Genomic DNA, 55,708 nt, shown 5'->3' with positions numbered 1-55,708 from the left:
ACCTCCAGCTGGCGGATGGCCAGCATCAGGCGCGAGCACTGCGCGAACAGCTTCTGGTAGTAGGCCAGCTCGGGCGTGGCGCGCATCTGCTTGAGGTCGTGCCCGGCGCAGAAGGCGCGCCCGTTCGCGGCGATCACGACCAGCCGCGCCTGCGGGTCGGCGGCCACCGCGTCCACAGCCGATTGCAGGGCCGCCAGCATGGCCTCGGACAGCACGTTGAAACTGCGCGGGGTGTTCAGCGTGAGGGTGTGCACGCCGCGCGCATCGCGCGAACTCAGCAGCACCGCGTCAGCGGGGGAGGAAGAAGTCATGGGCTCGGTCATCGGAACATTATGGGACGCCCGGGCGCCGCGGAAGTTCAGACGCCCGCCAGCACCCTCAGGTGCGCTTCCACGCTGCGGCCCAGAGCGCTCAGGGCATAGCCCCCTTCCAGGCAGCTCACGATGCGGCCCTTGGCGTGGCGCTGCGCCACTTCCTTGATGCGCTCGGTCAGCCAGGCGTAGTCCTGCTCCACCAGGCCGAGCTGCGCCATGTCGTCCTCGCGATGCGCGTCGAAGCCGGCGCTCACGAAAAGCATCTGCGGCCTGTGGGCCTCCAGCCGGGGCAGCCACATCATGTCCACCAGCTCGCGGATGTCCATGCCCTTGGTGTAGGCCGGCACCGGCAGGTTGACGAGGTTGCTCGCCGTCGAGTGCTCGCACACCGGGTAGAACGGGTGCTGGTAGAAGCTGCACATGAGAATGCGCTCGTCACCGGCCACGATGTCCTCGGTGCCGTTGCCGTGGTGCACATCGAAATCGACGATGGCCACGCGCTGCAGCCCATGGCGCTCCAGTGCGTACTTGGCGGCCACGGCCACGTTGTTCACGAAGCAGAAGCCCATGGCCTGGTTGCGCGTGGCGTGGTGGCCCGGCGGGCGCACCGCGCAGAAGGCGTTGGCCAGTTCACCGGCCATCACGGCATCGGTCGCGTCGATGGCGGCACCCGCGGCCATCAGGATCGCGTCCCAGCTGTGGGCGTTGATGGAGGTGTCCGGATCGACCTGCGCATGGTCCGGGCCGCCAGCGGCCATGTCGTCGCGCAGCTGGTCGCTCAGACCGCGCAGCGAGGCCAGGTGCATGCGGCCGTGGGCGAGTTCGAGGTCGGCGATCGCGGCCGGGGTGGCCTCGCGGCGCTCCAGCGCCACATCCAGACCGCTGATCAGCAGGCGGTCTTCGATGGCATCGAGCCGCTCGGGGCACTCCGGGTGGCCGGCGCCCATCTCGTGTCTCCAACAATCCTTGTGGGTGAAATACCCAGTGGCCTGGCTCATGGGGGTTTTACGGTATGGTTCGCGGCATGCAAGCCGACACAAGAATCCAACTGCTGCTGAGTCAGCTTAACACGGTGATCGTGGGCAAACCGCAGCAGGTTTCGGACTGCGTGGCCTGCCTGCTGGCCGGGGGACACCTGCTGATCGAGGACGTGCCGGGCGTCGGCAAGACGACCCTGGCGCACGCGCTGGCGCGCTCCTTCGGTCTGCAGTTCTCGCGCGTGCAGTTCACCGCCGACCTCATGCCCAGCGACCTCGTCGGCGTGTCCATCTACGAGCGCGGCCGCGAGGACTTCGTCTTCCACCCCGGCCCGGTCTTTGCCCAGGTGCTGCTGGCCGACGAAATCAACCGCGCCAGCCCCAAGACCCAGAGCGCGCTGCTCGAGGCCATGGAAGAAAAGCAGGTCACGGTGGAAGGCGAGACGCGCGCCCTGCCCGAGCCCTTCTTCGTGATCGCCACGCAGAACCCGCACGACCAGCTCGGCACCTACGCCCTGCCCGAATCGCAGCTGGACCGTTTCCACATGCGGCTGTCGATCGGCTATCCCGACCGCGCGGCCGAGCGCGAGCTGCTGCGCGGCCAGGACCGGCGCGACATGCTCGACCGCCTCGCGCCCGCGCTCACGCCGGCCGACCTGGCCAGCCTGCAGCACACCGTGAGCCAGGTGCACACCGCCGAGCCGGTGCTGGAGTACCTGCAGGACATCGTGGGCGCCACGCGCAGCGGGCGCTGGTTCGCCCAGGGCCTGTCGCCGCGCGCCGCGCTGGCCGTGGTGCGCTCGGCCAAGGCCCAGGCCTACCTGAGCGGGCGCGACTACGTGGCCCCGGACGACATCGCCGCCATCCTGCCGCAGACGGTGGCCCACCGCCTCACGCCGGTGCGCGACGCAGGGCGCGGCCCGGTGGAGCAGGTGCGCGCCATGCTGGAAGCGATTCCGCTTCCGTGAGCACCCCCCGCCACGCTGCGCGTGTCCCCCCTGAGAGGGGGGCGATGCCTGAGGCCCGGCAAAGCCGGTTCCTCGGCATCTCTGGATGGAACCCGCGCACCCGTCTGCAAACCTGGTGGCACAACCGCCTGCCGCGGCGCGACACCCTCACGCTGACCCAGCGCAACGTCTACATCCTGCCCACGCGGGCGGGCTGGATGCTCGCGCTCACGCTGCTGCTGCTGCTCGTGGCCAGCATCAACTACCAGCTCAACCTGGGCTACCTGCTCACCTTCCTTCTCGCGGGCAGCGCGGTAGTGGGCATGCACGTGTGCCACGGCAACCTGCGCGGCACCACCCTGCACCTGACCCCACCCGACCCGGTGCACGCCGGCCAGGCCGCCGCGCTGGACATCCGCCTCACCAGCGAGCGCCCTCGCATCCGCTACGGCCTGGGTCTGGGCGTGATCGGCGCCGATCTGGCGCACGCCCCTCTGGCCTGGACGGACGTGCCCGCGCAGGGCAGCACCACGCTGCAGGTGGCCTGGCCGGTGCCCGGGCGCGGCCTGCATGCGCTGCCGGCCCTCACCGCGCTCACGCTGTTCCCGCTGGGCACCTTCCGCGTGTGGACGGTGTGGCGCCCGGCCGCCCCCGTGCTGGTCTACCCCGAGCCCGAAAGCCACCCGCCGCCGCTGCCGCCGGGCGAACCCCAGGCCGGCAGTTCGGGCAGCGCGCGCGTGCAGAGCACGGGCGAGTTCGACGGCGTGCGCGCCTACCGCCGGGGCGACCCCATCAAGGCTGTGGTATGGAAGAAGGCTGCCCAGGCCTTCGCGGCCGGGCGCGACGAACTCGTGAGCCGCGATGCGCTGTCCACCCAGCGCCAGCAGCTCTGGCTGGACCACGCCCAGTGCGGCCACAGCGACCTGGAGGCACGCCTCTCGCGCCTGACGGCCTGGGTGCTGATGGCGGACCGCCTGGGGCTGGACTACGGCCTGCGCGTGCCCGGCCGCGAGATCGCACCCGACCAGGGTCCGGTGCACCGCGCGCGCTGCCTGGAGGCGCTGGCACTGGCATGAATATGGCGGCCGTCTCACTGTCTTCTCTGCCCCGCGAGACGCGCGACACGCTGTTCCTGCTCGCCGTGGTCGGCTGGGTGGTCGCGATGCAGGTCGCCCACATCCCCTGGTGGTGCAGCGCGCTCACGGCGGGCGTGCTGGTGTGGCGCGCCACCCTCGCGCTGCGGGGCCTGCCGCTGCCCGGCTGGCCGTGGCGGCTGGGGCTGCTGGCTCTCACACTCGCGGCCACCTGGGCCACCCACCGCACCCTCCTGGGCCAGGACGCGGGCGTCACGCTCGTGGTGGTGTTGCTCTCGCTCAAGACGCTGGAGATGCGCGCGCGCCGCGACGCCTTCGTGGTGTTCTTCCTGGCCTTCTTCACGCTGCTCACGCACTTCTTCTACTCGCAGTCGCTGCTCACGGCGGCGGGCATCCTGATCGCGCTGCTGGGCCTGCTCACCGCGCTGGTGAACGCCCACATGCCGGTGGGGCGGCCGCCGCTGGCGCAGGCCGCGCGCATCGCCATGGGCATGGCGGCCCTGGGTGCGCCCATCATGCTGGTGCTGTTCCTGCTGTTCCCGCGCCTCTCGCCGCTGTGGGGCGTGCCCGCCGACGACCGGGGACGCAGCGGCCTGTCCAGCACGATGCGCGTGGGCCAGATCGCCGAACTGGTGCTGGACGACAGCATCGCCCTGCGCCTGCGCTTCGAGGGCGCCCCGCCGCCGCAAAGCCAGCTGTACTTCCGCGGCCCCGTGCTCAGCGCCTTCGATGGCGTGGAATGGCGCCCCGCGCGCGCCGAATTCCCGGCGCGCCAGGCCTTGGCAAGCGAACTCGCGGTCTCGGGCCAACCCGTGCGCTACGAAGTGACCATGGAGCCGCACCGCCGGCCCTGGCTGTTCCTGCTGGAAGCCGCCACGCAGGCGCCCGAACTGCCCGACGTGCGCGTGCGCATGACCAGCGAACTGCAATGGCTCACCGACCGCCCCATGGGCAGCCTGGTGCGTTTCAGCGCCGTGAGCCACACCACGTTCCGCCACGGTCCGCTGGCCGCCACACCCGCCCTGCGGGAACACGTGGCGCTGCCGCCCGGCAACAACCCGCGCACGCTCGAACTCGCCCAGCTGCTGCGCCGCGAACACGGCACAGGACCCGACGCCACGCCGCGGCTCGTGGCGGCGGTGCTGGAGCGCCTGCGCACCGGCGGCTACCTCTACACGCTCGAGCCCGGCGTGTACGGCCAGCACACCGCCGACGAATTCTGGTTCGACCGCCGCCAGGGCTTCTGCGAACACATCGCCAGCAGCTTCGTCATCCTCATGCGCGCACTCGACATTCCCGCTCGCATCGTGACCGGCTACCAGGGCGGCGAGATGAACAGCGTCGACGGCTACTGGACCGTGCGCCAGCGCGACGCCCACGCCTGGGCCGAGGTCTGGCAGGCCGGCCAGGGCTGGGTGCGCGTGGACCCCACCGCGGCGGTTGCGCCCGGGCGCGTCGGCTCGCTGCAGCGGCTGAGCGCGCCCGAAGGCGCTCTCGCCGGCGCCATCCGCAACCTCAACCCCAACATCGCCGCCCAGCTGCGCGCGGCCTGGGAGGCGATGAACAACAGCTGGAACCAGTGGGTGCTGAACTACACCCAGGGCCGCCAGCTCGACCTGCTCAAGAACCTGGGCTTTCGCTCGCCCAGCTGGGCTGACCTGGCCTACGTGCTGATCGGCGTGGTGGTGCTGGTGAGCCTGATCGGCGCGGCCTGGACGCTGTGGGAGCGCCAGCAGCACGACCCCTGGCTGCGCCTGCTGCAGCGTGCCCGCGCGCGCCTCAAGGCGCAAGGCCTGGACAGCAGCGACCGCACGCCCCCGCGCGAGCTCGCCCAGCGCGTGCAACAGCACTGGGGCGCCTCGGACGCGGCGCTGCGCGTTGCACAATGGCTGCTGCAACTCGAAGCCCAGCGGTACGGCCGCCCGGGCGCCGCCGACATCCCCACCCTGGCCACGCTGCAAACCGAATTCCGGCAGCTGGCCTGGCCCCGAAAAGACCCCCGTTGAACGCCCTCGCCTGCCTCCTCTCCTCGTCCGCCCTGGCCCTGTGCCTGAACGCCAGCGCCCTGGCCCAGTCGCCTGCGAAGGCGCGACCGGCCAGCCCGGCCAAGGCCCCCGCCTACAGCTACGCGCAAAGCTCGGCCGCCATGGCCTTCGCCACCGACCTTGCCGAGCGCCGCAACCTCGACCCGGCCTGGGTGCGCCAGCAAATCGGTGCGGCCCAGCGCATCCCCACCGTCATCCGACTCATGCAGCCCGCGCCCAGCGGCGTGCCCAAGAACTGGGCCGCCTACCGCGCCCGCTTCATCGAGCCCGTGCGCCTGCGCGCCGGCCAGCGCTTCTGGGAGGCCAACCGCGAGACCCTGGCCCGGGCCGAGAGCGAGTTCGGCGTGCCCGCCAGCCTCATCGTGGGCGTGATCGGTGTGGAAACGCTGTACGGCCAGCACACCGGCAATTTCCGCGTCATCGACGCGCTCACCACCCTGGCCTTCGACTTCCCGGCCAGCCACCCGCGCGCCGCCGCGCGCACCGAGTTCTTCCGCAGCGAACTCGAACAGTTCCTCAGCCTCACCGAACGCACCGCCACCGACCCGCTGACGTACCTTGGCAGCTACGCCGGCGCCATGGGCTGGCCGCAGTTCATGCCCAGCAGCTGGGTGAAGTACGCGATCGACTTCGACGCCGACGGCAAGGTCGATCTCTTCAACAACCAGGCCGACGTCATCGGCTCCGTGGCCAACTACTTCAAGGCCTTCGGCTGGCAGCCCGGCATGCCCACGCACTACCCAGTGCGCTTCGACCCGAACCAGAGCAGGGAAGATTTCGAGACCCTGCTCGCGCCCGACATCCTGCCCAGCTTCGGCGTGCAGAGCTTCACCGCCAAGGGCGCGCTGCTCGAAGGCCCGGCGCTGCAGCACCCCGGCCAGCTCGCGCTGGTGGAACTGCAGAACGCCGGCGCGCCGTCCAGCTACATCGCCGGCACCGAAAACTTCTACGTGGTGACGCGCTACAACTGGAGCAGCTACTACGCGCTGGCGGTGATCGAGCTGGGCGAAGCGGTGAAAGCGCTGGTCGGCGAGCGCTGAGGCTTCATCAAACCCGAGGTGGGTCTGTCTCGCGCTCGGGATGGCGGTGCCTGGCCACGGCGGCGATGAACGTCTCCACATCGCCACCCTGTACCACGCCCGGATCGGCTTCGCCCGAAGGCAATGTGGCGGACGCACCCGCCGCCTCCAGCAGCGTGGCCGACGCAGGCAGCACCAGGATGGCTTTGCAGTGTCGGTACTGGTCCTTGATGAATTCCATCGTGTGGCCATCGAGCGAGAGCGTGCGAACACCCTCGTCGCCGTCGGGCAGCACCAGCGCATCGAACAGGAAACCGGGTTCGTTCTCCAGTGAGGCATCGGCGTCGATCGCGACACCGTCCGCGGTTTTCACCGGGCCGATGCGCGGCGCCACGAAACGCGGTACCGCGCCCTGTGCGAACAGCATCGCGTGCACATCCACCGCGCTCTGGCCGTTCACGCCATCGGCTACCAGCATCGCCACCTTGCGGCCCTTGATCGAACCATCGCCAGGCCGCGCGAGCAGCGAGAGCGCGGGCGAGTGGCTCACCTCGGGTTGGGCCGGGTTGTCGAGCGCGCGCGGCATGGGCGGCGGCAGCGGCGACATGCCCAGACCTTCGGCGACCTGCGCCGCCAGGGCCTCGGAGGCATTGCGCAGGGAGGACACCATGCGCTCGCGGATCGCGGGCACCGTCACCTTGGAGAGTTCGAAACGGAAGGCCGCCGCGATGTGGGCCTGCTCGATCGGGCTCTGGCTTTCGAAGAACAGCGTGGCCTGCGTGTAGTGGTCGGCGAACTTCTCGGGCTTGGCGCGGACCTTGCCTTGCTCTTCCTTGGCCTGGATGCGCGCCGGCACCGACACGAAGCCTTGCGCGGCACCCGCCTGGAACGGGCAGCCACCGCCCAGTGAATTGGGTTCGTAGCTCACGCGCCCGCGGTGAATGGCCTGCCGGTGCATGCCGTCGCGCTGGTTGTTGTGCACGGGCGCCAGGGGCGAGTTGATCGGGATCTCATGGAAGTTGGGCCCGCCCAGGCGGCTGATCTGCGTATCCACATAGGAATGGATGCGGCCGGCGAGCAGCGGGTCGTTCGAGAAGTCCAGCCCCGGCACGATGTGCGCGGCACAGAAAGCAACTTGCTCGGTCTCGGCGAAGAAGTTGTCCGGGTTGCGGTTGAGCACCATGCGGCCCACCGGGCGCACCGGCACCAGCTCCTCGGGCACGATCTTGGTCGGGTCCAGCACGTCGAAGCTGAAGCCTTCGGCCTGCTCCTCGGTGAATATCTGCAGGCCCAGCTCCCACTCGGGGAAGGCGCCCGCCTCGATGCGTTCCCACAGGTCGCGCCGGTGGTAATCGGGGTCGGCACCGGATATCTTGACGGCCTCATCCCAGACCAGCGAGTGCGTGCCGTACACCGGGTTCCAGTGGAACTTCACGAACACCGAGTCGCCTTCGGCGTTGACCATGCGGAAGGTGTGCACGCCAAAGCCCTGCATGGTGGCGTAGCTGCGCGGGATGCCGCGGTCGGACATCGCCCACATCAGCATGTGGGTCGACTCGGGCATGAGGGACACGAAGTCCCAGAAGGTGTCGTGCGCGCTGGCCGCCTGCGGCATCTGGTGGTGCGGTTCGGGTTTCACGGCGTGTACCAGGTCTGGGAACTTCATCGCGTCCTGGATGAAGAAGACGGGCATGTTGTTGCCCACCAGGTCCCAGTTGCCTTCGTCGGTGTAGAACTTCACCGCAAAGCCTCGCACGTCGCGCGCGGTGTCTTTCGATCCGCGTTCACCCTGCACGGTGGAGAAGCGCACGAACACCGGTGTGACCTTGCCGGCTTCCTGGAAGGGCGCGGCCTTGGTGATGTCGGTCAGGGCGTCGTAACACTCGAAGTAGCCATGGGCGCCCGAGCCCCGCGCGTGCACGATGCGCTCGGGAATGCGCTCGTGGTCGAAATGCGTGATCTTCTCGCGCAGGATGAAATCTTCCAGCAGCGCCGGGCCTCGCACCCCGTACTTCAGCGAGTTCTGGTTGTCCGCGATGGGCACGCCCTGGTTGGTCGTGAGCACCTGGCCCGACGAGTCCACGCGCACGCGGTCCAACGGCTCGATGGCCCAGTTGATCCCTTCGGCCGCGACGCTGCCGGTCTTCTCCGAGTGATTCTCCTCCGACAGGGTGCTGCCCGTGGGCAGCCGGGACGCCGGCTCCACCGTGGCCCCAGCCGCCACGGCCAAGCCGTTGTCAAAGCCGTGCTCGCCGGCCTTGTTGGGGTTGAACGGCATGCCTTCGGCAAGCTGACCGGCCTGGACCGCCTTGGTGGTGGCCGGGTCGTCGGCCGGCACGACCTTGGAAGGTCCACTGTCCGTGTTGCGCGCGGCCGCTCTGGTCGCGCTGTCCGACTGGGTTGGCTTGGTGAGAAAGGGTTTTTTTGTTGTCGCCATGGTGGATCTTCCAAGGGTTCGTGATGCGACGGGCCGTCAGGCCATTTCCACGCCCATCAGGGCGTCCTTGCGGGCTTGCAGTTCATCCCGCATCGCGATCAGGTCCAACCCACGCGCAGCCCGGGCCTTGGGAAAGATCTGGTTTCGCTCTTCCTTGACGTGGTGATCGATGTACTCGCCGAGCACCTTCACCTTGGCGTCGAACATCTCATCGGCCACTTCCATCGCTTCGATCTGCGCAATGAGGTCCTTGGCCCCCGCGTGCTCCACCTCGGCCTCGGCCAGCACATCGGTCTCCTTCAAGGCCTCGCGCAGAGCAGGGTAGAAGATTTCTTCCTCAATGGTGGCGTGCACGGTCAATTCCTGGCAGATCTCGCGCGCGAGTTCCAGTTTCTTCTGATCGACGCCGCGCGCCTTGGACTGCGCGAGTTCGTCGTAGGCCTTGAACAGCTTCTTGACCGCTTTGTGGTCGGTGTCCAACAGCGTGCAGGCGTCGGCTTCGGTGCGGGTGGTGGCCATGGAAATCTCCTGATTCGGTGGGGTTCAAATGCTTGTTTGGATCGTGCGAGGCACAGCCCTGTCCCGTGCATCGCGCAGCGGGGTGGGGCTGCCGCCTCGGCCATCACGTGGCGTTGCTGTCGCCCGGGCGGCGGCTGTCGTCGTTCTGCCCTTGCTGGGACGGGTTGATTTCCTTGCGGCCCTGCTGATCGGAGCCGCCAGGGTTGCTCTGTTCGCGCTGCCCTGCGGGGTTGTTGCCCTGTTCACCCTGCTGGCCTTGGCGCTGGCCCTGGTTCTGCCCTTGCTGGTTCTGGCCCTGTTGGCCCTGTTGGCCCTGTTGCTGCTGGTTGCGGCCTTGCTGGTCCTGCTGTTGGGCTTGCTGGCCCTGGTTGGTCGATGCCATGTCGTTGCTCCTGCATGTGTTGAAGGGATTGCGGCGATCGCGCTGGATCGCACGCGAACTCCTTTGGGCAAAACGCGTGCCCGCGCCCTACGCTCGGTGCCAGCCCAGCCGCCGCCAGGGGCGCGTGTCGCACTTCAGGATGTCGCGCAGATAAGCCAGGGCGGCGGCCTTCTTCTCCTGCGTCTCGGCCGCCGTGCAGTCCTCGGGCGCGTGCACCTTCAGGCGGCGCAGAAAGGCATCGGCCGCCGTCAGCTGAATGCAGATGTCGGTCGCCAGTCCTGCCATCACCAGGGAGCGCACGCCGATCTTGTCCAGAAGGATGTCCAGCGGCGTGCCGAAGAACGCGGAGTGCATCGGCTTCAACACGGTGAGGTCGTTGCGGTGCGGGCGCAGCAGCCGCGCCATGGTCGCGCTGGCCCCCTGGCCTCGTGCCAGGCGGTCCACCAGCGTGGGAAAGTCCGATCGCCAGCGGCCAAAGTTGTCGTTCGCGTAGATCACCGGGATGCCCTGCGCACGGGCCGCACGCGCCAGCTGGCGAGCCGCCTTGGCGGCCTGCAGGGCCGGACCGGCCAGATCGCGGGCCTCCGGAAAGTCCAGCGGGTTGATGAAGTCGATCAGAAGCAGCGCACGCCGGCTGCGCGGGAGTTCGGTCTCACCCATCGCCACCCTCCTGCGCCACATCGCCCGACGATTCCTTCAACACGCTGATGCCGCCATCGGCCTCCAGAAAGGCGTACTTCATGTCCTTCAGGTCGCAATCGGCCTCGCGCAGCGCCCGCTCGACATCCAGCATCGGCACATGGTGCCGTCGCAGGGCGCGGGTGTGGATCCGACCGTCGCGACCGATGAGCACCGGCTCACCCTCGGCCAGGGCCTGCAGCCGGGTGCTGCGAGCGGTCACCACCGCCACCAGCACGTTCAGGCCGATCAAGGTCGTGGCCGCGAGCAACCCGCCGGTCACCGACTCTTCGCCACCACTGAGCCCGGCCGACACCGACTCGCTCAGCAGCATCACCACCAGCAGGTCGAAGGGCGTGAACTGCCCCACGGTGCGCTTGCCGGACAGGCGCATCAGCACGAGCAGCACGGCGTAGATGATGGCGGCCCGGGCGGGCAATTCCCACCAGTTGGCCGACAGTTCAAACATGGACACCTCGCCTCACACGATGAAGCCCTGCGAGAGCAAATGACATTCCCGGCACGCAGGGCGACGGGCGCTCGCAGGACCAGCAAGTCCCCATGGGCTTGCGGCAAATTTTGCTGAATCGTGTCGCGCCCGTCGCTTTTTACCGCCGCATCCCGCGCCCGTTCAGCGCGGAGCGCCTCTGTGGTGTGGCGAACAGTCAAATCCCGAACAGGCATGCACCATCACTCCACAACCCCACGGGAGCGCGATGGACTGGCTCGATTTCATGCAATGGCCCGCCATGCTGGTGACGCTGCTGGCCTCCTGGCTGGTGGCGTCTCGCAGCCCCGGTCGCCGCCACCTTGGCTTCTGGCTGTTTCTCGCGAGCAATGCCTTGTGGATCGCCTGGGGTTGGCATGTGAGCGCGCACGCGCTCATCGCCCTGCAGGTCGGGCTGGCCGCGCTGAACATCCGCGGCGCCTTGAAGACCGAAGACGCGCGCTGAGGCCGGCCCTGCCGTCTAGGCGCTGAGCACCTTGGCCAGCGCTTCGGCCGACACCGGCTTGGTGAAGTGGTAGTCCACCAGGGCGAACACTTCCGCCGCCAGCTCGTCGTCGGCGTCGGACCCCGTCACCGCGATGAGCACCAGGTTCTCGCCGCATTGCTCGCGCAGGGCATGCACCAGCGCCAGGCCGTCCATGTCCGGCATGTGCACGTCCAGCAGCACGCACAGCGGCCGCGAACGCGCCACCGCCGCGATCGCTTCCTGGCCGCTGTACGCGGCCTGTGCCCGGTGCCCCTGCAAGGTCATCAGCGTGGTCAGCGAGTCCGCGGCATCCCGCGAGTCGTCCACGATCAATACGTCCAGGTCCTGAGTATTCATGGCAGCTTCAACAAGTGTCGGCCCCTCCGGCCAACTCGGCGGACAGCATAAGGCCTTTCGGGTCAGGGCGCTGCGGGACCGGTGACCCGGGCCGCTCGGCCGGCGCGAACGAAGTCCACCAGCTCGGCCAGCGCCCCCTCCGCCGGCGTTCGCCACAGCAGGTGGGTCTGCAGGCAGGCGTCGTCGTGCGCCAGCGCTACCGCCACGATGCTGGCCGGCAGCTTGCCCACGATGCCGCCGCCGTAGAGCGCCACGTGGGTGCTGCGCGCCACCGACTCCAGCAGGATCGGCGTGTCGTCCGGCTCGTACACCACCCGGGGCTTGAAGCCGTGGCGATCGAACAGCGCAAACAGCAGTTCGCGGAAGGTGCCCCAGCGACCGGGCGATCCGATGATCAGGCCCTGGTCTTGCAGGTCCTTGAACTGCAGCTTTCGCTTGCGCGCCAGCGGATGGCCCACGCGGCACAAGGCCACGATGGGCTGCGAGTCCACCAGCACCCGGTCCAGCGATGGAGACGGCGCCAACGTGGCCGGCAGCAGCAGGAAGGCCGCGTCCAGATCGCCCGCGACGATTTCGCCGAACAGGCGCTCGGACGGCGCCTGCAACAGGTTGAGTTCCACGTCGGGAAAGCCCACGCCGAAGCTGAACAGCAGCTCTGGCATGGCGCTGTTGGCGGCCTGGGCCGAGTAGCCGATCAGCAGCTTGCGCTTGCTCGAACTGCCTGCCAGGCGGCGCGATTCGCGCACGGCCTGGTTCAGCCCGTCGAACACCGCATCGAGCTGCGCCAGCAGGTGGGCGGCGGCCGGGGTCAGCTCCATCGACCGCGTCGTGCGCACGAAGAGCGGGAAGCCCAGTTCCTCCTCCAGCAGCTTGATGGAACGGCTGAGCGCGGGCTGCGCGATGCGCAGCGCTTCGGCCGACTTGCGGAAGTTCAGCGTGGCGCTGAGGTGGCGGAACTGCTGAAGCCGCCGCAGGCTGGGGTAGTTCTTCATTGATGCCGAAATTCTATCAATGAGGGATCAAATGGTATTGGACTGGGCCCGGAGCCAAAACTAGCATTCACGCCCACCAGATCCACCACACGAGTTCATGAAAGCCTCCGTTTCCCAGTTCAAGAGCGTGCGCGACATTGAGAGCAACTTGCGCACAATACGCAGCCACATCGCGACCGCCGCCGCCAGCGGCGCTCAGCTTGTCTGCTTCCCCGAAGCCAGCATGGTCGCCTACGAGTCCTCGCGCGAAGAGCTGGTCGCTTTCGCCGGGCAGCACGCGGCCCGCTTCATCGACGAGGTGAGCGCCAGCGCCAGGGCGAATGCGATCGACGTGTTCGTGGGCCTGTACGAGCCTCTCGATGGCCACCGCACGCGCAACACCTTCGTGCACCTGGGTGCCGATGGGCAGCTCAAGGGCCGCTACGAGAAGCTGCACCTCTACGATGCGTTCAGCTTCAAGGAGTCCGACAAGAACCGGCACGGCCAGCTGCAGCCCGCGCACGACGAGGTGTATGTGGCCGACGTGGGCGGCGTGCGCTTCGCCATCCTCAACTGCTACGACCTGCGCTTCCCCGAAATCTCGCGCATCGCGGTGGACAAGGGTGCCGATGTGCTGCTCTACGGCGCGGGCTGGATCGCCGGCAGCCTCAAGGAGCTGCACTGGGAGACCCTGCTGCGCGCGCGCGCCATCGAGAACACCTGCTACGTGCTGGCCTCGTGCCAGCCGCCGCCCACTTCGGTGGGCATGAGCATGGGCATCGACCCCTCGGGCCTGGTGATCGGCGGCATCGCGGCCGCCGAGGGCGTCGTGACGGTCGACGTGCTGCCCGAGCGCCTGCGCGATGTGCGCAAGGACCTGCCCTGCCTCGAACACCGCCGCTACCAGATCGCCCTCAATTCCTCCGGAGACAACAACACATGAACAACCAGCAACCGAAATCCCAGAAGAAGGTGCTCTATTCGGCATCGCTCGGCCAGTTCGTCGAGTGGTACGACTTCGTGATCTACGCCTACTCGGCCACCATCATCGCCAAGCTGTTCTTCCCCACCACCGACCCGGCCACCGCCCTGCTCTCGGCCTTCGCGGTGTACGGCGTGGGCTTCGTCATGCGCCCCCTCGGCGGCTTCATCTTCGGCAGCCTGGGCGACCGCTTCGGCCGCAAGGCGGTGCTCTCCGCCATCATCCTGATGATGGGTGGCGCCACCGTCGGCATCGGCGTGCTGCCCACCTACGCGCAGATCGGCATCGCGGCGCCCATCCTGCTCGTGGTGCTGCGCCTGATCCAGGGCCTGTCGGCGTCGGGCGAGACCATCGGCTCCAACTCCTTCGTGGCCGAACACGCGCCGCCGGGGCGCCGCGGCCTGCACGTGGCCTTCACCTACGCCTTCGCCAACCTGCCGCCCGTGGCGGCCGCGCTCATCATCCTGGCCGTGACCAGCCTGCTGGGCAGCGAGGTGTACGAGAGCTGGGGCTGGCGCATTCCCTTCCTGATCAGCGGCCCGCTTGCGCTGGTGGGCCTGTACATCCGCAACCGCGTCGATGAATCGCCGGCCTTCGAGGTGGCGCGCGCCAAGCAGGAAATCTCGACCACGCCGGTGTCGGACGCCATCCGCGACCAGAAGAAGGCCATGGGCTTCAGCTTCGCGCTGGCCGCGTTCTCCAGCCTCACCTTCTACACACTGGCAGGCTACTTCGTGTCCTACCTCACCGTCACCGTGGGCATGAGCCGCAGCGACTCGCTGATCTCCAACGGCATCGCCATGACCGTCGCCTTCCTCACGATGATCGCGAGCGGTTTCGTGTCGGACAAGGTGGGGCGCAAGCCGGTGATGGTGGTCAGCCTGCTCTTCAACGCCATCGTCTGCGTCCCGGCCTACATGCTGGCTGGCGAAGGCACGCTGTTCCACGCGGCGCTGGCGCAATCGCTGCTGGCCATCGGCATGGGCTCGTTCGCTGGCCCCCTGGGCATCACGCTGCTCGAACTGTTCCCGACCAAGACGCGGTTCAGCGCATCGGCCATCAGCTACAACCTGGCGTACACCCTCTTCGGTGGCACCGCGCCCTTCGTCGGCACCTACCTCGTGCTGGCCACGCAGTCCAAGCTGGCCCCGGCCGCCTACCTGGCTGCGGTGTCCGTCGTGGTGCTGTGCGTCACGCTCTTCCTGCCCGAGACTTACCGCCGTTCGCTGACGGACTAGCCTCGATGCCCTGCGCCAGCAACTCGGTGGCGAACTCGATGTAGCCCTGCACCAGGGCATCGCTTCCTGGCCGCTCCTTGAAGAGCACCGCGAGCATGGGCTGGGCATCCATGAAGAAGGTGCACATCCCCAGGATGGCAACGTGCAGGTAGCGCGCATCCAGTTCGCGCGCCGGCTTGTCGCCGGGGATGGGGTTGAGCACGAACTGCGTCAATGCCAGCCCCCGTTTCGCCACGGTGTTGAGGTCACCCACCTCCATCTGCGCCTCTTCATCGGAGTAGATCTCCTTGAGCACCAGATTCATGAACTGCGGGTTGCGCTGCAGTGAATCGATCAGCATCTGCAGGCGCGTGCGGATGCGGTGGCGCAAGGGCCCCGGCTCGTCCAGCACGAGCCGGCTGCGTTCCTGGATGTCGTCCAGCAGGCCCACCGCTGCGGCCCGCAGCAGGCCCTTCTTCGTGCCGAAGTAATAGCGGATCAGCGCCGGGTCCACCTTCGCGGCACTGGCCACCTCCACCACCGTCAGCGCCTCCGGCGCCTTGTGGCGCAACAGCGCGAGCGCCGCTTCCACGATCTTCTCCTTGCCCACGCCGCTGCTGGAAGCGGGCCGGCCCGCCGTGCGGCGCGGCTCCTTGCGCCGTCGACGGGGCGTGGGGGTGTCGTTGTCTTTCATCACGCCATTCTAGGAACACTTCGCGCGCGGCACGCTTCGCTTCGGAGGCCGCTGGCATTAATTCCCATAAAAGGGAAATATCCACAAAACATGTAGGGATTGTCATTTCGGGTTGACAGGCGTTCCGCCGGGGTCTTAGCATCCGCTCAATTCCTATTTATAGGAATTAAAAGAACTTCAACCCTCTGCTGGATGCCCCCCATGTCTGTCGTTGCGATCACCTTCAATCCCCATCTCCTCAGCGCCAGAACCGCCACGCGGTGCAAGGACGCCGGGAACGGCCTGATCTTTCAACCGGGCGAAGAGGACAACCTGCGATGGCAAAGCCGCCCCAGTGAACCGTCCGAGGAGGAACAGGCTTTGGCCTCGGCCTTCGTGCAGATCTACGCCGACGACGGCCGCACGCCCGAGGCCTTCGCCGAAGCGCTCAACGCGAGAAACCTGTTGCAACCCGATGGCAGCGCATGGACGCCCGAGACCTTGTGCGCCGTGCTTGAACGCCTGGCGGCCTGACCCCCCATCGATCCGAAAGAACACCCCATGAAATCCCACGACATCACCCGGCGCGAGCTGATGCTGGCCGGCATGGCGCTGGCCGCTCCCGCCGGCGCCTTCGCACAATCGGCCCGCCCCACGCAGCTCATCGTCGGCTTCCCCGCAGGGGGAGGCATTGACCTGCTGGCGCGCCTGATGGCAAGCCAGTTGCGCGCGCACACCCCCGAGCCCGTGGTCGTCGACAACAAGGCGGGCGTCGCGGGCCGCCTGGCGCTGGAGCACATCAAGCGCGCGCCGGCCGACGGCAGCGCCTTGCTGCTCACGCCCGACTTTCCGCTCACGATCTTTCCGCACATCTACAAGAAGCTGGCCTACCAGCCGCTGGAGGACTTCACGGCTGTGGCCGCCTGCGCACGCTCGGAGCTGGTGCTCAGCGTGGGGCCCATGGTGCCGTCCAGCGTCAACACCGTGCCCGAGCTCGTGAAATGGATGCAGGCCCACCCGGACAAGGCCGACTACGCCTCGTCAGGCCCCGGTGGGGTGCTGCACCTGCTGGGCGTGATGTTCAGCCAGGCCACGGGGGTGCAGATGACCCATGTGCCCTTCAGGGGCAGCGCGCCCGCGCTGCAGGCGCTGGTGGGCGGGCATGTGGCCGCGAGCTTCAACGCCGTGGGCGAAGCCCTGCCCTTCAAGGCCACGGGTGGTCTGCGGCCCATCGCCACCTTCGGCAGCAAACGGTCGCGCTACCTGCCCGAGACACCGTGCATGGTGGAGCTGGGTTATCCGAACGTGCAGGCCGACACCTGGCTGGGCGTGTTCGCGCCCCCTCGCCTGCCTCAAGTCCTGGTGGCGCTATGGAACACCCGGATCACCAGCGTCGTGAACTCCAGCGAGTACATCGCGAGCCTGGACAAGCTCTCGATGGAGCCGCTCACGCTCAAGCCCGCGGCGCTCGCCTCCCTCGTCAAGACCGACATCGAGCGCTGGGCACCGGTCGTCAAGGCCTCCGGTTTCACCGCCGATGAATGAACACCCCCAACACCCCATGAGCATGGACGAAGCGACTTTGAAAACCGACGCCACGCAGCGCGTGGAGCGCGGCCTGTTGAACTACTGGTACCCGGTGCTGCCGAGCTACCGCCTGGCGGGCACGCCCATCGGGATCACGCGCCTGTCCGAAGAGATCGTGCTGTGGCGCGACGACGAGGGCCAGGTCCGCGCGGTGGAAGACCGCTGCCCGCACCGAGGCGCGCGGTTGTCGCTGGGCTGGAACCTCGGCGACCGGGTGGCCTGCTGGTACCACGGCGTGGAGGTGGACGGCCGGGGCAAGGTGGTCGATGTGCCGGCCATGCAGAACTGCGTGCTCACCGGGCGGACCTGCCTGAAGTCCTACCCCGTGGTGGAAGCCCACGGCGCGATCTTCCTCTGGTTCGGCGATGGCAGCCTGGACGCGCCAGCCCCGTTCGAGTTGCCCGAAGAGATGACCGCCGAGGACTACTCGGGCTTCCTCTGCATGCAGAACTGGAAGTGCAACCACCGGTACGCGATCGACAACGTCATGGACCCCATGCACGGCACCTACCTGCACTCGCAGTCCCATTCGATGGCCGAGGGCGACCGGCAGGCCGAGATGACGGTGCGGCCGACGGACACCGGCCTGATCGTCGAAAAGGTGGGCCAGCGCGGCGTGAACTTCGACTGGGTCGAGTTCGGTGAGTCGGGCCTGATGTGGATGCGCCTGGCCGTGCCGTACAGCAAGCAGCACGGCGGTGGCCAGTTCATCATCGTGGGCTTCGTCACCCCGGTCGACGAGACCCATTGCCAGGTCTATTTCTGGCGCATCCGCAAGGCCTCCGGGTTCGACCGGCACGTCTGGCGCTTCCTCTACCGCAACCGGCTCGAAGGTCTGCACTGGGATGTGCTGGAGCAGGACCGCAAGGTGATCGAGAACCTCACCCGGTCCGCCCGTTCGCGGGAAACGCTGTACCAGCACGACGTCGGCATCGTCCGGGTCCGCCGCCTGATGGAAAAGCGCGCCCAGGAACAGGTCGCGCGGCGACTCGCCAGCGTGACCTGACCCGCTCCCCCTCTTCCGTTCCCCCCCTCTTCCGTTCCCCCCCCTCTGTCCGGGGACCCGGCGGGTCCCCCGGACATCCCTTCGCCCAAAATATGGAGTCCCCATGAAAAAGCCCCCCTTCCTTGCCGGTTTGAGCGCGTGTGCCTGCCTGTTGGCCAGCGGCGCCGCGAGCGCGCAGAGCACGGTGTCGATCTACGGCGTCATCGACGCCTCGGTGGAACACGTCACGAAAGCGACCCCCAGTGGCGGCGGCCTGACCCGCGTGCCGTCCCTGACCGGCAGCGCGCCCAGCCGCCTGGGCTTTCGCGGCACCGAAGACCTGGGCCAGGGACTCAAGACGGTCTTCACGCTGGAAACAGGGTTCTCGCCCGACACCGGTGTGGCCAACCAGGGCGGCCGCGCCTTCGGGCGCCAGGCCTTCGTCGGGCTCTCAGGCCCATGGGGCACAGTGTCCCTGGGCCGGCAATACACCATGCTGTTCTATTCCATCCTGGAGTCGGACATCCTCGGCCCCAACCTCTACAGCTCGGGCTCGCTGGACAGCTACATCCCCAACGCCCGCGCGGACAACGCCATCACCTACCGCGGCACCTTCTCCGGTCTCACGCTGGGAGCCAGCTACAGCCTCGGCCGGGACGCCGTGAACGCCGGCCCGAGCCCGGCCGGCACCAACTGCGCTGGCGAAAACCCGAACGACAGCAAGGCCTGCCGGGAATGGTCGGCCCTCGTGAAGTACGACACCGCCACCTGGGGCACCGCGCTCGCGGTGGACGAGCTGCGCGGCGGCACCGGCGCCTTTGCCGGCCTCACGTCCAGCGCCATGACGGACCGGCGCACCTCCGCCAACGGTTACGTGAAACTGGGTGGCCTCAAGCTCGCCGGGGGCCTGGTCCGCCGCGCCAACGGCGCCAGCGCCACCAACGGCAAAAGCGATCTGTGGTACCTCGGCGCGGCGCACCAGGTCACGCCGGCCTTGCTCGTGGACGGCGAGGTCTTCAGCCTGCGTTACAAGCACTCGGTGAACCGGGCCACCCTCGCCGCCGTGCGCACCACCTACAGCTTCTCGCGGCGCACGGCGGTCTATGCAACGGCCGGGCACATCCAGAACAAGGGCACGCTGGCACTGTCGGTCAGCGGCGGGCAGCCGGGCGGCGCGCCGGTGCCCGGTGGCTCACAAAGTGGTGTGGCCTTCGGCGTGCGGCACAGCTTCTGAGCAGGCACGCCTTCGCCAACCCGTGCGCGCGCTTCAGTGCGCGTGCGCGCCCACCAGCGGAAAGTCGTATTGCGCGTCCACCACGCGCGCGGCCATGGTGGGCAGCATGCGGTCGATGAACACCTCACCCACCCAGCGGCGCAGGGCCGGGTTGCTCATGGGGCCGGCGGCCTGCAGCGCCATGCTGCTGAAGGTGTTGATGCCGTCTTCCATGAGCAGGCCCATGGGCACGGGCGGCAGTTTTTCGGTGGACGCGGCGCTGGTGGACTGCTGCCAGGCGCTGAGGAAACGGTCGAAGCTGCCGACAGTGCCTTTGCGCCAGACGTCGGCGATGTAGAAGATCCAGGCGCCCTGGTCTTCCACCACGAAGCCCCAGGAAAACTCGTGGATGCCGTCGGGCGCCTGCGCGAACACGCCGATCTCCTGCACGTCTTCGCGTGCCTTGTACTCGGCGAACAGCGGGCCAGGGCCTGAGAGTTCGCCACGCACGAAACGCTCCAGCATGCCGGGGTCCGAGCTGAACAGTGGCAAGGGATCGGACCACGAACGCTTGGCGCGGTGGATGAGGCGCGAGGTGGCATCGGCGCTCTTCTGCGCCTGGATGCACCGGTCCATGAAACTCTTTCGGCCCTCGGGCGTGGAGATGAGGTTGACCGTGTCGGTGAAGGCAGCGTCGTCCTTCAGGTACCCGTCCTCGCGCAGGCGCAGCACGATGTCGAGCATGGAACTGCGGGTGATGTGCTCGATCATGTAGGCCATGTCGCCGCCCTCGAAATCGGCCATCGACCGCTGCACCCAGGCCATGGTCTCCTCGTGGGAGAGCCCCTGGGGTGCCTTGGGCATGTCGTTGAACAGGGCGCGAAGCACCCTCACCGTATCCAGATCGCTGGCCATTCATCCTCCGTTGTTGGCATCACGGTCGGCCCGGGGAGATAAGGCCTGGACCGGCCTGACAGTCAGGATAGGCGTTTTTGGCCTTTTGCCTGACAGGGGGCCGCTGGCGAGCGTGACTTTTGCTGGCGATGGCGCGGTTTTCCGCGCAACGGTTCAGGCCTGGCGCGTCGCCCGTTGCGTGCCCACCACCACCAGGGCCACCAGCATCATGAGCACGCCAGCCAGCTGGCTGGGGCTCAGGGCCCGGCCGTACAAGGCCCACTCCACCGCCACGGCCGAGGCCGGGTAGACGAACTGCAGCACGGCCACGCGCCCGGCGCTCAGGCGCGCCACGCCGGCATACAGCACCACGTAGGCCAGCCCGGTGTGGATGGCACCCAGCCCCGCCAGCCAGGCCCAGGCAGAGCCCACAGGCGGCCAGCCATGCACGAACGGCCACCAGGCCAGCACCACCGCGCCCACCGCACACTGCCACCAGGCCAGCGCCAGCGGCGTGACACCGCGTGCCCGGTTGGCGATCAGGGTCAGGGCCGCATAGCCCACCGAGTTGAGCAAGGCCAGGCCGATGCCCCAGAGGTAGGTAGACGACCAGCCCGCACCGGTGAGCGCACCATCCACCCAGCCGGAGGCCAGCGCCAGGCCGACCAGGCAGGCGAAGGTGGCGATGCCTTGTGCGCGCGTGATGCGCTCCTTCCACCACAGCGCACCGAAAGCCATCACCATGAAAGGCTGCACATGGACCACCACGGTGGCCACACCAATGGAGGTGCGCTCGATGGCCTCGAAGAACAGCACCCAGTTGATGACCGCGAGCACACCCGCACTCACCGCCGCCCAGCGCGCCGCGCCAGAAAGCCGGAGCTCCCGCCAGCGCCGGGTCACGGCGAACCATGCGGTGAGTGCGAGCAGGCCGAACGCGCAGCGGAACCACACCGCCGTGAGCGGGCTCTGGCCGGCCTCTTCCAGAAAGATGCCCAGCGTGCCGAGCATGAGGCCACCCGCCACCATGAGCCACATGCCGGCGCGTTCGCGCGCTGCGGCGTGGTGGTGAGGACCGAGGGAATGGGGCAACGAAGCCGTGCAGTTCATGCGCCGATGGTCGGTTGGCGCGATCGATCTGTACAGCGGATAAATAAAATCCAATGCATTCGATAAGCGAATATTGGAGCAACCATGAACCACACCGACCTGCAACTGGACTGGCTGCGCGCTTTCGTGGCGGTGGTGGACGGCGGCTCGCTTTCGGCTGCCGCGCCGCTGGTGCACCGCTCGCAACCGGCGGTGAGCATGCAGATCCGCAAGCTGGAAGACGCGGTGGGCCGCGCCGTGCTCCTGCGCGGGCCACGCCACCTGGAACTCACGCCCACCGGCACCGAGTTGCTGGGCTACGCGCGGCGCATGTTGGCCTTGCACGCGGAAACACTGGAGGCCTTGCACGGGCCCGTGCTCAGCGGCCGTGTGCGGCTGGGCGTGCCCGACGACTACGCGGTGAGCTACCTCTCACCTGTGCTGCGCAGCTACGCCGCGCGGCACGCGGGTGTGGAAATCGAGCTGGACTGCGAGCAATCCACCTCGCTCATTCCCAAGGTGCAACGCGGCGAGATCGATCTGGCCCTGATCTCGCGCGACAAGGCCACGCGCGGCACCCTGCTGTTCCAGGAGCCGCTGGTGTGGGTGGGCGCGCCGCAGTTCGAGGTGTGGCGGCGCGACCCGCTGCCGATCGCGGTGTACGAAGCCACCAGCCTGGCGCGACGCGCCGTGATCGCCGCGCTCAATGCACAACGGCGCGCCTACCGCGTGGTCTACAACAGCTCCAGCCTCGCGGGCCAGCTCGCGGCGGTGGAAAGTGGCCTGGCCCTGGCGGTGCTCACGCGCTGCAGCGCACCGGCGCACCTGGCGATCCTGGGCGAAAAACAGGGCCTGCCGGCCCTGGATTTCATGGATGTGGCGCTGTACCGCAGCCAGGCCTCGCGCCATTTGCCTGCGGTGGATGCGCTGTTTGAGCAGATGGTGCAGACGCTGGGCGGCAAAGCCTGAGACATCTCCACCAGTCGCCGCATAAGCAAGCCGTGAATCCCATCAATCACGGCTGTGGAGACAGCCACCACATTCTCTGTCAGGGGTAGTTCTTTGCCTGAAGCAACTTCTTGGCAGCCTGGAAGTGTTTGAGAGTTGCGTTGCTCATGTTCTTGTATTCAGTGATATTGAAGAATGTCCCCATGTGTTCCTTTTTGATGGCCCGCCAAAGTTGGTCTGCGTGCTTTTGATCCAACTTGCTGGCCTTGTCCCCTTGAATTGAAATGAGCGCATTACCATAAGCCCTCAACGTCTGCTCACATCCTTTTTCTATCCTATCCCGGAGGCCACCGTGAGGTGTCATAAGCTTAGCAAGCTGCTCCGATGAAAAACCGGCTTTGCGATATATATTTGCCCAGACCTCAATATCCCCATATCTTCCAGATACCAATGCAGTGCCCATCCCCCCCCAAACAAGCTGATGCAATTCCTCTTTGCGCAACTTGGGTCCAATGCAATCCAGCAAATATTCATAATGAGATAAGGCATCACCCACCAACTCTCTTTGCGATTTAATTTTCACAAGGAGTTTGAAAGGATTTTTCAGATGCTCCAAAAGTTTGGAAAAACCCACAACTGTCGCTTTTGCAGCCTTCATCTGTCCAAGTGGCTCAAACCCCGATGGTTTGCTGCCCGCACAACTTTCCAGAAAGTCAGCCACAAAATCACTCGACATCGCTTGAGAATTAATTTGCTCGATGAAGAAATTGCACATAGCTATGACTCCCTCCTCTTTCAGAAGATTCTTCAAGGCTGAATATTGCGCACTCTTCAGGAGCTCATTATCCAGGAATTTACCGGCATCGATGTCGGAATCAAAATGTCGATTTGAATTTTGCTGAATGAGACATGCAATGCTCCAGCGACGTTGCTCCTCGAAGTCGGGAGCACGCCTGGCAGAAGATACATGGCTTTTCACATATTCATCAAAGATTTTTTTAATAGAAGCGCTTGAATCACCACCAACCTCTATCCGCCTCAAAAGATCCCCAGCCGGTACTTCGGGAGTGAATTTAATTGAAGAGGGGGTTTGGATATTTTTTGATTTCACATTTTGGGGTAGAAGTGCTCCTTTGGCCACCCCCTCCAACTTGGCTTTGCTTGACACAGAGGGTTGTTTCTTAGGTATTTTTGTCTGAGTCGAATTCACTTTCGGAGATTTGTCCAGGAGCGAAGGGCGCACACCATGCCCTTCGACCTTTTTCTGTGCGATCTTGTCTGACACCAAAATTGGCAGTTGCGCTTTAGATCCAATATCTACAGGCGTTATGATTTTGGCATCAACATTTTTAACCGATGCGTAATAATCATTCAAACCCCAAAGTTCAGGATGCATATTGCCCCCATGATTGATGGAGTCAATGCAGCTTCTGAGTTCCTGCACCTGATCAGTCGGGAGACCTTTGTCCGTATGAATCAGAGAATTCACAGCGGCCAAGATCGACGGGTTATTCTTCAAAACCGTCCAAACTGCCACTTTATTTGTGCACACATATTTCGGACAATATTCCGCCACCATCTTTGCAGCATCTTCACCCGTTCTGACTCGAAAGTGTTCCAATTTGCCTATATCGTCCTTTTGAATGCAAAGCTCCACCGCCAATTCATCTATCTCTTGAGGTGAATAAACAACGGCACTCTCTTTTTTGATAAATTTCTCAAAGCCAATGAGATTGAATTTTTCAAGAGTTGGATATTCAGCACATAGATTCGTATTCATAAATGACTTTCAAATGAGTTTCAGCGGGGCAAGCGTTGTCGCGCGGCGGAGATTCGTCCAGGCGTGCGACAAAATTCAACCCTAGGCAAAAGCACCCAAAGAAGGTAGTGCAAATAGAGCGGAAATGGATCGGCGAATCCATGCCTCGCACCTTCCCCCAGGAATCCATTGCGATGGAAACGGCTACCAAAACCGGAATGGCAGGAACCAGGCGCTATCGTCCCGACAGACGGCAGGCGTGCTCAGGCGGCGGTTCGCGAGGGGGCCGTCGAGCGCCCTCGCGCCACTCAGTGCGAAGGGACCAAAAAGTCCTGGCTGATGCGACCACCCAGCTCGTTCACGCGGTCGAGGAACTGCGTGAGGAAGGCGTGCAGCCCCGTGGAGAGGATCTCGTCGATGCGGGCGTACTGCAGGTCGGCCTTGAGCTTGCCGGCGCGGCGCAGGGTTTCGCCACTGTGGTCGTTGGACACCACGCTGAGGTTGTTGACCACCTCGTTCAGGCTGGCCGCCAGGCTGCGCGGCATGTCAGCGCGCAGGATCAGCAGCTCGGCCACGCGCTCGGGCGTGATCACGTCGCGGTAGACCTTGCGGTAGACCTCGAAGCCGCTCACGCTGCGCAGGATCGCGCTCCAGTGGTAGAAGTCGTATTCCTGATCGAGCTCGCTGGCGGCGCCGAAGAAGTCGCTGTGCACGGCGTGGAACTTCACGTCCAGCAGGCGGGCGGTGTTGTCCGCACGCTCCAGGAAGGTGCCCATGCGGTAGAAGTGGAAGGCTTCGTCCTGCAGCATGGTGCCGATGGCCACGCCGCGCGAGAGATGCGAACGGAACTTGACCCACTCGAAGAACTCCCCCGGATCGCGCTCGAAGTTCTTGCTCTTGAGCATGCGGTTGAGTTCGAGCCAGGTCTGGTTCTGCGTCTCCCAGAACTCGGTGGTGAGCGCGCCGCGCACAGCCCGCGCGTTCTCGCGCGCCGCCCGAAGGCACGAGAAGATGCTCGACGGGTTGGTTTCGTCCCGCACCATGAAGTCCAGCACGTTGCGCGGCGTGATCTCCTTGCCGTACTTCTGCGTGTAGGTGTACATGAGCTCGCTGATGGTGAGCAACCCTTCCCAGCCCACCTGCGCCACGGCGGCGGACTGCGGCAGCAGCGAGGTCTGGTAGTTCACGTCCAGCATGCGGGCGGTGTTCTCCGCGCGCTCGGTGTAGCGGGACATCCAGAAAAGGTGGTCGGCGGTTCGCGAAAGCATGGTGTGTCCCTCAGTCTTCCAGAATCCAGGTGTCCTTCGTCCCGCCGCCTTGCGACGAGTTGACGACCAGTGAGCCTTCCTTGAGTGCCACGCGGGTGAGGCCGCCGGGCACCATCTGCACCTCCTTGCCGCTGAGCACGAAGGGGCGCAGGTCGATGTGGCGCGGCGCCACGCCGCTTTGCACGTAGGTGGGGCAGGTGGACAGCGACAGCGTGGGCTGCGCGATGTAACCCGTGGGGTTGGCCGCCACGGCCTTGCGGAAGTCCTCGATCTCGGCCTGGGTGGACGCGGGCCCGACCAGCATGCCGTAGCCGCCCGCGCCGTGCACTTCCTTGACCACCAGGTCCTTCATGTTCGCCAGGATGTACTTGAGGTCCTCGGGCTCGCGCCCCATGAAGGTCGGCACGTTGTTCAGAATGGGCTTCTGCCCGAGGTAGAACTCGATCATCTTGGGCACGTAGGGGTAGATGGACTTGTCGTCCGCCACACCCGTGCCCACGGCGTTGCAGATCGCCACATTGCCGCTGCGGTACACGCCGAGCAAGCCTTCGCAGCCCAGCGTGGACGTGGGGCGGAACACCGAAGGGTCGAGGAAGTCGTCGTCGACGCGGCGGTAGATCACGTCCACCCGCTTGGGGCCGCGCGTGGTGCGCATGTAGACGAAGTTGTCCTTGACGAAGAGGTCCTGCCCCTCGACCAGCTCGATGCCCATCTGCTGCGCCAGGAAGGCGTGCTCAAAGTAGGCGCTGTTGTACATGCCGGGGGTGAGCACCACCACCGTGGGCTCGGCCGTGGTGGCCGGGCTGCTCGCGCGCAGGGTCTCCAGCAGCAGGTCGGGGTAATGCGCGACCGGGGCCACACGGTTCTCGCCGAAGAGTTCGGGGAACAGGCGCATCATCATCTTGCGGTCTTCGAGCATGTAGCTCACGCCGCTGGGCACGCGCAGGTTGTCTTCCAGCACGTAGTACTCGCCCACGCCGTCGGCGTTGGGCGCGCGCACGATGTCGATGCCCGAGATGTGCGAGTAGATCTGGTGCGGAACGTCCACGCCCATCATCTCGGGGCGGAACTGCGCGTTCTGGAAGATCTGGTCGGCCGGCACGATGCCGGCCTTGATGATGTCCTGGCCGTGGTAGACGTCGTGGATGAAGCGGTTGAGCGCGGTCACCCGCTGCACCAGGCCCTCCTCCATGCTGCGCCATTCGTGGGCGGGAATGATGCGGGGGATGAGGTCGAAGGGGATGAGGCGCTCGGTGCCGGAGCCGTCCTCGTCCTTGGCGCCGTACACCGCAAAGGTGATGCCGACGCGGCGGAAGATCATTTCGGCCTCTTCGCGCCGGGCCGCCATCACCTCTTCCGGCTGCTGCGCCAGCCAGCGCGCGTAGTTCTGATAGTGGGCCCGGACCTCGCTGGGCGAGGCGTTCATTTCGTCAAACATCGGTCTGCTCATGGGCTTTTTCTCCTGAGCACAGCATAGCAAGGACCGGGCCAGGGTTTTCGAGCATGCGGCGATCCATGGCGGAAACAGACCACCCCCTGGAAGCGGTCAGCCCACGAGCGAGTCGGTGTAGATGAAGGTGCTGCACGCCGCCACGAAGGCGGCAGGCGTCTGGCGCTCGCCGAAGCCGTAGACCCGCAGGTCTTCGCGGCGCAGGCGCATCGCCACGGGCGTGAAGTCGCTGTCGGAAGAGACGAGGCAGACGCCCGTGACCTGCCCCATGTGCATCAGGTCCATCGCGTCCAGGCTCAGGGCGATGTCCGCCGCGTTCTTGCCTTTGGTGTAGCTGAAGAGCTGCACCGGTTCGATGGCATGGCGCAAGAGCAGGGCCTTGAAGCGCTGCAGGCGGGGGTTCGACCAGTCGCCGTAGGCGCGTTTGATCGCCAGCACGCCGTAGCAGGCGGCGCGCCGCAGGATGGCGCGAAGGCGGGCCGGCGACGCGTTCTCCGCGTCGATGAGAACGGCCAGTTTCTGTTGCTTGCTCAGCGGGTTCGGCATGCGGTGGCTCCCTGTTCCGTTGGGAAAACCGCCGCCACGCCAAGGTGGCGGCGGCCTGAACGGGCTGAGAACCGGACCAACGGAAACCGGCAGACCCTCGCGGGTCTCCCGCCCAGGCCGCCAAAAACGGGACTGGAACGAGAGAGGCCATTTTCCTTGCGGGTTGAAATGGCCTCCGCCATTGGTACGGGTTCTCAGGCCCGGCTCACCTTTTTCGTGAGCGGGAGGGACTTTACAAGAATAACACCAAAGCATTCAAATGGTTTTGATCCTGACTGATGCCAACGACCGCGCGGAGGGTTGCGTTTGAACCTCGGCAAAGCTCAGGCCGTCAAGGCCACCCCCCCGCGCAAGCGGGCGCCGACCTCTTCGCGCACGTTGTTCGGCGCCTCCGCGAGCAGGGCCGGCCAGTCGGCCTGGGCGGCCTTCACCACTGCCTTGCAGTGCCGCAGCACCACCGACCTGCGCAGCAGGCCGGTACTCTCCAGCAGCGATTCGAGCTGCGCCCAGGTGAACGCGCGCAGCCTGGCGTCGATGGCGCGGTTGATGCCGTAGTCCGCTGGCGGCATGCCGGCAAAGAAGGCGCTCACGCAGACCGGGTCGTACAAGGGGGCCAGTTGAGGCTCGATGCCATCGGGGTACAGCAGCGCCCAGTTCTTGAGGTGCGCGTCGGTGTTGCCCATGAGGATGAAGGCCAGGAAGCGGCCGAGGAATTCGCGCGTGTCGCGCGCGGGCTGCACCGAATACTGGTTGAGCAGGCGCAACATCTGGCCGTAGTCCCGCTCGATGCCCCTGCCGTACTTCTGCCTCGGGGCATAGCCCATCACCTGCGCGAACTCTTCCATGTGCACGCGCAGGCCGTGCCGGCGGTCGAAGCGCTCGACCGCCAGGATGTGCGGAAAATCGACCGGCGCGGGCAATTGCGCCTGCTCCCGCGCGATGATGCTCGCGCGGGCGCAGTCCAGCCCGAGCGCGGCGCACAACCGGTAGCCGGTGTATTCGTTCTCGACGAGTTCGGGGTGGCGGGTGGTCGGCAGCTTCAGGATGTGGCTGCCCGCCACGCCATGCCGCTTGACGACGTAGCGCCGCCCCTCCTGCACCGCGGAGAACTTCGTCACCATCCCGGGCAGGGACGCGGCGTCCTCGACCGGCAGCTCGACAAAGCCCGGTTCCAGCACATCGAGCCCCAGCGCCGCGTGCCAGTGGCGAACCACCTGCGGGATGTCTTCGTCGGCGGGCACGGGCTCGACTTCCAGCGCGCCCATCAGGTCGTGCCCGGCGGCGGCCAGCAGTTCGAATTCGTCCTCGATGGTGCAGCCTCTTTGCGCGGCCAGGCGTTCGCGGTTGTGGCCTTCGGGCAAGAGGTTCTGGAAGAAGACCGGCCAGCGGCCGTCGTTGCGCACCAGGCGCTCGTCGCGCGTGGCGCTCAGGATCTGCCGGGTGGCCGCGTCGTCCACCCCGCGCAGGCTCATGGACAGCGTGGGCCGGCGCGGGTCATTCAGGTACGGCTCGTCGAAGGACATGCGCAGGATGTCGCCGTACTGCGAGAGGTAACCGATGGGCCGCTTCTCCCCGGCCGGCGTGTGCAGGGATAGGCGCAGGTAACGGATGAAAGTGCTCATGGCCAGCCCCTTTCAGGCCGGCGTGTCCAGCAGGTCCACCAGCGACTTCGGCGCACCCGCCCCTGCGGGCTGCCCGAGAACGCGCCCACCCGAGCGCAGGAAGCCCTCCACCTCGGCGCGCAGCGCGCGTGGCACCAGCATCAACTCCATGCCCATGGCGCGGGCCAGTTCCTGCAGCGTGGACAGCCTGGGATCCATGCCCGCCTCGATGCGCGACACGGTCATGCGGCTGACGCCGGCGCGCTGCGCCAGTTCCTCTTGCGTCAGCGATGCGGCCTTGCGTGCACCTTCAATGTCCTGGACGATGCTCGTCATATTGAGCTTTTTGATGATTTTGATAAGTTAATTTATCATTATCCACCTGATTCAGCAAGCCGATTTGATCGTTTTGTTGATCATTTTTACAATCATGATCGTTATATTATTCATTTTCATGATTGCCATGATGGTGCCAGTACCGGCGGCCGACCTCGCGCTGGCACACCACGCGGTCGGGCTCAGCGCTGCGCCAGGTCGCCGCGCCGCACGCGGGGGAGTTCACCCAGGGAATGCCGCGCTGGGCATAGCGCTCCAGCACCACCGGCGCGGGGTGGTTGAAGCGGTTGCGGTAGCCCGACTGAACCATCACCAGCCTCGGGCGCAAGGTGTTGAGCAGCACCGGGCTGCTGGAGGTCTGGCTGCCGTGGTGGGGCGCGAGCATCACGGTCGCGCGTTGCTCGGGCCGCGCGAGCGCCAGGCGCACCTCGTGCGCGGCATCGATGTCGCCGCCCAGCCAGACGCTCTGCGCGCCGTTGGACACGAGCAGCACGCAGGACATGGCGTTGCTGGAGAGCCGCCCACGGCCGGTCTCGTCGTAGTCATCGGGTTGCGGGTGCAGCACGTCGAAATCCACCCCATCCCACCGCCAGCGCTGGCCCGCCACGCAGCGGCGCGCGGGGTCGCTGTCGTAGGACGTGAGCCAGCGCGCCTGGGGCTGCGCCGCCTGCACCGAGGGCGCGCCACCGGAATGGTCGCTGTCGCTGTGGCTGACCACCACCGTGTCGAGCCGCTCGCCGAGCGCGCGCAACAGCGGCAGCACCACGCGGTCGCCGGCGTCGGCGGCATCGGGCTGCGGCCCATAGCGCGGGCCGGTGTCGTAGAGCAGGCTGTGGCCGGCGGTGCGCAGCAGCACCGCGCTGCCCTGCCCCACGTCCAGCGCGATCAACTCGAACTGGCCCGGCGCCGGGCGCGGCGGCGTGTAGAGCAAGGCCGGCCAGAGCAGCATCAGCCCCGAGAGCCGCACCACCCAGGGCAGGCGCAGCACCAGCAACACGCCGCCCAGCACCGCCGCGAGCGCCAGTGACCACGGCGCCACCGGGCGGAACAGGGCCGCGCCCGGCCACTGAGCCAGCCACTGCAAGGCGAGCGACAAGGCCTGCACCGCCCAGGCGGCCCCATCCCACAAGGGCGGCGCGAACACACCGAGCAAGGCCAGCGGCGTGACCAGCAGGGTCACCCAGGGAATGGCGGCGAGGTTGGCCACCAGCCCCACCACCGAGAACTGGCCGAACAGCAGCAGGGTGAGCGGCGCGAGCGCCACCGTCACCACGCCCTGCTCCCGCAGCAAGGCCAGAAAGGCCCGCGCCGCCCGCTGCGGCCAGGAGCCCTCGGGCGCCGGCGAGCGCCGGCCCGGGTCGGTGGCGAACAGGATGCCCACCGCCACGAAGCTGAGCCAGAAGCCAGCCTGCATCAAGGCCCAGGGGTCGAGCAGCAGCACCGCCGCCATGGCCAGCAGCCACACGTGCGGCCAGGGCCAGTGCCGCACCGACAGGCGCAGGCCAACCACCACGACCAGCATGAGCACGGTGCGCTGCGCCGGCACACCCCAGCCCGAGAACAGCGCGTACGCCGTGGCCAGCGCCACGCCACCCAGGCCCGCCGCCCATGGCGTGGGCAGCGCCAGCAAGGCCTTGGGCCAGCGCAGCGCCAGACGCCGCCAGAGCGCACCCACCAGCGCCGTGGCCAGCCAGGCAAACAGGGTCACGTGCAAACCTGAAATGCTCATCAAATGAGCGACGCCTGTGGTGCGGAAGAGGTCCCAGTCGCTGCGGTCGATGGCCGACTGGTCACCCACCACCAGCGCGGCCAGCACGCCCGCGCTGCGCGGGTCTTCGTGCACGCGGGCCTCGATGCGCTCGGCCACGCCCTGGCGCAAGCGGTCCAGCGGGTGCCAGGGTGTGGCGCCCAGCCGCTGGGGCGTCGGGTCGCGCGGGCCGCTGCGCACATAACCGGTGGCCTGGATGCCCTGTTCCCAGAGCCAGCGTTCGCGGTCGAAGCCGTGCGGGTTGGCGTTGCCATGCGGGCTGCGCAGTCGCACCGTGAAGCGCCAGCGGTCACCCGCGCGCAGGCCGGGGCCGAGGCCGAGGCCGAGGCCGCCGGCCTCATCGGGCCGCAGGTACCACCCCAGTTGCAGGCGCGGCGGCAGCGCCACCGCCTGGCCGCCGCGCGCGGCCGACTCCACCACGAACTCGAAGCGCTCACCCTGCGCGCTTCGCTGCGGCAGGGAGGCGATGCGCCCGGTCACCTCGATGTCGATGCCTTGCAGGGCCGGGTCGAGCGCGTCGGCCGCGAAATGCACGGCGCGGGCCCCGGTGGCGCCGACGCCGATGAGCGCGCCCGCCACCCAGGCCAGCAGCAGCGCAGGAGCGGCACGCCGGGTCAGCCGCAAGGCCCCCAGGCCCAGCACGCCGGCCAGCAGCAAAGCACCGTAGACCCCCAGGGGCCACAGCGCGGGCTGCTGCAATTGCAGCGCCACGCCCAGCACCCAGCCCAGCAGCGCCCCGAAGCCGGAATGGCGCACGATCACGCCGGGCGGCACCGCTTGGTGGAAATGTCATGTGGCCGTGGCGCAAGACTTGCTAGCATGGCTGCAAGCCGCGTCGGCCGGTTGGTGGCTCGCGGATCCATTGTTGTTCCCCTCCCAGGAAAGTCTCTCGTATGGCCATCCATGTTGCCCTGAGCCACATCACCCATTATCGGTACGACCGCCTGGTCAAGCTGGGGCCTCAGGTGGTCCGGCTGCGGCCCGCGCCGCACAGCCGCACCAAGGTGCTCTCGTATTCCCAGCGCATCGAGCCCGGCGAGCATTTCATCAACTGGCAGCAGGACCCTTTTGCCAACTACCAGGCGCGCCTGGTGTTCCCCGAGCCCACCACCGAGTTCAAGGTCACGATCGACCTGGTGGTGGAAATGGCGGTCTACAACCCGTTCGATTTCTTCCTGGAGCCTTCGGCCGAGAACTTCCCCTTCAAGTACGACGCAGCGCAGCAACAGGAACTCGCGCCCTACCTGGCCACCGCGCCGCTCACGCCGCTGCTCAAGGCCTATGTGGACGCGGTGGACCGCAAGGAACGCCGCACGATCGACTTCCTGGTCGAGATCAACCAGCGGCTGCAGCACGACATCGCGTACACCATCCGCATGGAGCCCGGCGTGCAGACGCCCGAAGACACGCTCAAGCTCAAGAGCGGCTCGTGCCGCGACAGCGGCTGGCTGCTGGTGCAGATCCTGCGCCACATGGGCCTGGCCGCGCGCTTCGTCTCGGGCTACCTGATCCAGCTCACGTCCGACGTGAAGTCGGTCGACGGCCCCAATGGTCCCGAGAAGGACTTCACCGACCTGCACGCCTGGTGCGAAGTCTTCCTGCCCGGCGCGGGCTGGATCGGGCTGGACCCGACCTCGGGCCTGCTCGCGGGCGAAGGCCATGTGCCGCTGGCCTGCACGCCGCAGCCCTCGAGCGCGGCGCCGGTGGAAGGTGGCGTGGACAAGTGCGAAGTTGAATTCAGCCACCACATGAGCGTGACGCGGGTCTACGAGTCGCCGCGCGTCACCCGCCCGTACACCGACGAACAATGGGCCGGCGTGCTGGCGCTGGGCGAAAAGGTGGATGCCGATCTGGAGCAGCACGACGTGCGCCTGACTATGGGCGGTGAGCCCACCTACGTGGCCACCAGCGACCGCGACGCCGCCGAGTGGAACACCGACGCGCTCGGCCCCACCAAGCGCGGTTACGCCACCGAGCTGCTGGGGCGCCTGCGCGCCGAGTACGGCGCGGGCGGCTTCGTGCACATGGGCCAGGGCAAGTGGTACCCGGGCGAGCAATTGCCGCGCTGGGCACTGTCGATGTTCTGGCGCGCCGATGGCGAGACCCTCTGGCACAACCCGGCCCTGCTGGCCGACGAGCGCGACGAAGCGCGCCACACCAGCGACGACGCGCGCCGCTTCACGCAGGCGCTGGCGCGCAAGCTCGGCCTGTCCACCCAGTACATCACCCCGGGCTACGAGGACACCTGGTACTACCTCTGGCGCGAGCGCCGCCTGCCGGTGAACGTGGACCCGTTCGACAGCAAGCTCGACGACGAACTCGAACGCGCCCGCCTGCGCCGCGTCTTCAGCCAAGGGCTGGACGCCACCGTGGGCTATGTGCTGCCGCTGCAGGCCTCGGGCCGCAACGGCGCGCTCTCGAACAACGGCAAGAGTGGCTACCCGCGCATCTCGGGCACGGTGTGGTCCACCGGGCCCTGGTTCTTCCGCGACGAGCGCATGTACCTGATTCCAGGCGACTCGCCCATGGGCTACCGCCTGCCGCTGGACTCGCTGCCCTGGGTGTCGGCCGGCGACTACCCGTACCACATCGAGCAGGACCCGCACTCCGCGCGCGACCCGCTGCCGCGTGGCGCGGCCGTGAAGCACCAGGTGTCACCGCACCAGGTGGGTGGGGGCTTCGCCGAAGGCGGCACGGTCTCCATGCAAGGCATGGACTTCGACCCGGATGCCGAGACGGTGGAAGGCCTGCGCCCGGGCCAACCCGGCCCCGGCGCGGCGCCCGCGCAGGCCCTGGCCGCGCGCTTTCCGCAGCGCGCCGAATCGGCCGCCTGGCTCACGCGCACCGCGCTGTGCGTGGAAGCGCGCGACCCGCACCGCGCCAACGGTCCCAAGGCCGAGAAGGCCGGCGGCGGCAAGAACCAGCACCTCTACATCTTCATGCCGCCCATGGCGTTGCTGGAGGACTACCTCGACCTGCTGGCCGCCGTGGAAGCCACGGCCGAGAAGCTGGGCATGAGCATCGTGCTCGAAGGCTACCCGCCGCCGCGCGACCCGCGCCTGAAGATGCTGCAGGTCACGCCCGACCCGGGCGTGATCGAGGTCAACATCCACCCCGCGCACAACTGGGGCGAGCTGGTGGAACACACCGAATTCCTCTACGAGGCCGCGCACCAGACACGCCTGTGCGCCGAGAAGTTCATGACCGATGGCCGCCACACCGGCACCGGCGGCGGCAACCACTTCGTGCTGGGCGGCGCCACGCCGGCGGACTCGCCCTTCCTGCGCCGGCCCGAGCTGCTGGGCAGCCTGCTGGCCTACTGGCACAACCACCCCTCGCTGTCGTACCTTTTCAGCGGCCTGTTCATCGGCCCGACCAGCCAGGCGCCGCGCGTGGACGAAGCGCGCAACGACCAGCTCTACGAACTGGAGATCGCACTCGCGCAGATTGAAGAAAACCGCAAGAAGCATGGCTCGGACATGCCCCCGTGGCTGATCGACCGCACGCTGCGCAATATCCTGATCGACGTCACCGGCAACACGCACCGCAGCGAGTTCTGCATCGACAAGCTCTACTCGCCCGACGGCCCCACCGGGCGCCTGGGCCTGCTGGAGCTGCGCGCCTTCGAGATGCCGCCGCACGCGCGCATGAGCATCGCGCAGCAACTGCTGCTGCGCGCCATGATCGCGCGCTTCTGGAAGCAGCCCTGGCAGGGCCGCCTCACGCGCTGGGGCACCGAGCTGCACGACCGCTGCCTGCTGCCCACCTTCGTGCGCATGGACTTCGAGGACGTGCTCACCGACATGACCGACGCCGGGTACCCCTTCGACATGGCGTGGTTCGAGCCGCACTTCGAGTTCCGTTTCCCGCTGGTGGGCGAGGTGGCCGCGCGCGGCATCGAGCTGACCCTCCGCAGCGCGCTGGAGCCCTGGCACGTGATGGGCGAAGAAGGCGCGATCGGCGGCACCGTGCGCTACGTGGACTCCTCGCTGGAGCGTGTGGAGGTGCGCGTGAGCGGCTTCAACGACAGCCGCCACGTGATCACCTGCAACGGCCGCGCCCTGCCCCTGCAGAGCACCGGCACCGCGGGCGAGTACGTGGCCGGCGTGCGCTACAAGGCGTGGAGCCCGCCCTCGGCGCTGCACCCCTCGATCCCCGCGCACGCGCCGCTGACCTTCGACATCGTCGACACCTGGCTCAAGCGCTCCCTGGGCGGCTGCCAGTACCACGTCGCCCACCCGGGCGGGCGCAACTACGACACCTTCCCCATCAACGCCTACGAGGCCGAGAGCCGCCGGCTGTCGCGCTTCTTCCAGATGGGGCACACGCCAGGCCGCATGGACGTGACGCCGGCCCAGCACAGCCGCGAGTTTCCGTTCACGCTCGACCTTCGGACCTGAACACGCGGCCCGGGCCTGCCAGAACCTGTTTGAAGGATGCAACACGGCGATTCACGCCCCCCCGGCCCGCCGATACCCCAGCGGGCATACTCTAAGCCCGTGAATCCCGACCCCACCGAATCCCTCTTTGCCCAGTTGCGCCCGGACACCCCGGGGGCCTGGGCGCTCTCCCTGTCCGTGCCGGCGGACGCGGGCCACCGCGACGAGCTGCGCGCCGGCGGCGACCCCGAGGCCTCGGCGCTGTCGCGCCCCTGGGCCAGCTTCTTCGAACACATCGGCGCCGACGGCTTCAGCGACCTGAACCGCCGCGCCGAGAACCTCGAGCGCCAGATCCGCGACAACGGCGTGACCTACAACGTCTACGCCGACGCCTCCACCGGGCTCGAACGCCCCTGGTCGCTCGACCTCTTCCCCAAGCTCATCGGCCCGCAGGACTGGGCGCAGATCGAGGCCGGCGTGCTGCAGCGCACGCGATTGCTCAACGCCATGATGGCCGACCTGTACGGCGAGCGCGAACTGCTCAGGCGCGCGTTGCTGCCGGCCGCGCTGGTGCAGGGCCATCCGGGCTACCTGCGCTCCATGCAGGGCGTGCGCCCGCCGGGCGATACCTGGCTGCACATCGTGGGCTTCGACCTCGCCCAGGGGCCCGACGGCCGCTGGTGGGTGGTCGGCCAGCGCACCCAGGCGCCTTCGGGCCTGGGCTACCTGCTGGAGAACCGCATCGCCATCGGGCGCCAGTTCCCCAAGGCCTTCGCCGGCATGAAGGTGCAGCGCCTGGCCGCAAGCTACCGCGCCCTCATGGACGGCATCAAGCGCATGGCGCCCGAGGGCGAGAACGCGCGCATCGCCCTGCTCACGCCCGGCCCCTACAACGAGACCTACTTCGAACACGCCTACCTCGCGCGCTACCTCGGCCTCACGCTGGTGGAAGGCAACGACCTCACGGTGCGCGACCAGCGCCTGTTCCTCAAGACGCTCAGCGGCCTGGAGCCGGTGCACGCGCTCATCAAGCGGCTGGACGACGAGTGGCTGGACCCGCTGGAGCTGCGCTCCGATTCGCGCCTGGGCGTGCCCGGCCTGCTGCAGGTGCTGCGCGCGGGCAACCTGCTGCTGGCCAACGCGCCGGGCTCGGCCCCGCTGGAATCGAGCGCGCTGCTGGGCTTCCTGCCGGCCATCAGCCGCCACCTGCTGGGCGAGGAACTGAACCTGCCTTCGCTGGCCACCTGGTGGTGCGGCGAAGACGCCGCGCTGCGCGAGGTGCTGCCGCTGCTGCGCGACAGCGTGATCAAGCCCACCTACCCGCGCTCCGGGCTGGACACCGTGATGGGCCAGAGCCTGAGCGCGCGCGAGCTCGACGAGTGGTCGGGCCGCATGGCCCGCCACGCCGACGACTACACCGTGCAGTCCTGGCTGCCGCTGTCGCAGACGCCGACCTGGAGCGGCGAGCGGCTGATGCCCCGCTCGGCCATGCTGCGCGTGTTCGCGCTGGCCGATGGCCCGAAGTCCTGGCGCGTGCTGCCCGGCGGCATGGTGCGCCTGGCACCGCGCGGCCAGCTCATCGCTGCCATGCAGCGCGGCGGCAGCAGCGCCGACTGCTGGGTGCTCACCGACGGTCCGGTGGACCACACCAGCCTGCTGCAATCCGCGCCGAGCACGCTCACGCTGGCGCAGCAGAAACGGCCCGTGACCAGCCGCGCCGCGGAAAACCTGTTCTGGCTCGGCCGCTACACCGAGCGCGCCGAAAACAGCGTGCGGCTCGCGCAGATCGTGCTCAGCCACCTGGCCGGCGAAGAACCGAACTCGCGCGCGCTGATGGCCTGGCTGACCAGCATGGCGCGCGAGAACGCCCTGGTGCTGCCCGACGTGCCCACCGCCTCGCTGTCGGCGCGCGTGTTCTCGCGCAGCCTCATCGCCGCGCTCTCGCCCGCGCCCGGCGACGCGCTGGCCGCGCAGTCCTTCAGCGTGGGCTTCAACCTGCGCGCGCTCAAGGCAGCGGCCGCGCAGGTGCGTGAGCGCCTGTCGCAGGAGCACTGGAACCTGATCGAGCGCACCGAGGCCAGCTTCGCGCGCGACTGCGCCGCCCTGTCCACCGACGCCGAGTACGCCACCGCCGAAGCCATCGCGGCGCTGCAGAACGCCAGCGAACTGCTCGCGGCCATCACCGGATCGCAGACCGACCGCATGGTGCGCGACGACGGCTGGCGCCTGCTCTCCATGGGCCGCCACATCGAACGGCTCATCACGCTGGCGCGCGCGCTGTCGCTCGCGCTCGAACACGGCTGCGTGCACGACCAGGCCGGCTTCGAGGCCGTGGTCGCGCTGTTCGACAGCACCATCACCTTCCACGCGCAGTACCAGCAGCGGCGCGACATGGTGGCGCTGATCGACCTGCTGGTGATGGACCGCGACAACCCGCGCTCGCTGGCCTGGGTGGTGCACACGCTGCGCTCGCGCCTGGCCAAGCTCTCGCACAGCGCCACGCCGCAGGACGCGGTGCTCGCGCGCGGCCTGCCCGACCCCGACACCTGGGTGCTGCCCGATCTGAGCAACTGGCAGCGCAGCCCGGACGGCCAGCGCGTCTGGAGCGACCTGGCTGCCTTGCTCGACGGCTGCGAGATCGCGGCGATCGACCTCTCCGACGAGATCACGCGCCTGCACTTCAGCCACGCGGACCAGCGCAACCAATCGCTCGGGGCCTGAACCATGAACCCCCACGCTCCGCACTTCGTGTCGTCGCTGCCCCCCGAGGGGGCGCAGGCCCGCCTTGGGGCGGCCCGGCGGAGGGCCTGACATGCTCCTTCGCATCCTGCACCGCACCCGCTACCGCTACCACGGCGCTATCGACATGGCGCAGCACATGGTGCACCTGCGGCCGGTGGACACGGCCTCGCAGCGCGTGCGCTCGCACGAGCTGCGCATCGACCCCGAGCCGGCCGCGCGCAGCGAGACCACCGACGTGTTCGGCAACCCGCGCACCTTCTTCTCGCTGCAGTCCATCCACAGCATGCTGACCGTGGAGGCCGACAGCCTGGTCGAGACACAAGCGCCCGAGCCCCTGCCTGAAGGCCCGCCCTGGCGCGGCATGAACTGGGAGCGCGTGCGCGAGCATTTCCGCTACCGCGCCCAGGCGCCGTTCGATGCGGCCAGCGAGTTCCTCTTCGCCTCGCCCTACGTGCCACGCGACGACGCCTTCGCCGCCTTCGCCCGCCCCGCCTTCAAGCCCGGCCTGCCGGCCCTGGAAGCGGCGCGCGCGCTGATGGAGCGCATCCACAACGAACTGAGCTACGAGACCCACAGCACCGAGGTGAACACCCCCGCGCTCGACGCCCTGGCGCAAGGCAAGGGTGTGTGCCAGGACTTCGCCCACATCATGCTGGGCTGCCTGCGCTCGCTTGGTCTGCCCGCGCGCTACGTCAGCGGCTATCTGCTCACGCGCCCGCCGCCGGGCAAACCGCGCCTGATCGGCGCCGATGCCTCGCACGCCTGGGTCTCGGTGTACGTGCCCCTGCCCGCCTCGGCCGACGTCCCTGAGGCCGCGCCCACTGGCGCATGGTTCGACTTCGATCCCACCAACAACCGCTGCGGCTGGGGCAGCCCGGGCGAGGACTACGTGACGCTGGCGATCGGGCGCGACTTTGCGGACGTCTCGCCCATGCGCGGCGTGATCCAGAGCGGCGCTCGCCACACGCTGGCGGTGGCCGTGACGGTGGCCCCACCCGACGAACTGGAACAACTCCAGAGCGCCGAAGAAGCCTGAACCCGTCGATAGAATGGGCCGCTCATTCTTCAGGAGCGTCCCATGAGCATTTACGACAAGCTGACCCAACTCGGCATCACCCTGCCGCCCGTGGCCGTGCCCGCTGCGGCCTACGTGCCCTTCGTGCAGACCGGCAAGCTGATCTTCCTGAGTGGCCACATCGCAAAGCAGGACGGCAAGCCCTGGGTCGGCCAACTCGGCCTGACCATGACCACCGACGAAGCCAAACCCGCGGCGCGTGCCGTGGCAATCGACCTGATGGGCACGCTCGCCGCCGCCTGCCAGGCGGCTGGCACAGATCTGAATGGCGTCAAGCGCATCGTGAAGGTGCTCAGCCTGGTCAACTCCACCGCCACCTACACCGAGCAGCACCTGGTCACCAACGGCTGCAGCGAATTGATCGGCGAGGTGTTCGGCCCGGCGGCCGGCGCGCACGCGCGCAGCGCCTTCGGCGTGGCGCAGCTGCCCATGGGCGCCTGCGTGGAAATCGAGCTCATCGCAGAGTTGAAGTAACCCCCTGCGCGCCTTCGGCGCTCCCCCCTTGAAAGGGGGGCGACACCTTGGGCCGGCGGAGCCGGACCCTCGGTGCCCCTGGTGGGACACCTTCTCGCCGGCGCGGTCACTTCTTTTTGCGTTCGTTGGCGCGCCGCACCTGGCGGCTCTGGGTGGCCTGCGTGATCGCGGCTTCCTTGCTGGCGCGGCGCCGCGCAAAGTGGCGCGTGGCAAAACGCGCGACGCCAAACGCCAACGCCGCCATCACCGCGGCGATCACGATCCCGATCCATTCGCCGTTGTTCATCTTCTGTTCACCTGCGTCATTTCATTCAGATCCGGCGGGCGCCAGGAAGCGCTCGAACCGGTCCAGTTCCTCGTCCAGCGCACGCCGGAAAACGGCATCTCGGGGGGGCGCCTCGGCAAACCCCAGTTCGTGCCGAAGCTGCCCGCGCTCCAGGCGCAGGTTGGCCCAGCCCACCATGCGCTCGCCCCACAGCACCGGCAGGGCGTAGTGACCCATGGTGCGTTTCGGCGCTGGCACATAGGCTTCGAAGCGGTACGCCCAGTCCCACAGCATTTCGAAACGCCGCCGGTCCCACACCACAGGGTCGAACGGCGCAAGCAGCCGCACCCCTTCATCGGGCTGGTGGCGGCGCGAGGCGGGGTTTTCATCGGCCGGCCAGAACCAGGTGGTGCCGTCGATCACGGCATGGCCATAGCGTTCGCGCGCCGTCCTCACCACGGCGCGCGTCTCGGCCGACAGGTGATTGGCGCCGTAGCGCAGCAAGGTGACGAGGTAGCCGAGGCTGGGTGCCGGGATGGGCGCGTACAGCGCCACGATGACATCGACCAAGGCCTGGGCTCGCGCCAGACGCGCCGCCGGGCTGTCGTCCTGCTCGGTGTGCCGCATCGCCTCGTACACCCGCGTGCCCGATTCGCGGCGGCGCACGCGCAACCAGCCGTGGTGGTGCATGTCGTCGAGCAGCCGGGTGCTGGCATTGAGTTCACCGCCCCAGTAGCCAGCCACGCGGCCATGGTGCACGAAGGCCTCGCCCACCTCGCGCGGGTGGACCACGCCACGCTCCTGCACGAAGGCCAGCAGCTCGCGCGCGCGCTCGGTGGTGGCCGCGTCCCAGGGCCGGCGCGGCGTGCGTGGGTGCAGCAGCGCCAGCATCTCGCGCGGCACGAATCCGTAGTTGACGAAAGCATCTTCCTCGACGCCCAGTCGTTCGTAGCGGCGCTCCAGGTCGCCGGCGCGGTAGTCGCGCACCCGCTGGTAAAGGATGAGGTCCTGCGCGCGCGCCGGCGCGCGCATGGGATCGGCCTGCACGAAACCGAGCCGGCGGATCGCGGCCGGCAGCGTCACGGGTTTGAACAGGCTGCGCGCGATCGCGAAGCGGCGCAGCTCGGCCAGGGTGGGCGAGCGCGCCATCTTCGCGTTACTCCACCCGCGTGACGCGGTTGGGCTTGAAGCCCAGGTCGGCCGCCTTGCCCTTGCGGGCCCGCGCGGCGCGCGCGTTGTTGAGGCTGCGGATCTCCAGCGTTTCCTCGCGCTCCTTGCCTCCGCGACCGATGCCCTCGATCTTCACGCTGCGGGTGTAGGCGGCGGCGCCGGCCAGGGTGTCCTTGGCTTCGAGGTCGATCAGCATCAGGCCGCGACCACCCTTCTCCATCAGCTTGAGCTCGCCGATCTCGAAGGTGAGGATGCGCCCGCCCGTGGAGGCGCAGCACACGTGCGTGGCCGGCACCAGCGGCACGCCGCCGGAGGTGAAGGCCGCGTGCGACGGCGCGCACGGCGTTTCGCCTTCGCCGAGGTTCAGGAAGGTCTTGCCGCCGCGCTGGCGCGAGACCATGTTCTCCACCGTGGCCAGGAAACCGTAGCCACCGCTGCTGCTGAGCAGCAGCGCGGCGTTGGCCGGGCCGGCGAAGTAGTGCAGCGGCTGCGTGCCGCTTTCCAGCTCGATCAGCGTGGTGATGGGCTGGCCGTCGCCGCGCGCGCCGGGCAGGCTGGCCACCGGCACCGAGTACACGCGCCCGTTGCTGCCGAAGGTGATCAGCGTGTCCACGGTGCGGCACTCGAAGGTGCCGTACAGACCGTCGCCGGCCTTGAACGCGAAGCTGCCGGCCTCGTGGCCATGGCCGGTGCGCGCACGCACCCAGCCCTTGCTGGAGATCACCACCGTCACCGGCTCGTCCACCACCTTGATCTCGGCCACGGCCTTCTTTTCGGCCTGGATCAGCGTGCGGCGCTCGTCGGCGAAGGTCTTGGCGTCGGCCTCGATCTCTTTCACCATCAGGCGCTTGAGGCTGCCGGGGTTGCCCAGGATGTCTTCGAGCTTGCCCTGCTCTTCGCGCAGTTCCTTGAGTTCCTGCTCGATCTTGATGGCTTCGAGCCGCGCCAGCTGGCGCAGGCGGATTTCCAGGATGTCCTCGGCCTGGCGGTCGCTGAGCTTGAAGCGCTCGATCAGCGCGGCCTTGGGCTCGTCGCTGTGGCGGATGATGCGGATCACCTCGTCGATGTTGAGCAGCACCAGCTGCCGGCCTTCGAGGATGTGGATGCGGTCCAGCACCTTGGTGAGGCGGTGCTGCGAGCGGCGGGTGATGGTGCCCTGGCGGAATTCGATCCACTCGGTGAGCATCTGCCGCAGCGACTTCTGCGTCGGCCGGCCATCGAGCCCCACCATGGTGAGGTTGATCGGCGCCGAGGTTTCCAGGCTGGTGTGGGCCAGCAGCGCGGTGATGAGTTCCTGCTGCTCGATGCGGCTGCTCTTGGGCTCGAACAGCAGGCGCACCGGTGCGTCCTTGCTCGACTCGTCGCGCACGCCATCGAGCACCATGAGGATGCTGGCCTTGAGCTGCGTCTGCTCCTGCGTCAGCGCCTTCTTGCCGGCCTTCACCTTGGGGTTGGTGAGTTCCTCGATCTCTTCGAGCACGCGCTGCGTGCTCACACCCGGCGGCAGCTCGGTCACCACGAGCTGCCACTGGCCGCGCGCGAGGTCTTCGATCTTCCAGCGCGCGCGCACCTTGAGGCTGCCGCGGCCGGTGCGGTAGGCGTCGGCGATGTCGCCGGCCGGGCTGATGATCTGGCCGCCACCGGGGTAGTCGGGCCCGGGCAGCAGCGCGAACAGCTCGTCGTCGGCCAGTTTGGGGTTCTTCACCAGCGCCACACAGGCGTCGGCCACTTCGCGCAGGTTGTGGCTGGGAATCTCGGTGGCCAGGCCCACGGCGATGCCGCTGGCGCCGTTGAGCAGGTTGAACGGCAGGCGCGCGGGCAGCTGCTTGGGCTCGACGGTGGAGCCGTCGTAGTTGGGCACGAAGTCCACCGTGCCTTCGTCGATCTCGTCGAGCAGCAGGGTGGTGATCCGGGACAGCCGGGCTTCGGTGTAGCGCATGGCCGCCGCGCCGTCGCCGTCGCGCGAGCCGAAGTTGCCCTGGCCGTCGATCAGCGGGTAGCGCTGCGCGAAGTCCTGCGCCATGCGCACCAGCGCGTCGTAGGCGGCCTGGTCGCCGTGCGGGTGGAAGCGGCCCAGCACGTCGCCGACGACGCGCGCGCTCTTGACGGGGCGCGCGGCGGTGTTTCGATTGGGACCGCTGAAGCCCAGGCCCATGCGGTCCATGCTGTAGAGGATGCGGCGCTGCACCGGCTTCTGGCCGTCGCACACGTCGGGCAAGGCCCGGCCTTTCACGACCGAGAGGGCGTACTCAAGGTAGGCGCGCTGCGCGTAGTTCGCCAGATTGTCTTCAGGCTCTGGGGAGCTCAGGGGCAAGTCTTCGGTGGTGCTGTCCATGGCAATTCAATCAATTCAATAAGGAGACCGTCATCGAGTCAGGGCGAGCGCAATCCGCACCACCACCCAGACCATGATCAAGCCAAACACGATCCAGAGGCCGCGCATGGCGGATCGGAAATGCTGCATGCTTCGGTTGCCTCGCGCCACGAAATGCGCCGCACTGGCCTGCGAGGTCGACTGCATGCGCTCGAGTTCGATAGCGACACGGCTGTTCAGCGCGGCGAGTCGTTCAGGGTCCGGAAGGGCTCCCGAACCGATGCGCTGCAATTCTTCCAGCGAACGATCCACCTCCTGCATGGCATCGGCCGCTTCGCGCTGCAAGCGCCGGGATTCCCGAGCCTCGGCAATCGGTTCGGCGTGATGCCAACCCTCGACCAGCGGTGCGCCATGGCGCGTGCCGATGTGGCGGACGGCCTGCAACACGGTGTGGGGGTTGTCGTCCAGAAAGGCCAGCGAAATCCCGATCACCGGGGCCTTGCGAGGCAGGCGAACCATGGGCCATAGGAAGCACGCCATCCACCAACGCGAAGGCAGCAACTGGAGATAGGCGTCGTCCGTCGCCAGCATCAGTTGCCATTGCTTGCTTCCTTTCACATCGATGGCCTGCAGATCGGCACCTTGCACCTGCGACCATGGCAGCAAGGGCAGCAACGGCATCTGAAGGCCCAGCGGTCCGATCTGCAGCAAGGCCTGACCCTGCAACGCTCGAAAACCGAGGGGCAGCAGAGCCAGCCAGGCCCATGCGAAAAGCAGCGTGACGCCACCCACAGCCATGGCCTTGCCGCGTTGGCCGGCATGCCAGAGGTCGGGCAACGCCCAGTAAAAGACCGCCCCCAGAACACCGCCGAAGAACAGCGTGAGCGCGCCCCACTTGAACCAGCGCAGGCCCACCTCGCGTTCAAAGCCCTGATACGCCTCGCCCTCGCGCTGGCGTGCCGATTCGCGCTGCTTCTTGGCCTGGTCCATGCGGCGATCCCCCCAGACCGCCAGTGCCAGGGCGGTCACCAGAAGGCACAACGCCAAACCCGCTTCCGGCCAATCCCGGTCACCCAGTTGGATGACCATCCACATCGTGGCAAACAGCACCACCACGATGCCGCTCAGGCGCGCGAGCGAAAACCCCAGCATCAGATGTCCACTTCCACCGAGTCGCCGTGCAACTCCATCAGCTCGCGGCGCGAGGCGGCTTCGCCCTTGCCCATGAGCTTGGTGATGAGCGCTTCGGTGCCGGCGAAGTCGACCGCGCCGAGCACCACCGGCATGAGGCGGCGCGTGTCGGGGTTGAGGGTGGTGTCCCAGAGTTGCTCGGCGCTCATTTCGCCCAGGCCTTTGAAGCGGCTGATCTGGCACTTCTCGGGCGCCACGCCGTCCTTGGCGGTCTTGTCGAGGATGGCGTGCAGCTCGCCTTCGTCCAGCGCGTACTGCTTGGCCGCCGGCTTCTTGCCGCGCGCGGGAATGTCCACGCGGAACAGCGGCGGGCGCGCCACGTACACGTGGCCGGCTTCGATGAGCTTGGGGAAGTGGCGGAAGAACAGCGTGAGCAGCAGCACCTGGATGTGCGAGCCGTCGACGTCGGCGTCGGACAGGATGCAGACCTTGCCGTAGCGCAGGCCGCTCAGGTCGGGCGTGTCGTTCGGGCCGTGCGGGTCCACACCGATGGCGACCGCGATGTCGTGGATCTCGGTGTTGGCGAACAGGCGGTCGCGCTCGACCTCCCAGGTGTTGAGCACCTTGCCGCGCAGCGGCAGCACGGCCTGGCTTTCCTTGTCGCGGCCCATCTTGGCGCTGCCGCCGGCCGAATCGCCCTCGACCAGGAACACCTCGTTGTGCGCCAGGTCCTTGCTCTCGCAGTCCGTCAGCTTGCCGGGCAGCACGGCCACGCCGGAACCCTTGCGTTTTTCGACCTTCTGGCCGGCCTTCTGCCGCGACTGCGCGGCCTTGATGGCCAGCTCGGCGAGCTTCTTGCCGTAGTCCACATGCTGGTTGAGCCAGAGTTCGAGCGCGGGGCGCACGAAGCTGCCGACCAGGCGCACGGCGTCTCGCGAGTTCAGGCGCTCCTTGATCTGGCCCTGGAACTGCGGGTCGAGCACCTTGGCCGAGAGCACGTAGCTGGCGCGCGCGAACACGTCTTCGGGAAGCAGCTTCACGCCCTTGGGCAGCAGCGCGTGCAGTTCGATGAAGCCCTTGACCGCCTGGAACAGGCCGTCGCGCAGGCCGCTTTCGTGCGTGCCACCGGCGCTGGTGGGGATCAGGTTCACGTAGCTCTCGCGCACCGGCTGGCCGTCTTCGGTGAAGGCCACACACCAGGCCGCACCTTCGCCTTCGGCGAAGCTGTCGTGACCGCTGTCGGCGAAACCCTCGCCTTCGAACAGGGGAATCACCGGGTCGCCGGTGAGGGTCTGCTGCAGGTAGTCGCGCAGGCCGCCCTTGTAGAGCCAGGTCTGGGTGTCCTTGGTCTTCTCGTTCACCAGCGTCACGCTCACGCCAGGCATCAGCACAGCCTTGCTGCGCAGCAGGTGGGTGAGCTCGCCCATGGGCAGGGCGGCGGTTTCGAAGTACTTGGCGTCGGGCCAGGCGCGCACCGTGGTGCCCTGCTTGCGGTCGGCCTCGCCCTTGGGGGTGACCACCAGGGGTTCGACCACGTCGCCGGCGGAAAACGCCAGCTTCGCCACCTGGCCTTCGCGGAAGCTGGTCACCTCCAGCCGGGTGGACAGCGCGTTGGTCACGCTCACGCCCACGCCGTGCAGGCCGCCGGAGAAGCTGTAGGCGCCGCCCTTGCCCTTGTCGAACTTGCCGCCCGCGTGCAGGCGGGTGAACACCAGTTCGACCACGGGGGCCTTTTCCTCGGGGTGCAGGCCGAAGGGGATGCCCCGCCCGTCGTCTTCCACGCTGACCGAATGATCGGCGTGCAGCGTGACCTTGATCTTCTTGCCGTGCCCGGCCAGGGCCTCGTCGGCCGCGTTGTCCAGCACTTCCTGGATGATGTGCAGCGGGTTGTCGGTGCGGGTGTACATGCCCGGCCGCTGCTTGACCGGTTCCAGCCCCTTGAGGACGCGGATCGAGCCTTCGGAGTATTCGTTGGGTGTTTGGGTCGCCATGGGGGCGGATTGTATGCCCCGAAGACTGTATGCAAATACAGACTTTTGACCTCAGGCCGACCAGCGATGCGCGCGATTCATCAGTGGCGCGGGAAAATATCAAGCCTTCGCGGCATGCCCGTGACAGGCAAGGCCCATCCTTCTTCGCTACAGTTCCCGGATGCCCTCGACCCCCACCCTCCCGACCCCGCCCCGCCTCTCTGCCCTGCAGGTGCTGGCCTGCGGCGCCCTGATCGTCACCTTGTCCATGGGCATCCGCCACGGCTTCGGCCTGTGGCTGCAGCCCATCACCCAGGCGCAGGGCTGGTCGCGCGAGACGTTTTCCTTCGCCCTGGCGATCCAGAACCTGTCCTGGGGCGTCTTCGGCATCTTCGCCGGCATGGCGGCCGACCGCTTCGGCGCCTTCCGCGTGCTGATCGGCGGTGCGGTGGCCTATGCCCTGGGTCTGGCCGGGATGGCGCTGAGCACCTCGTCCACAGGCTTCGCGCTGACCACCGGCGTGCTGATCGGCGCGGCCCAGGCCGGCACCACGTACGCGGTGATCTACGGCGTGATCGGCCGGCAGATTCCGGCCGAGAAGCGCTCCTGGGCCATGGGCGTGGCCGCCGCGGCCGGGTCGTTCGGCCAGTTCCTGATGGTGCCGGTGGAAGGCTGGCTGATCAGCAGCTTCGGCTGGCAACAGGCCCTGCTGTTCCTCGCGGGCGCCGTGCTGCTGGTGATGCCGCTGGCCCTGGGCCTGCGCGAACCGGGCTTCGCGGGCGGCGCACCGGTGCACCGCGAACAGACCATTGGCCAGGCCTTGCGCGAGGCCTTCCGCTACCGCAGCTTCCAGCTGCTGATGGCCGGCTATTTCGTCTGCGGTTTCCAGGTGGTGTTCATCGGCGTGCACATGCCCAGCTACCTCAAGGACCACGGCCTGTCGCCCCAGGTGGCGAGCTACGCGCTGGCGCTCATCGGCCTGTTCAACGTGATCGGCACCTATGCCGCTGGCGCGCTGGGCCAGCGCCTGGCCAAGCGCCACATCCTGGCCTTCATCTACTTCGCGCGCGCCGCGGTGATCGCCGTGTTCCTGATCGCACCACTCTCGCCCATGAGCGTCTACGTGTTCTCCGCCGTCATGGGCCTGCTCTGGCTCTCGACCATTCCGCCCACCAACGCGGTGGTGGCGCAGATCTTCGGTGTGGCCCACATGTCCATGCTGGGCGGCTTCATCTTCTTCAGCCACCAGATCGGCAGCTTCCTGGGCGTGTGGCTGGGCGGCGTGCTGTACGACAGGACCGGCAGCTACGACATCGTCTGGTACCTGGCGATCGCGCTGGGCGTGTTCGCCGGGCTGGTGAACCTGCCGGTGCGCGAAGGCCCGATCGCGCGCGCCCCGCAACGCGTGGGAGCCGCGGCGTGAAGCCTGGGGCCGTGCGCGCCCTGGCCTGGGCCGCGGCTGGCGCGGCCCTGCTGGCGACGTTCGCGCTCTACCACCGGCCCGAGTTCCTGGTGAACCTGGCCGACCAGATCTGGAGCTGCTTCTGATGCATGGCACCGAGGCGCCTTCGGCGTGGGTGCGGCGCTGGTCGCACCTGGTGCCCACCGGCGGTTCGGTGCTCGACGTGGCCTGCGGCCAGGGTCGCCACCTGCGCTGGTTTGCCCAGCGGAGCCACACCGTCACCGGCGTGGATCGCTCGCCCGAGGCCATCGCCGCCGTGCAGCCCCTGGGCCGCGCCGTGCTGGCCGACATCGAGAACGGACCCTGGCCGTTCGACGGCGAGCGTTTCGACGCGGTGGTGGTGACCAACTACCTCTGGCGCCCCCTGCTGCCCCGCATCGTGGAAAGCGTGGCCGAGGGCGGTGTGCTGCTGTACGAGACCTTCGCGGCTGGCAACGAGAGCGTGGGCAAGCCCTCGCGGCCCGACTTTCTGCTGCGGCCCGGCGAACTTTTGCAGGCCAGCCAGGGTCTGCACGTGGTGGCCTATGAAGATGGTTTCTGCGACCGCCCCGAACGCTTCGTCCAGCGCCTGGCGGCGGTGCGAAAACGGCCTGGAACGCCCGGCCAGCCGCCCCGGTATCCGCTGGATGCCACTGGGTAGAATGCAAGATTCGCGCGCGCTGCCCGCCCCACCGGGGCGATGCAGGGTGGACGCACCCATTTAAGCCTTTAGCCTATGAACCCCATCACCGGCAGCATCGTGGCCCTGGTCACGCCCATGCACGAAGACGGCAGCGTCGATTACCCCACGCTGCGCAAACTGATCGACTGGCACATCACCGAGGGCACGGACTGCATCGGCGTGGTCGGCACCACGGGCGAATCGCCCACGGTCAACGTCGAGGAACACTGCGAAATCATCCGCGTCTCGGTCGAGCAGGCCAAGACGCACGGCGCCAAGCGCGTCCCCATCATGGCCGGCTGCGGCGCCAACTCCACCGCCGAGGCCATCGAGCTCGCGCGCTTCGCCCAGAGCGTGGGCGCCGACTGTCAGCTGCAGGTCGTGCCCTACTACAACAAGCCCACGCAAGAGGGCCAGTACCAGCATTTCAAGGCGATCGCCGAAGCCGTGGGCGACCTGCCCACCGTGCTCTACAACGTGCCCGGCCGCACCGTGGCCGACATGGCGCACGACACCGTGCTGCGCCTGGCGCAGGTGCCCGGCATCGTCGGCATCAAGGAAGCCACCGGCAACATCGAGCGCGCGCAGTGGCTGATCCGCGACGTGCCCAAGGGTTTCTCGATCTACTCGGGCGACGACCCGACCGCCGTGGCCCTCATGCTGTGTGGCGGCCAGGGCAACATCAGCGTCACCGCCAACGTCGCCCCGCGCCTGATGCACGAGCTGTGCGTGGCCGCGATCGCGGGCGACGTCAAGCGCGCCATGGCGATCCAGTTCCAGCTCATGCCGGTGCACAAGAACCTGTTCGTGGAAGCCAACCCGATCCCGCTCAAGTGGGCCATGGCCCGCATGGGCCTGTGCAACGAGGCCATGCGCCTGCCGATGACCCCCATGACGCGCTCCCTGGTGCCCGTGGTCGAAGGCGCGCTGAAGCAGGCCGGCCTCATTTCCTGACCCCTTTCGTTCCTACCGAGCCCCATTCATGTCCAACCGAACCCTGTCCTCGACCCCGCGCATCCTGACCCGCCTGGGCCTCCTGGCCGCCGCCGCCCTCGTGGTTTCGGGCTGCTCGATGCTGCAGGAAGACAAGATCGACTACAAGAGCGCCAAGCGCGGCAGCACCCTGGACGTGCCGCCCGACCTGAGCCAGCTCACCCGGGATTCGCGCTACAACGTGCCCGGCTCGGTGGTCACTGCCAGCGGCTATGAAACCGCCCAACCCGCGCAGGCCACGGCCGCCAGCACCGCCGCCGTGAGCGTGGGCGATGTGCGCATCGAGCGCGCGGGCAACCAGCGCTGGCTCGTGGTGAGCCGCCCGGCCGACAAGCTCTGGAGCCCGGTGCGCGACTTCTGGCAGGAAAACGGTTTCCTGCTCGACATCGACCAGGAAGGCCTGGGCATCATGGAAACCGATTGGGCCGAGAACCGCGCCAAGCTGCCGCAGGACTTCATCCGCTCGACCATCGGCAAGGTGTTCGAGAACCTCTACTCCACCGGCGAACGCGACCGCTTCCGCACCCGCTTCGAACGCACCGCCAACGGCGGCACCGAGATCTACATCAGCCACCGCGGCATGGTGGAGGTCTATTCCACCAAGGAAAAAGACCAGACCGTGTGGCAGCCGCGCCCGGCCGACGTGGAACTGGAAACCGAGTTCCTGCGCCGCCTGATGGTCAAGCTCGGCGTGAGCGAAGCGCAATCTCGGGCCGTGACCGCCAGCGCGCCGGTGCAGGCCGCGGCGCGTGTCGCCATGGTGAACAACGCACCCGTGGTGCAGTTCGACGACAACTTCGACCGCGCGTGGCGCCGCGTCGGCCTGTCGCTCGATCGCACGGGTTTCACCGTGGAAGACCGCGACCGCAGCCAGGGCCTCTACTTCGTGCGCTACGTCGAACCCGTGGTCAACGCCAAGGAGCCCGGCTTCTTCGCCAAGATGTTCGGCGCATCGAAGACCGAGGCTTCGACCGAGCGCTTCCGCGTGTCGGTCAAGAGCGTCGAGAACCAGACCACCGTCGCGGTGCTCGACAGCCAGGGCCGGCCAGACAGCTCGGCGTCCGCGCAGCGCATTGCCAAACTGCTGGCCGAAGACCTCAAGTAAGAACGCCACGCACCAAAAAAAAGCCGCCCGAGGGCGGCTTTTTCTTTGACCGGCCCGCGGCGCGGGCCTGCCCCTCAGGGCCGGGTCACTTCACAGCGGCCTTGGCATCGGCGGCGGCTTCCTTGGCCTTGTCGGCCACGTCCTTGGCGGCGTCCGCGGTGGCAGCGCCTGCGGCCTTGGCGGCGTCGGCGGTGGCGGCACCGGCTTCCTTCGCAGCGTCCACGGTGGCAGCGGTGGCTTCCTTGGCGGCATCGACGGCGGAGGCGCCGGCTTCCTTGGCGGATTCGGCAGCGCCGGCCATGGAAGGCGCAGCGGCGGCAGGAGCGGGTTCAGCGGCCGGTGCCGGTGCAGCGACCGGCGCCTCTTCCTTCTTGCCGCAGGCGGTCAAGGCGATGGCGGCCAACAGGCTGGCGAGCAGGATGGTTTTTTTCATGATGACAGTTCCAATGGATGAGAAAGACAGGCGGTCGAACGACCGGTTCGGAGAGGTTCCACGCACCCTGGGTGTTGTGTGACGGGAGGCCATCCAGCGGAGTGGGTTGACGTGACAACCCTCCCCAGCCGCGCGGATGATACCGCCCCGTCCTGGTGCAAGAAGCGAAAGGGGTTGTTTTTACCTTTGCTCACAGCCCCAGCGTGGACGCCGGGAAAGCGGGCGTGCTCTTGAGCGACCACGCCTGCAGCTGTTCCTGCAGGGCCACGCGGCGCTCCGCGCTGCGACTCCCCACCATGGTGCATCGCAAAGGGTCCAGCCGCTGCAGCGTCCAGGCCGGTGACCACAACACGCTGGGCAGTTCGCCCACCGAGGCACTGGCACAGGCTTGCGCCTCCACCAAGTGCCCCCAGGTGCTGCGCCACTGAACGAAACGCGGGTGCATCTGCCGCAACACGCTGTAGTCGCGCGCCAGCAGGTGCAGCGAACGGCCGCGTTGCGACCACGCATTGAGCGAAGCCACCACATCGCGTTCGCCCAGCGGCCAGTCGGCGAAGTCCGCGTCGCACAGGACCATGCGCGGCCAGCCCTCTTGCGCCGCCGTGGCGAAGGCCTGCCGGATCAGGTCGATGAAGGCCACGCGGCCGGAGAGCCGGCCTTCGGGCAGCGCGGCGATCGAAGCATCCAGGGGATCGGTCATGCGGGTCTCCTGACGAGGCGCCCACAGCGCCTCAAGCGGGTTCGATGCGGTGCAGCCAGCCGGCGTCGAACCAGTCCTGCAGCAGGGCTTGCGCGCCTTCGCTCGCGCGAACCACCTGCCGCTGGTCCAGCGCGCGCTGATCGGCCAACGCGCGCATGAGGCGGGCATCGGCACCACCGGCACGAAAGCTCTCGCCGTTGATGAAGATGTGGCGTTCGTCGTACATCATGCGCGTGCGCCGGTCCAGCCGCAAGGCGCCTGGCGCCCAGTCCCCCTCGGGTTCGTCGAACCAGATGCGCGGCTTGGGCTCGGTCATGACCTCGCCCAGCGCGCAGGCCAGCGACTCGCGTTCCGCCAGCAGACGCTGCAAGGCGTCCACCGCGAAGGCTTCGAGCGCGGCGGGCATGGCCGCCGGGGTCGCGATGGCCGGCTGCCCGGGGTCGCGAAAGAGCGTGTCGTCGTCGAGCTCGTCGGCCATGCGCTGCAACAGTTCACCCGCCAGGCCGCCGCGCTGCGGCGCGCGAAAGCCGATGGAGTAGGTGCTGCAGTCCCCGCCCACCGCATCCCCGTCGTGCGCCCAGCGCGGCGGCAGGTACAGCATGTCGCCCGGATTGAGCACATGCTCTTCCTCGGGTTCGAAATGGCTGAGGATCTTGAGCGGCACGTCGGGCTGCAGCGACAGGTCTTTCTGCCGACCGATGCGCCAGCGCCGCTGCCCAGTGGCCTGCAGCAGGAACACGTCGTAGCTGTCGAAGTGCGGACCAACGCCGCCGGCGTCGCTGGCCCAGGAAATCATCAGATCGTCCAGGCGCGCGTCGGGCACGAAACGGAAGCGCTGGAGCAGCTCGTGCGCGGCGTCCAGGTGCTGGTCGACGCCCTGCACCAGCAAGGTCCAGCCCGCTTGCCGCAGCGGCGGCAGCTGTGGGCGGGTCAAGGGGCCGTGCTTGAGCGTCCAGCCTTGCGGTTTGCGCACGATCAGGCGCGACTCCACCGCTGCGTCGGCCGCCATGTCGAACAGCTGCTGCCGGCTCAACAAGGGCGCAAAACCCGGGATGGCGTTGCGGATCAACAGCGGCTTTTTCTGCCAGTGCCGGCGCATGAACTGCGCCGGGCTGAGACCCCCGAGCAGGTCGCAGGGCAGGCCCGGTGCGGGGGCGGACAAAGAGGGGGGGCTGGATGGGGAGGCATGGAGCATGGGACAATTGTCGGATGAAAATCAACCAACAATGCGTGGTCGCGCTGACCTGGACCCTCAAGGACACGCTGGGCGAAGAACTCGACGTGCTCGATGAGCCGGTGGAGTTCCTCGTGGGCGGCAACGACCTGTTGGCCAAGATCGAGGAAGCGCTGCTGAACCACTCGGCGGGCGACACGATCGACCTGCACCTGGAGCCGGCCGACGCCTTCGGCGACTACGACGACCGCCTGCTGTTCCTTGAACCCCGCCACCTGCTGCCCGACGAGATCGAAGAAGGCATGGGCTTCGAGGGTCTGCCTCCGGGCTGCAACCCCTCAGCCCCCAAGGACCGCCTGTACTTCATCAGCGACATCTACCCCGAGCACGTGGTGCTGGACGGCAACCACCCCCTGGCCGGCATCGCTCTGCGCATCAGCCTGAAGGTGCACGCGGTGCGCGAGGCGCAGGAAAACGAGGTGGGCCAGGGCACGCTGGGCACCGGCTTCTTCCGCATGCAGGTGGACACGCCCGACGAACTGCAGGGCCCCGGCCTCACGCCGCCCGGCCCCCACACCCTGCACTGATCGCCCCCCCCCCGCCGCGCTTCGCGCGTCCCCCTCAAGGGGGCGGTGCCAGCGGCCCGGCAAAGCCGGTTCCGCGGCACCTCTGAATCAGACCACGTCGCGCGACGATGGTCTCTTATCCTCTGCCCGTGGAACCGTAGCCGCCCGCGCCACGCTCGCTCGCGCTGGCGAAGTCGTTCACCACGTTGAACTCCGCCTGCACCACCGGCACGATCACCATCTGCGCAATGCGCTCCATGGGCTCGATGGTGAAGGCCACGTCGCTGCGGTTCCAGGCGCTCACTATGAGCTGGCCCTGGTAGTCGCTGTCGATCAGGCCGACCAGGTTGCCCAGCACGATGCCGTGCTTGTGGCCCAGGCCGGAGCGCGGCAGGATCATGGCGGCGTAGCCGGGGTCGGCCAGATGGATCGCCAGGCCGGTCGGCACCAGCTGCCAGGCGTTGGGTGCCAGCACCAGCGGCGCGTCGAGGCAGGCCCGCAGATCGAGGCCGGCGCTGCCGGGCGTGGCGTAGGAAGGCATCTGGCTGACCAAACGCGGATCCAGGATGCGGACATCAAGTTTCATAAAAACCGAGACAGTGTCAGTAGGAACGAAAAGGCCCGCTGCACGCAGCGGGCCCCTGCCCAGATGCACCATGGACCCGGTCGAGCCGGACCGCAGGTGCGGCTTTCAAGTTCAGATCTTCACGCCAGCCATGTACTGGTTGAACGGGAACTCCGAGAAACGGTTCCACAGAATCTGATCGCGCTGGAAGGTGCGCATGTCCTGGTGGATCTTCTTGAAGGTGGGCGACTTGGCTTCGTGCTCGGCGAACACTTCCATGCAGGCCTTGAAGCCGGCATCGATCACCGCCTTGGGGAACGCCTTGAGCTGGGTCTTCTCGGCCACCAGTTTCTTCAATGCGATCGGGTTCACGGCATCGTACTTGGCGGTCATGTCGGTCGCAGCCACGGCCATGGCGGCGTTCAGGATGGCCTTGTTTTCATCCGACAGGGCGTTGAACTTCTTCAGGTTGATGAAGAACTCCAGATCGGCGCCGCCTTCCCACCAGCCCGGGTAGTAGTAGAACGGAGCCACCTTGTGAAAGCCCAGTTTGGCGTCGTCGTGCGGACCGACAAATTCGGCCGCGTCCAGCGTGCCCTTTTCCAGCGCCTGGTACACCTCACCGGCCGGCAGGTTCTGCGACACCACGCCCAGCTTGGCCATGCCCTCGCCGAACACGCCGCCGCCCATGCGCATCTTCAGGCCCTTGAGGTCGGCGGCGGTCTTGATCTCCTTGCGGTACCAGCCGCCCATCTGCGTGCCCGTGTTGCCGGCGCTGGCGGTGCGGAAGTTGTACTGGGCGAAGAATTCATCGAGCAGCTTGCCACCATTGCCATGCTGCTTCCACGCGGTGTTCTGCCGGGCGGTCAGGCCGAAGGGCACCGCGCAGCTGAAGGCGAAAACAGGGTCCTTGCCGGTGAAGTAATAGGCGGCCGTCTGGGCCATGTCGATGTTGTCGCCCTGCAGCGCGTCCACGACACCGAAGGCAGGCATCAATTCGCCCGCGGGGTGGACCGAAATCTCGAACTTGCCGCCGGACAGCGCCTTGACGGTCTGCGACAGCTTCTCGGCACTGCCGAAGATGGTGTCCAGCGAACGCGGGAAACTCGAAGCCAGGCGCCAGCGCACTGCCGCTTGCGCATGCACGGCGGGTGCCACACCGGCGGCCAGCACACCGGCGAGGCCGGCACTCTTCACGATTGAACGACGATCCATTGAGACTGCTCCAGGATTGCTTGAAAAAGCTTGAAAGAAAAGGCGCGGCCCTTTGCGAGGCACACCCAGGGGATGGGAGAAAGGTCTTTTGATTCTATTGATATCTGCTGTGTCTCAAAGGCAAGCCTGCCGAGGGTTTTCCCTCGACAGGCTGCGCTTCGTCACAGAAGGGATCACTTGCGGCCGAGGGCCTCTTGCATCGCCTTCATGGGGTCGTCTTCCGGTGCGGTTTTCGCATCGGGGCTGGCGTCTCCCGCCCCCTCCGGTTTTGCAGCGGGTTCTGC

52 protein-coding genes (2 of these 52 cut by a window edge) are annotated in these 55,708 nt (G+C 67.5%); 22 read left to right on the top strand and 30 right to left on the bottom strand.

From position 1 onward, the window contains the following. Together ACODTB_RS06165 and ACODTB_RS06160 are read right to left on the bottom strand one after the other, a co-directional pair. Window positions 1-311, bottom strand: partial view of an enoyl-CoA hydratase gene (locus ACODTB_RS06165; RefSeq protein WP_291115120.1) — the beginning only. The gene continues 484 nt to the left of window position 1, outside the view; only the first 311 of its 795 coding nucleotides appear in the window; it begins with the start codon at window positions 309-311; its stop codon lies beyond the left edge, outside the window. Window positions 312-358: 47 nt separating this feature from the next. Further along, window positions 359-1,312 carry a histone deacetylase family protein gene (locus ACODTB_RS06160; protein WP_291115122.1) on the bottom strand — a complete coding sequence of 318 codons (954 nt, stop codon included), beginning with the start codon at window positions 1,310-1,312 and terminating at the stop codon, window positions 359-361. A 26-nt stretch (window positions 1,313-1,338) separates the two neighbouring features. Here ACODTB_RS06160 and ACODTB_RS06155 point away from each other — a divergent pair, with 26 nt between their 5' ends. Genes ACODTB_RS06155 through mltB form a run of 4 tightly spaced genes read left to right on the top strand, consistent with a single transcriptional unit; the run spans window position 1,339 to window position 6,417 of the window. Next, a complete protein-coding gene (locus tag ACODTB_RS06155) occupies window positions 1,339-2,259 on the top strand; it encodes an AAA family ATPase (protein WP_291115124.1) in 921 nt (306 codons plus the stop codon). A 44-nt stretch (window positions 2,260-2,303) separates the two neighbouring features. Then, window positions 2,304-3,314 (top strand): DUF58 domain-containing protein, encoded by a 1,011-nt coding sequence (locus ACODTB_RS06150; RefSeq protein ID WP_291115126.1) that lies wholly within the window; start codon window positions 2,304-2,306, stop codon window positions 3,312-3,314. Next, window positions 3,311-5,338 (top strand): transglutaminase TgpA family protein, encoded by a 2,028-nt coding sequence (locus tag ACODTB_RS06145; RefSeq protein ID WP_488929167.1) that lies wholly within the window; start codon window positions 3,311-3,313, stop codon window positions 5,336-5,338. Before ACODTB_RS06150 ends, ACODTB_RS06145 begins: the two co-directional genes overlap by 4 nt. Then, on the top strand, window positions 5,335-6,417 hold the full coding sequence (mltB, locus tag ACODTB_RS06140; protein ID WP_488929166.1) for a lytic murein transglycosylase B: 1,083 nt from the start codon (window positions 5,335-5,337) through the stop codon (window positions 6,415-6,417). The genes ACODTB_RS06145 and mltB overlap by 4 nt, the downstream gene beginning before the upstream one ends. 7 nt (window positions 6,418-6,424) lie before the next feature. On the opposite strand, the gene ACODTB_RS06135 is transcribed toward mltB, so the two are convergent. The 5 genes from ACODTB_RS06135 to ACODTB_RS06115 all read right to left on the bottom strand — a co-directional run bounded on the left by ACODTB_RS06135 (window position 6,425) and on the right by ACODTB_RS06115 (window position 10,881). Next, window positions 6,425-8,833: a catalase gene (locus ACODTB_RS06135; RefSeq protein ID WP_291115130.1), complete on the bottom strand. Its 2,409-nt coding sequence runs from the start codon at window positions 8,831-8,833 to the stop codon at window positions 6,425-6,427. Window positions 8,834-8,869: 36 nt separating this feature from the next. Then, complete coding sequence (locus ACODTB_RS06130) at window positions 8,870-9,352, bottom strand: hemerythrin domain-containing protein (protein ID WP_291115131.1); 483 nt, start codon at window positions 9,350-9,352, stop codon at window positions 8,870-8,872. Between the two features lie 103 nt (window positions 9,353-9,455). Continuing rightward, window positions 9,456-9,734 (bottom strand): hypothetical protein, encoded by a 279-nt coding sequence (locus tag ACODTB_RS06125; RefSeq protein ID WP_291115133.1) that lies wholly within the window; start codon window positions 9,732-9,734, stop codon window positions 9,456-9,458. A gap of 87 nt (window positions 9,735-9,821) precedes the next feature. Next, window positions 9,822-10,394 carry a cysteine hydrolase family protein gene (locus ACODTB_RS06120; RefSeq protein WP_291115135.1) on the bottom strand — a complete coding sequence of 191 codons (573 nt, stop codon included), beginning with the start codon at window positions 10,392-10,394 and terminating at the stop codon, window positions 9,822-9,824. Then, window positions 10,387-10,881 carry a DUF421 domain-containing protein gene (locus tag ACODTB_RS06115; RefSeq protein WP_291115137.1) on the bottom strand — a complete coding sequence of 165 codons (495 nt, stop codon included), beginning with the start codon at window positions 10,879-10,881 and terminating at the stop codon, window positions 10,387-10,389. The genes ACODTB_RS06120 and ACODTB_RS06115 overlap by 8 nt, the downstream gene beginning before the upstream one ends. Window positions 10,882-11,128: 247 nt before the next feature. Here ACODTB_RS06115 and ACODTB_RS06110 point away from each other — a divergent pair, with 247 nt between their 5' ends. After that, on the top strand, window positions 11,129-11,365 hold the full coding sequence (locus ACODTB_RS06110) for a hypothetical protein (protein WP_291115139.1): 237 nt from the start codon (window positions 11,129-11,131) through the stop codon (window positions 11,363-11,365). Between the two features lie 15 nt (window positions 11,366-11,380). Here the strand turns inward: ACODTB_RS06110 and ACODTB_RS06105 are convergent, their stop codons facing one another. Both ACODTB_RS06105 and ACODTB_RS06100 read right to left on the bottom strand, forming a co-directional pair. Then, window positions 11,381-11,743, bottom strand: a complete 363-nt coding sequence (locus tag ACODTB_RS06105; protein ID WP_291115141.1) for a response regulator — start codon at window positions 11,741-11,743, stop codon at window positions 11,381-11,383. A gap of 62 nt (window positions 11,744-11,805) precedes the next feature. Beyond that, a complete protein-coding gene (locus ACODTB_RS06100) occupies window positions 11,806-12,735 on the bottom strand; it encodes a LysR family transcriptional regulator (protein ID WP_291115143.1) in 930 nt (309 codons plus the stop codon). Between the two features lie 97 nt (window positions 12,736-12,832). On the opposite strand from ACODTB_RS06100, the gene ACODTB_RS06095 reads away from it, so the two are divergent. Together ACODTB_RS06095 and ACODTB_RS06090 are read left to right on the top strand one after the other, a co-directional pair. Further along, window positions 12,833-13,657, top strand: coding sequence for a carbon-nitrogen hydrolase family protein (locus ACODTB_RS06095; protein ID WP_291115145.1), 825 nt, complete (start codon window positions 12,833-12,835; stop codon window positions 13,655-13,657). After that, window positions 13,654-14,934: an MFS transporter gene (locus ACODTB_RS06090; RefSeq protein WP_291115147.1), complete on the top strand. Its 1,281-nt coding sequence runs from the start codon at window positions 13,654-13,656 to the stop codon at window positions 14,932-14,934. Before ACODTB_RS06095 ends, ACODTB_RS06090 begins: the two co-directional genes overlap by 4 nt. Here the strand turns inward: ACODTB_RS06090 and ACODTB_RS06085 are convergent. Then, the gene (locus tag ACODTB_RS06085) at window positions 14,888-15,607 is read right to left on the bottom strand and encodes a TetR/AcrR family transcriptional regulator (RefSeq protein WP_488929165.1); all 720 of its coding nucleotides are present in this window, start codon (window positions 15,605-15,607) and stop codon (window positions 14,888-14,890) included. The genes ACODTB_RS06090 and ACODTB_RS06085 overlap by 47 nt on opposite strands. A gap of 201 nt (window positions 15,608-15,808) precedes the next feature. Between ACODTB_RS06085 and ACODTB_RS06080 the strand changes: the two genes are divergently transcribed. The 4 genes from ACODTB_RS06080 (at window position 15,809) to ACODTB_RS06065 (ending at window position 19,392) form a co-directional block, all read left to right on the top strand. After that, entirely contained in the window at window positions 15,809-16,120 is a 312-nt protein-coding gene (locus ACODTB_RS06080; RefSeq protein ID WP_488929164.1) for a recombinase-like helix-turn-helix domain-containing protein, read from the top strand. Between the two features lie 27 nt (window positions 16,121-16,147). Beyond that, the gene (locus ACODTB_RS06075) at window positions 16,148-17,131 is read left to right on the top strand and encodes a Bug family tripartite tricarboxylate transporter substrate binding protein (RefSeq protein WP_291121765.1); all 984 of its coding nucleotides are present in this window, start codon (window positions 16,148-16,150) and stop codon (window positions 17,129-17,131) included. A 16-nt stretch (window positions 17,132-17,147) separates the two neighbouring features. Beyond that, a complete protein-coding gene (locus ACODTB_RS06070; protein WP_291121764.1) occupies window positions 17,148-18,179 on the top strand; it encodes a Rieske 2Fe-2S domain-containing protein in 1,032 nt (343 codons plus the stop codon). Window positions 18,180-18,282: 103 nt separating this feature from the next. Beyond that, a complete protein-coding gene (locus tag ACODTB_RS06065) occupies window positions 18,283-19,392 on the top strand; it encodes a porin (protein ID WP_291121763.1) in 1,110 nt (369 codons plus the stop codon). Between the two features lie 33 nt (window positions 19,393-19,425). Here ACODTB_RS06065 and ACODTB_RS06060 read toward each other — a convergent pair whose 3' ends face one another. Continuing rightward, window positions 19,426-20,286, bottom strand: coding sequence for a hypothetical protein (locus tag ACODTB_RS06060; RefSeq protein ID WP_291121762.1), 861 nt, complete (start codon window positions 20,284-20,286; stop codon window positions 19,426-19,428). A gap of 153 nt (window positions 20,287-20,439) precedes the next feature. After that, entirely contained in the window at window positions 20,440-21,375 is a 936-nt protein-coding gene (locus ACODTB_RS06055) for a DMT family transporter (RefSeq protein WP_488929163.1), read from the bottom strand. A gap of 84 nt (window positions 21,376-21,459) precedes the next feature. Here ACODTB_RS06055 and ACODTB_RS06050 point away from each other — a divergent pair, with 84 nt between their 5' ends. Continuing rightward, on the top strand, window positions 21,460-22,323 hold the full coding sequence (locus ACODTB_RS06050; RefSeq protein ID WP_488929162.1) for a LysR family transcriptional regulator: 864 nt from the start codon (window positions 21,460-21,462) through the stop codon (window positions 22,321-22,323). 79 nt (window positions 22,324-22,402) lie between these two features. Here the strand turns inward: ACODTB_RS06050 and ACODTB_RS06045 are convergent, their stop codons facing one another. From ACODTB_RS06045 to ACODTB_RS06015, 7 genes are all read right to left on the bottom strand, one after another. Beyond that, on the bottom strand, window positions 22,403-24,082 hold the full coding sequence (locus ACODTB_RS06045) for a hypothetical protein (protein WP_488929161.1): 1,680 nt from the start codon (window positions 24,080-24,082) through the stop codon (window positions 22,403-22,405). Between the two features lie 287 nt (window positions 24,083-24,369). Continuing rightward, window positions 24,370-25,329: an alpha-E domain-containing protein gene (locus ACODTB_RS06040; RefSeq protein ID WP_291111771.1), complete on the bottom strand. Its 960-nt coding sequence runs from the start codon at window positions 25,327-25,329 to the stop codon at window positions 24,370-24,372. A 10-nt stretch (window positions 25,330-25,339) separates the two neighbouring features. Beyond that, entirely contained in the window at window positions 25,340-26,779 is a 1,440-nt protein-coding gene (locus ACODTB_RS06035; RefSeq protein ID WP_291111773.1) for a circularly permuted type 2 ATP-grasp protein, read from the bottom strand. A 96-nt stretch (window positions 26,780-26,875) separates the two neighbouring features. Further along, entirely contained in the window at window positions 26,876-27,325 is a 450-nt protein-coding gene (locus ACODTB_RS06030; RefSeq protein WP_488929160.1) for an NYN domain-containing protein, read from the bottom strand. A gap of 323 nt (window positions 27,326-27,648) precedes the next feature. Next, window positions 27,649-28,947, bottom strand: coding sequence for a type II toxin-antitoxin system HipA family toxin (locus ACODTB_RS06025; RefSeq protein WP_291111777.1), 1,299 nt, complete (start codon window positions 28,945-28,947; stop codon window positions 27,649-27,651). Window positions 28,948-28,959: 12 nt separating this feature from the next. Next, window positions 28,960-29,262 carry a helix-turn-helix transcriptional regulator gene (locus ACODTB_RS06020; protein WP_291111778.1) on the bottom strand — a complete coding sequence of 101 codons (303 nt, stop codon included), beginning with the start codon at window positions 29,260-29,262 and terminating at the stop codon, window positions 28,960-28,962. Between the two features lie 106 nt (window positions 29,263-29,368). Next, the gene (locus ACODTB_RS06015; protein ID WP_488929159.1) at window positions 29,369-31,804 is read right to left on the bottom strand and encodes a DNA internalization-related competence protein ComEC/Rec2; all 2,436 of its coding nucleotides are present in this window, start codon (window positions 31,802-31,804) and stop codon (window positions 29,369-29,371) included. Between the two features lie 119 nt (window positions 31,805-31,923). Here ACODTB_RS06015 and ACODTB_RS06010 point away from each other — a divergent pair, with 119 nt between their 5' ends. The 4 genes from ACODTB_RS06010 to ACODTB_RS05995 all read left to right on the top strand — a co-directional run bounded on the left by ACODTB_RS06010 (window position 31,924) and on the right by ACODTB_RS05995 (window position 39,700). Beyond that, window positions 31,924-35,430 (top strand): transglutaminase family protein, encoded by a 3,507-nt coding sequence (locus ACODTB_RS06010; RefSeq protein ID WP_291111781.1) that lies wholly within the window; start codon window positions 31,924-31,926, stop codon window positions 35,428-35,430. A 36-nt stretch (window positions 35,431-35,466) separates the two neighbouring features. Next, window positions 35,467-38,130, top strand: coding sequence for a circularly permuted type 2 ATP-grasp protein (locus ACODTB_RS06005; RefSeq protein WP_488929158.1), 2,664 nt, complete (start codon window positions 35,467-35,469; stop codon window positions 38,128-38,130). Between the two features lie 91 nt (window positions 38,131-38,221). Next, window positions 38,222-39,187, top strand: coding sequence for a transglutaminase family protein (locus ACODTB_RS06000; protein ID WP_291111785.1), 966 nt, complete (start codon window positions 38,222-38,224; stop codon window positions 39,185-39,187). Between the two features lie 42 nt (window positions 39,188-39,229). Beyond that, complete coding sequence (locus ACODTB_RS05995; protein ID WP_291111787.1) at window positions 39,230-39,700, top strand: RidA family protein; 471 nt, start codon at window positions 39,230-39,232, stop codon at window positions 39,698-39,700. 106 nt (window positions 39,701-39,806) lie between these two features. Here ACODTB_RS05995 and ACODTB_RS05990 read toward each other — a convergent pair whose 3' ends face one another. From ACODTB_RS05990 to ACODTB_RS05970, 5 genes are read right to left on the bottom strand one after another with little or no spacing between them, the layout of a single operon-like run. Continuing rightward, window positions 39,807-39,986 carry a hypothetical protein gene (locus ACODTB_RS05990; RefSeq protein ID WP_291111789.1) on the bottom strand — a complete coding sequence of 60 codons (180 nt, stop codon included), beginning with the start codon at window positions 39,984-39,986 and terminating at the stop codon, window positions 39,807-39,809. Between the two features lie 21 nt (window positions 39,987-40,007). Then, the gene (locus tag ACODTB_RS05985) at window positions 40,008-41,114 is read right to left on the bottom strand and encodes a DNA glycosylase AlkZ-like family protein (RefSeq protein WP_291111790.1); all 1,107 of its coding nucleotides are present in this window, start codon (window positions 41,112-41,114) and stop codon (window positions 40,008-40,010) included. A gap of 7 nt (window positions 41,115-41,121) precedes the next feature. Further along, a complete protein-coding gene (parC, locus tag ACODTB_RS05980) occupies window positions 41,122-43,470 on the bottom strand; it encodes a DNA topoisomerase IV subunit A (protein ID WP_488929157.1) in 2,349 nt (782 codons plus the stop codon). Between the two features lie 30 nt (window positions 43,471-43,500). Continuing rightward, window positions 43,501-44,601, bottom strand: coding sequence for a hypothetical protein (locus ACODTB_RS05975; RefSeq protein ID WP_291111795.1), 1,101 nt, complete (start codon window positions 44,599-44,601; stop codon window positions 43,501-43,503). After that, window positions 44,601-46,571, bottom strand: coding sequence for a DNA topoisomerase IV subunit B (locus tag ACODTB_RS05970; RefSeq protein ID WP_291111798.1), 1,971 nt, complete (start codon window positions 46,569-46,571; stop codon window positions 44,601-44,603). The genes ACODTB_RS05975 and ACODTB_RS05970 overlap by 1 nt, the downstream gene beginning before the upstream one ends. A 160-nt stretch (window positions 46,572-46,731) precedes the next feature. Between ACODTB_RS05970 and ACODTB_RS05965 the strand changes: the two genes are divergently transcribed. The 5 genes from ACODTB_RS05965 to bamC all read left to right on the top strand — a co-directional run bounded on the left by ACODTB_RS05965 (window position 46,732) and on the right by bamC (window position 50,771). After that, window positions 46,732-47,973: an MFS transporter gene (locus ACODTB_RS05965; protein ID WP_291111801.1), complete on the top strand. Its 1,242-nt coding sequence runs from the start codon at window positions 46,732-46,734 to the stop codon at window positions 47,971-47,973. Continuing rightward, on the top strand, window positions 47,970-48,098 hold the full coding sequence (locus tag ACODTB_RS05960) for a hypothetical protein (protein WP_291111853.1): 129 nt from the start codon (window positions 47,970-47,972) through the stop codon (window positions 48,096-48,098). Before ACODTB_RS05965 ends, ACODTB_RS05960 begins: the two co-directional genes overlap by 4 nt. Continuing rightward, window positions 48,098-48,652 (top strand): class I SAM-dependent methyltransferase, encoded by a 555-nt coding sequence (locus tag ACODTB_RS05955; protein ID WP_291111803.1) that lies wholly within the window; start codon window positions 48,098-48,100, stop codon window positions 48,650-48,652. Before ACODTB_RS05960 ends, ACODTB_RS05955 begins: the two co-directional genes overlap by 1 nt. Window positions 48,653-48,727: 75 nt before the next feature. Further along, the gene (gene dapA, locus ACODTB_RS05950) at window positions 48,728-49,627 is read left to right on the top strand and encodes a 4-hydroxy-tetrahydrodipicolinate synthase (protein WP_291111805.1); all 900 of its coding nucleotides are present in this window, start codon (window positions 48,728-48,730) and stop codon (window positions 49,625-49,627) included. Between the two features lie 28 nt (window positions 49,628-49,655). Then, window positions 49,656-50,771, top strand: coding sequence for an NlpB/DapX family lipoprotein (bamC, locus tag ACODTB_RS05945; protein WP_291111808.1), 1,116 nt, complete (start codon window positions 49,656-49,658; stop codon window positions 50,769-50,771). 85 nt (window positions 50,772-50,856) lie between these two features. Here the strand turns inward: bamC and ACODTB_RS05940 are convergent, their stop codons facing one another. The 3 genes from ACODTB_RS05940 to ACODTB_RS05930 form a co-directional block, all read right to left on the bottom strand. Then, window positions 50,857-51,204, bottom strand: coding sequence for a hypothetical protein (locus tag ACODTB_RS05940; protein ID WP_291111810.1), 348 nt, complete (start codon window positions 51,202-51,204; stop codon window positions 50,857-50,859). Window positions 51,205-51,394: 190 nt separating this feature from the next. Continuing rightward, on the bottom strand, window positions 51,395-51,904 hold the full coding sequence (locus ACODTB_RS05935) for a hypothetical protein (protein WP_291111812.1): 510 nt from the start codon (window positions 51,902-51,904) through the stop codon (window positions 51,395-51,397). A 31-nt stretch (window positions 51,905-51,935) separates the two neighbouring features. Continuing rightward, a complete protein-coding gene (locus ACODTB_RS05930) occupies window positions 51,936-53,099 on the bottom strand; it encodes a JmjC domain-containing protein (RefSeq protein ID WP_488929156.1) in 1,164 nt (387 codons plus the stop codon). 14 nt (window positions 53,100-53,113) lie between these two features. Between ACODTB_RS05930 and ACODTB_RS05925 the strand changes: the two genes are divergently transcribed. Then, window positions 53,114-53,665, top strand: a complete 552-nt coding sequence (locus tag ACODTB_RS05925) for an FKBP-type peptidyl-prolyl cis-trans isomerase (protein ID WP_291111815.1) — start codon at window positions 53,114-53,116, stop codon at window positions 53,663-53,665. A 115-nt stretch (window positions 53,666-53,780) separates the two neighbouring features. Here ACODTB_RS05925 and dut read toward each other — a convergent pair whose 3' ends face one another. The 3 genes from dut to ACODTB_RS05910 form a co-directional block, all read right to left on the bottom strand. Further along, the gene (gene dut, locus ACODTB_RS05920; RefSeq protein WP_291111818.1) at window positions 53,781-54,230 is read right to left on the bottom strand and encodes a dUTP diphosphatase; all 450 of its coding nucleotides are present in this window, start codon (window positions 54,228-54,230) and stop codon (window positions 53,781-53,783) included. A gap of 111 nt (window positions 54,231-54,341) precedes the next feature. Continuing rightward, window positions 54,342-55,424, bottom strand: coding sequence for a TRAP transporter substrate-binding protein (locus ACODTB_RS05915; RefSeq protein ID WP_291111820.1), 1,083 nt, complete (start codon window positions 55,422-55,424; stop codon window positions 54,342-54,344). 173 nt (window positions 55,425-55,597) lie between these two features. After that, window positions 55,598-55,708, bottom strand: the 3' portion of a protein-coding gene (locus tag ACODTB_RS05910; protein ID WP_291111821.1) for a TRAP transporter large permease. The gene runs 1,725 nt beyond the window's last position; only the last 111 of its 1,836 coding nucleotides appear in the window; its start codon lies off the right edge, out of view — the gene reads right to left on this strand; its stop codon occupies window positions 55,598-55,600.

The organism is Hydrogenophaga sp. FG152 (assembly GCF_057809615.1).
This window is presented reverse-complemented; position numbering and strand designations above follow the sequence as displayed.

Bases quoted from the DNA above. Each gene is read 5' to 3' on its own strand.
- ACODTB_RS06160 (WP_291115122.1), bottom strand. From the start codon at position 1,312: ATGAGCCAGGCCACTGGGTATTTCACCCACAAGGATTGTTGGAGACAC.
- ACODTB_RS06155 (WP_291115124.1), top strand. From the start codon at position 1,339: ATGCAAGCCGACACAAGAATCCAACTGCTGCTGAGTCAGCTTAACACG.
- ACODTB_RS06150 (WP_291115126.1), top strand. From the start codon at position 2,304: ATGCCTGAGGCCCGGCAAAGCCGGTTCCTCGGCATCTCTGGATGGAAC.
- ACODTB_RS06145 (WP_488929167.1), top strand. From the start codon at position 3,311: ATGAATATGGCGGCCGTCTCACTGTCTTCTCTGCCCCGCGAGACGCGC.
- ACODTB_RS06135 (WP_291115130.1), bottom strand. From the start codon at position 8,833: ATGGCGACAACAAAAAAACCCTTTCTCACCAAGCCAACCCAGTCGGAC.
- ACODTB_RS06130 (WP_291115131.1), bottom strand. From the start codon at position 9,352: ATGGCCACCACCCGCACCGAAGCCGACGCCTGCACGCTGTTGGACACC.
- ACODTB_RS06125 (WP_291115133.1), bottom strand. From the start codon at position 9,734: ATGGCATCGACCAACCAGGGCCAGCAAGCCCAACAGCAGGACCAGCAA.
- ACODTB_RS06120 (WP_291115135.1), bottom strand. From the start codon at position 10,394: ATGGGTGAGACCGAACTCCCGCGCAGCCGGCGTGCGCTGCTTCTGATC.
- ACODTB_RS06115 (WP_291115137.1), bottom strand. From the start codon at position 10,881: ATGTTTGAACTGTCGGCCAACTGGTGGGAATTGCCCGCCCGGGCCGCC.
- ACODTB_RS06110 (WP_291115139.1), top strand. From the start codon at position 11,129: ATGGACTGGCTCGATTTCATGCAATGGCCCGCCATGCTGGTGACGCTG.
- ACODTB_RS06105 (WP_291115141.1), bottom strand. From the start codon at position 11,743: ATGAATACTCAGGACCTGGACGTATTGATCGTGGACGACTCGCGGGAT.
- ACODTB_RS06100 (WP_291115143.1), bottom strand. From the start codon at position 12,735: ATGAAGAACTACCCCAGCCTGCGGCGGCTTCAGCAGTTCCGCCACCTC.
- ACODTB_RS06095 (WP_291115145.1), top strand. From the start codon at position 12,833: ATGAAAGCCTCCGTTTCCCAGTTCAAGAGCGTGCGCGACATTGAGAGC.
- ACODTB_RS06090 (WP_291115147.1), top strand. From the start codon at position 13,654: ATGAACAACCAGCAACCGAAATCCCAGAAGAAGGTGCTCTATTCGGCA.
- ACODTB_RS06085 (WP_488929165.1), bottom strand. From the start codon at position 15,607: ATGAAAGACAACGACACCCCCACGCCCCGTCGACGGCGCAAGGAGCCG.
- ACODTB_RS06080 (WP_488929164.1), top strand. From the start codon at position 15,809: ATGTCTGTCGTTGCGATCACCTTCAATCCCCATCTCCTCAGCGCCAGA.
- ACODTB_RS06075 (WP_291121765.1), top strand. From the start codon at position 16,148: ATGAAATCCCACGACATCACCCGGCGCGAGCTGATGCTGGCCGGCATG.
- ACODTB_RS06070 (WP_291121764.1), top strand. From the start codon at position 17,148: ATGAGCATGGACGAAGCGACTTTGAAAACCGACGCCACGCAGCGCGTG.
- ACODTB_RS06065 (WP_291121763.1), top strand. From the start codon at position 18,283: ATGAAAAAGCCCCCCTTCCTTGCCGGTTTGAGCGCGTGTGCCTGCCTG.
- ACODTB_RS06060 (WP_291121762.1), bottom strand. From the start codon at position 20,286: ATGGCCAGCGATCTGGATACGGTGAGGGTGCTTCGCGCCCTGTTCAAC.
- ACODTB_RS06055 (WP_488929163.1), bottom strand. From the start codon at position 21,375: ATGAACTGCACGGCTTCGTTGCCCCATTCCCTCGGTCCTCACCACCAC.
- ACODTB_RS06050 (WP_488929162.1), top strand. From the start codon at position 21,460: ATGAACCACACCGACCTGCAACTGGACTGGCTGCGCGCTTTCGTGGCG.
- ACODTB_RS06045 (WP_488929161.1), bottom strand. From the start codon at position 24,082: ATGAATACGAATCTATGTGCTGAATATCCAACTCTTGAAAAATTCAAT.
- ACODTB_RS06040 (WP_291111771.1), bottom strand. From the start codon at position 25,329: ATGCTTTCGCGAACCGCCGACCACCTTTTCTGGATGTCCCGCTACACC.
- ACODTB_RS06035 (WP_291111773.1), bottom strand. From the start codon at position 26,779: ATGAGCAGACCGATGTTTGACGAAATGAACGCCTCGCCCAGCGAGGTC.
- ACODTB_RS06030 (WP_488929160.1), bottom strand. From the start codon at position 27,325: ATGCCGAACCCGCTGAGCAAGCAACAGAAACTGGCCGTTCTCATCGAC.
- ACODTB_RS06025 (WP_291111777.1), bottom strand. From the start codon at position 28,947: ATGAGCACTTTCATCCGTTACCTGCGCCTATCCCTGCACACGCCGGCC.
- ACODTB_RS06020 (WP_291111778.1), bottom strand. From the start codon at position 29,262: ATGACGAGCATCGTCCAGGACATTGAAGGTGCACGCAAGGCCGCATCG.
- ACODTB_RS06010 (WP_291111781.1), top strand. From the start codon at position 31,924: ATGGCCATCCATGTTGCCCTGAGCCACATCACCCATTATCGGTACGAC.
- ACODTB_RS06005 (WP_488929158.1), top strand. From the start codon at position 35,467: ATGCAACACGGCGATTCACGCCCCCCCGGCCCGCCGATACCCCAGCGG.
- ACODTB_RS06000 (WP_291111785.1), top strand. From the start codon at position 38,222: ATGCTCCTTCGCATCCTGCACCGCACCCGCTACCGCTACCACGGCGCT.
- ACODTB_RS05995 (WP_291111787.1), top strand. From the start codon at position 39,230: ATGAGCATTTACGACAAGCTGACCCAACTCGGCATCACCCTGCCGCCC.
- ACODTB_RS05990 (WP_291111789.1), bottom strand. From the start codon at position 39,986: ATGAACAACGGCGAATGGATCGGGATCGTGATCGCCGCGGTGATGGCG.
- ACODTB_RS05985 (WP_291111790.1), bottom strand. From the start codon at position 41,114: ATGGCGCGCTCGCCCACCCTGGCCGAGCTGCGCCGCTTCGCGATCGCG.
- parC (WP_488929157.1), bottom strand. From the start codon at position 43,470: ATGGACAGCACCACCGAAGACTTGCCCCTGAGCTCCCCAGAGCCTGAA.
- ACODTB_RS05975 (WP_291111795.1), bottom strand. From the start codon at position 44,601: ATGCTGGGGTTTTCGCTCGCGCGCCTGAGCGGCATCGTGGTGGTGCTG.
- ACODTB_RS05970 (WP_291111798.1), bottom strand. From the start codon at position 46,571: ATGGCGACCCAAACACCCAACGAATACTCCGAAGGCTCGATCCGCGTC.
- ACODTB_RS05965 (WP_291111801.1), top strand. From the start codon at position 46,732: ATGCCCTCGACCCCCACCCTCCCGACCCCGCCCCGCCTCTCTGCCCTG.
- ACODTB_RS05955 (WP_291111803.1), top strand. From the start codon at position 48,098: ATGCATGGCACCGAGGCGCCTTCGGCGTGGGTGCGGCGCTGGTCGCAC.
- dapA (WP_291111805.1), top strand. From the start codon at position 48,728: ATGAACCCCATCACCGGCAGCATCGTGGCCCTGGTCACGCCCATGCAC.
- bamC (WP_291111808.1), top strand. From the start codon at position 49,656: ATGTCCAACCGAACCCTGTCCTCGACCCCGCGCATCCTGACCCGCCTG.
- ACODTB_RS05940 (WP_291111810.1), bottom strand. From the start codon at position 51,204: ATGAAAAAAACCATCCTGCTCGCCAGCCTGTTGGCCGCCATCGCCTTG.
- ACODTB_RS05935 (WP_291111812.1), bottom strand. From the start codon at position 51,904: ATGACCGATCCCCTGGATGCTTCGATCGCCGCGCTGCCCGAAGGCCGG.
- ACODTB_RS05930 (WP_488929156.1), bottom strand. From the start codon at position 53,099: ATGCTCCATGCCTCCCCATCCAGCCCCCCCTCTTTGTCCGCCCCCGCA.
- ACODTB_RS05925 (WP_291111815.1), top strand. From the start codon at position 53,114: ATGAAAATCAACCAACAATGCGTGGTCGCGCTGACCTGGACCCTCAAG.
- dut (WP_291111818.1), bottom strand. From the start codon at position 54,230: ATGAAACTTGATGTCCGCATCCTGGATCCGCGTTTGGTCAGCCAGATG.
- ACODTB_RS05915 (WP_291111820.1), bottom strand. From the start codon at position 55,424: ATGGATCGTCGTTCAATCGTGAAGAGTGCCGGCCTCGCCGGTGTGCTG.